The sequence below is a fragment of the Nocardia sp. NPDC003693 genome (assembly GCF_053981095.1).
This window is the reverse complement of sequence record NZ_JBSFNO010000047.1, coordinates 1-57,671: the sequence shown is the minus strand read 5'-3', so window position 1 is coordinate 57,671 and position 57,671 is coordinate 1. Positions and strand designations below refer to the sequence as shown.

Here is a 57,671-nt window from a genome sequence, read left to right as displayed (position 1 = left end):
GGGCCTGCGTCATGGGCGCACTGCGGCACGGCATCGCCGAGCAACTTCGCCGCGATCCCCGCCCGACGGTGGAGCAGTCGACCGCCGAACTGTGGCGCTTCATCGCCGCCGCGGTGGGCGCGAAGTAGACACGGACACCGCATGCCCCGGCTCTACCTGCGGCTATGGGCAATGCCACACGATATTTCCGTCTGCCAGAAGCGGCGTATACCGTGGAGCGCGGCACCAGTGTCCACACCGAACGGGACCCATGGGTAATACCGCTGCACTGCTCAAAGCGTGGTGGCGAGATCCGGTCGACCACCGCTGGCTAACTCATGTGCTGGCCGCACATTCGATGTTGCCGCTGCAACGCGCCGTCGTCGGCATGGGCGGACTGCTGCTGGCGTTCATCGCCGGGGCGGCCGCGATATCCACCGCCGGGCCGCAGCACCCCGCCGGAACGGTGACCATGTGGGGCATAGCGGCCGGCGCGCTGCTGTGGGCGCTGCGCTGGTGGTTGCTGCCGTGGCCGAGCGAACGGGAATCGCTGCTGCTGTTCGCCGCGGCCGACGGCATGATCACCCTGGCCTGCCTCCTGGATTCCAATCGGGTGTACGGGGCGCTGGGCGCCATGCTGCTGGTGGTCACCGGCGGCTATCTCACCTTCTTCCACAGTCCGAAAGTGCTTGCCGCGCATGCGGCCTGGTCCCTGGCCTCGGTGCTGGTGCTGTCCGCGCGGATGGCCGCGGGCCCCGAGGATCTCCCGCTCGCGGTCGCCATCGTGCTGACCATGGTGAGCGCGGTCGTGGTGACGCTGCCGTCGCTGCAGTTCATGTTCTGGCTCGTGCGGATGGAATCGCTGTCCGATCCGCTGACCCGGCTGCTCAATCGGCGCGGACTGGAGTTCCATCTGTCGGGGATGTTCGGGGTGCAGGATCAACCCGGCATCTGCGTCATGGTCGCGGACCTCGACCAGTTCAAGGGCGTGAACGATCTGCTCGGCCATCCCGCGGGCGATCGGGTGCTCATCCGCACCGCCGAACTGCTCTCCTCGCTCGCCGGGGAGGGGCTGGTGGTCTCCCGCACCGGCGGGGAGGAGTTCGCGCTGGTCGGGTATCTCGACCCGGAGGCCGCGCTGGCGCAGGCCGAGACCGTGCGGAACGCGGTGGCCTCGGATCCGGACATCCCGGTGACGGTGAGCATCGGCATCGCGGCCTACGACGGGCGCACCGGGCATCGCCGGCCCACCCCCGACGAGCTGCTTCGGCGGGCGGACACCGCCATGTACCGGGCCAAACGCGGGGGCGGGAATCAGGTCTTCGTCTGCGATCGGACGTCGCCGCCGGTCGGCGGGCGCTGAATCGGCAGCGGGCGGCCAGCGGACACCGGATCAGCGCGAACGGGATATCACCCCGGCGGGTTCGGGTGTCCAGTCCAGGATCGGCGCCAGCGCCCGCAGCTGCGCCGACGCGGGCAGCGCGCGCATGAGGGTGTCGCGCAGTGTGGCCAGTACCGGGTTCGCCGTCTGCGCGACCGTGCCGATGCGCGCGGATCGGTCGGCGATCATCCGGGTGCGCGGGCGGCGTTCGGCGTCGTAGGCGGCCGGCGCGCCGCCCGAGTCGGCGACGCGGGCGAGCACCACCGCGTCCTCGAGCGCTTGGCAGGCGCCCTGCCCGAGGTTGGGGGTCATGGCGTGCGCGGCGTCCCCGATCAGCGCCAGCCGCCCGCGGACGTAGGTCGGCAGGGGCGGTAGTTCGTAGATGTCGTTGCGCAGCACCGCGTCCGGATCCGCCGCGGCCAGCAGCGCGGGAATGGGCGCGTGCCAGTCGCGGAAGCGGCGGCGGAGTTCGGGGAGACCGCCGTCGGGGGCTCCGGCGGCGGTATTCGCCGCGGCGAAGCAGTACACCCGGCCGTCCGCGAGGGCGGCGTAGCCGAAACGTTCACCGCGACCCCAGCTTTCACCCAGATCGCCGATCGGTTCGGCGGGGGTGACCACCACGCGCCAGGCGGTGTAGCCGCTGTAGCGGGGTTCGACCGCGCCGCAGACGGCGCGGCGAACCACGCTGTGAATGCCGTCCGCGCCGACGACGACGTCGCCGCGCGAGGTTCCCGCCGAATGGCGCACCGAACCGTCGGCATCGGCCTCGGCCACGGAAATGCCGGTGCGCAGGGCGGATTCGGGGACCGCCGCGCGCAGGATGTCCAGCAGATCCGCCCGGTGCAGGACGACGGGGGCGCCGTACCGGGCGCGCAGGGCGGCGGTATCGGTGCGCGAGAGCCATCGCCCCCGGGCATCGCGGATACCGGCGGCGCCGTCCTCGATGGCCCGCTCCCGTACCCGATCACCGACGCCGATGTCGTCGAGGGCCCGAAGGGCATTGGACCACAGCGAGATTCCCGCGCCGACCGCGGTCAGGTGCGGGGCCCGCTCGAGCACCTCGACCTCCCAGCCCCGGCGATCGAACGCGATGGCCGATGCGAGACCGGCGATTCCGCCGCCGACGATGAGCGCTTTCGACATGGCGCACTTCCCTCCGAATCTCGGCTCCGCACTGGGGAGCCCGATACGAGGAATCTACTACAGGTGTAGTTCGAAAACTACGTATGTAGTGGAATTCACTACTGATGTAGTGTCCCGGTATGCCTACCAAGCGGGAACTGATCCTCGACGGCGCGATCGAGGTGCTCGGCGCCAGCGGTCCGCGCGCGCTCACGCACCGGGCGGTGGACACCGCCGCCGAGATGCCCGCCGGATCGGCGTCCAATTACTTCCGCACCCGCGAGGCCCTGCTGTGCGGCATCGCCGAACGCCTCGAGGAACGCGACTACGCCGACTGGAACGCCCTGAGCCGGGCGCCCGCACCCACCACGGTCGCCCAGCTCGTCGACGGCTTCGCCATCCTGCTCACCCACGCGGTCACCACCGACCGCACCCGCACCCTGGCCCGCTACGCACTGTTCCTCGAGGCGGGCAGCGTCCCCGCGCTCGGGGAGAGCGTGCGGCGCGGGCGCGAACGGCTGACCGCGTGGATCGCCGGCATGATCAGCAATGTCGCACCCGGCAGTACCGACGCCAAGCTGCTCGTCGATTACCTGGACGGTGCCGCACTGCATGAATTGACCAGCCCCGCCGTGAATTTCGATCCCCGCGCCGAGGTGGACCGCATAGTGCGGGCGCTGCTGCGCTGAGCGGCCGGGCCGCACCCGAACCGGGCCACTCCGGTGCGGCGGGGCCGCATCGCAGCCGTGCCCGGTCGAGCCGTTCGCACGTGCCCGAGCCGAGCAGCGCCGGCGCGCGCGAGCCGGGCACGGCCGCCGACGCGGCGCCGATCCGCCCGGACCGCGGCCCGCCGGATCCCGCTGACGCGGGGGTGCTCACCAACGGCTGCGGCGCGCGCGGCGGCGGGTCTTGCGGGCGGCGCGGGTGCCGCGACGTTTGGCGACCGTGCCCAGTTCCGAGCCACGATCGCGGGCCGCCTCGGCCAGTTCCGCGCCGCGATCCTTGGCGGCCTCGGCCAATTCGGCGCCGCGCTCGCGGGCCAGATCCGCCCACTCCGCGCCGCGGACCTTGGCCACCCCGGCCAGTTCGCCGCCGCGTTCGCGGGCCACGTCGCCGAAGTCGGAGCCGCGATGCTTGAGCACCCCGCCCCACTCCACGCCACGATCCTTGAGCGTCTCGCCCAGTTCCGCGCCGCGCTCCTTGAGTACCCCGCCGAGTTCGGCGCCACGTTCCTTGACCACTTCGGCCACCTCGGGCGCGCGATCCTTGACGGTTCGCGCGACCTCCGACCCGCGGTCCTTGACCACCTCGGCTACCTCGGAGCCCCGCTCCTTGACCACCTCGGCGACGTCGGAGCCGCGTTCCTTGGCGACTTCGGCCAGCTGCGCGCCGCGGATCTCGGCGGCGGTGGCCGCGGAACCCGCTCCGGCGGCGGCCTTTTCGGCGAGGGTGCGCAGCAGCGGGGGCCGGCCGCCGTGGTCGGTGGAGGCGATGAGCAGACCACCGAGCAGGCTCAGATCCTTGAGGAAGGCCGTGCGTTTGGCCGAGCGCAGCTCGGGGTTCTGCTCGGCCCAGAAGTCCTGTTCGGTGACCGTGGCGGGAATGACGGTGACCGCCAGGATGGCCGCCGCCAGTCGCGGTGCGCGGCCCAGCGCCAGCAGCAGGCCACCGCCGATCTGCGCGGCCGCGTTCACCCGCACGATGCGCCCGGCGTCGGGCACCTTGGCCGCGTACTGTTCGGGCAACCGGCGCTGGATCTGGGTCACGCGATCGGCGGCGGCCTTCGCGCGCTCCTGCGGATCGGTGAGGGCGTCCAGCCCGTCGACGACGAACGCGGTCGCCAGCAGTGGCCGGGCAAGGCGTCGCATAGCCATGGTGTGAGGTCCTTCCCGAGGGGTGCGTAGACCTTCACGCAGTTACCGGAATCCGGACTCGCAAACGTGGCGGGGAACAATCGCCGGTCAGCGCGCCTTTCCCAGCGCCCGCGCGATGCGGCGGGCGTCGCGGGCGAGTTCGCGGAACATGCCGCTGATCGGGTTGGTGAAGCCGGTGAAATACAGGCCGGGCGCGTTCGGATGCGTCTGTCCGCCATGGACGGTCGGCCTGCCCTGGGCGTCGAGTAGATCGAGGTGCCCGACCAGATCGGTGAGGCCGTGATCGAACCCGGTGGCGGCGATGACGGCCTCGGGCGCGATGCTCGCGCCGCCGGCCAGCAGCACCTTCCCGTTCTCGAAACCGGTGACCGCCGAGACGGTTTCGACCCTACCCGCGCGAATCAGGTCGATGAGGCCGACGTCGATGATCGGCACCGCGCCGTCGGCGAGCAGCCGGGTGTAGGCGTCGGGCGCGGGGCGGGGCAGGCCAAAGGCGGACAGGTCGGGGGTGGTCATCCGGCTCGACAGCGCGATGATCCGGTTGACCAGGGGTACCGGCAGGTGGCGCAGCACGATGCCGGCCGAGCTCTGGCCGATCTTGGGCGCGACCTGGCGGCGCACGAACGTCGGCACGGTCCGCACCGCGAGCAGCACCCGGGACGCGCCGCCCTCGACGAGGTCGACCGCGATCTCGGCGCCGGTGTTGCCGGTGCCGACCACCAGGACCTCGCGGCCGATGTAGGGCGCGGCGTTGCGGTACTTCGAGGAGTGCACGATCTCGCCCGGAAAGTCCTGGCGGCCGGGCCAATCCGGGATCAGCGGGGTGTGGTTGTAGCCGGTGGCCACGACGACCCGATCGGCGGTGATGTCGCCCTGGGCGCTGCGCGCGATCCAGTGGCCGTCCACCCGGTCGAGCCGGTCGATCGTTGTGCCCGAACGCAATTCGATGCGGTGGTGACGCGCGTAGTCGTCGAGATAGCGCACGACGTTCGCGCGCGCGACCCAATCGCCGTACGCGCGTGGGATCTTGAACCCGGGCAGATGCGAGTGCGCGCGAATGGTGTGCAGGTGCAGGCGCTCGTAGTGCCCGCGCCAGGCCGAGCCGACCGTGTACGCCTTGTCGACGATCGTCACGTCGTAGCCGCTGTCGCGCAGACAGGCCGCCACGGCGAGTCCGCCCGGGCCGGCGCCGACGATCAGAACCGATTCACTCACTGGACCACCACTCGCTCAGACCGAACCCGGCAACACGTTTGCGCACGACTATCGCACAGACCGACCCCCGGAAAGGGGCAAGTCGGACAGTTTGTGGTCAGACGTCCAGATTGCCCGGTCGCCGGCACGCGCCCATCCCACGAGCAGAACCAAGCAGTTGCTTGTTTTTCTGCCGTGGGCTACCAATGGAGAGACCCGATCGTCGCGCCCGCCGCGACCCGCACCCGAAGGACACCATGGACGACTTCGCTCACCGGTCCGGCGCCACCGTGGTGCTGGGCGCCAGCGGCGGCCTGGGCGGCGCCATCGCGCGGATGTTCCTGGACCGCGGCAGCGACGTCGCGCTGACCTGGTTCCGTTCGGCGAGCAAGCTGGACCCGGTGCTGGCCGCAGCCGACCAGGCGGGACGACGCGCGCGGGGCTGGCAACTCGATCTGTCGGACGCTGATCTGGTCGCGCGGGTGATCGAGCAGGCCGCCGCCGAGTTCGGCGGCATTCACACCCTGGTCTACGCCGCGGGCCCGCACATTCCGATGCGGCACCTGAGCCGGGTCGCGCCCGCGGACTTCCGGGCGCAGCTCCTGGACGACACCGCGGGCTTCTTCGCCGCCGCGCACGCCGCGCTGCCGTTCCTGCGGGAGAGCGGCGGCAACATCGTCGCGGTCACCACGGCCGCCACCGTGCGGTTCCCCGTGCGCGACGGGCTGTCCAGCGCGCCGAAGGCCGCGGTGGAGGCGCTGATTCGCGGCATCGCGGCCGAGGAGGGCCGGTTCGGGGTGCGCGCGAACTGCGTCGGGCCGGGCATGACGACCGACGGCATGGCCGAAAGGCTCATCGCCGCGGGCGAATTGGACGACCACGCACTCGAGGTGGCGCGCAACAACATTCCACTGCGGCGCTTCGGCGACGCGCAGGACATCGCCGAGGCGGTGTGCTTCCTGGCCTCGGACCGCGCGGACTTCATCAGCGGCCAGAAGCTCGACATCGACGGCGGCTACGGGGTCTAGCGGGGGTCTAGCGGTCCGAGACGACGATGCCCAGGGCGTGCGCCAATGTCGGGGCCAGGTCGAACAGCTGGGCCTGGGCGATGGTCGCGCCCGCCAGTGACTCCACGCCCTCGTAGATGCCCAGCGATCGGGCCCCGCGCAGATCCACCTTCTTCAGCACCGCCTTGCGCATGGACAGCGCCTCGATCTCCGACCCGGGGAAGGTGACCGAGGTCAGCTTGGCCTCGCCGATATCCACGTGGCGCAGCAGGCAATCGACGAACGAGACGTCGGTGAGGGTCGCGCCGCGCAGATTCACCGAATCGAATTTGCAGTTGTAGAACTTCACCCGCCGCAGGCGCGCACCGAAGGCCTCCACCCCGGACAGCGCGTTCATCACCAATTCCGCGTCCAGCCAGGAGGATTCGGTCAGGTCGGCGCGAACCCACTGGGTGCTGTGGATCCAGACGTCGTTGAAGCGGGCGAAGGACAGGGTGCCGCCGGAGACGGTGGTGCCGGAGACGGCGCATTCGGTGAAGCTGGCGCCCCGCATGTTGACGTCGTCGAGGTCGAGGCCGTCGAAGTGGCCGCAGTCGTATTCGCCCTCGATGCCGACCTCGGTGTGCGGTTCCAGATGACGTGCGAACGGCAGGTCGACCAACTCCCGCGGCATGCGGCTCCCTCGATTCGATCGGCGCGGCCCGGTGCCCGCGATATCCGGCCCGTCGACCGTAGACGAGCCCACCGACAACACCGCCCGGCGGGCGCGCGGCGCCCCTGAACCAGACCGACCGGTTCTGGCGCGGCGCGCCGGGCACACGCGATCCCGGAATTTACGATGGGGGGATTCTTCGGCGTCGGTGCGCACGGACGGAAGGCGGTTCGACATGCGGGTTGCGGCTGAGATTCTGGTGGGATTGCTCGCGCTGCTGCACATCTACATCCTGGTGATGGAGATGTTCCTGTGGACCACGCCCCGCGTGCGCGCGGCATTCGGAATGACCGCGGAATTCGCCGAGGACACCAAGGTGCTGGCCGGCAATCAGGGCCTGTACAACGGATTTCTGGCGGCCGGACTGATCTGGGGCCTGGTCGCCGGCGACCCGGTCGGGCGGGCGGCCCAGATCTTCTTCTGCATCTGCGTGGTCGTCGCGGGGGTCTACGGCGGCACCACCGCCAGCAAGCGAATCCTCTATGTTCAGGCGCTGCCGGGCGCCCTGGCATTGACGGCGGTACTGCTCGCCGGGTAAACGATAGCGACGACTGCACCACTGACAGGGACTCGCGCCAGCCCCGAAAAGGAATGTCGAGTAACAATTTCGCCTAGATCAAAGACTTAGGTGAGGATGTACGGTGCAGACCGACGACGTGGCCGACGTTGACCCTTTGGATTGGAATTGACTGTTCGATGAAGTTCTCTGCTCGACGCGGCGCGGCCGCTCTCCGGATGACCGCGATAGCGCTGACCGCCGCACTCTCGGTGGCGACGTTCAGCGGTGTCTCCTCGGCGGAGCCGCAGAAGCCCTCCTCCATCACCTCCGTCAAGAAGGACGGCCGCACCTGGCACCTGAAGGTGTACTCGGCCGCGATGGCCAAGGAGATCACGGTCGACGTGCAGCGCCCGGCCGACGAGTCGGTTCCCGCGCCCAACCTCTACATGCTCAACGGCCTCGACGGCGGTGAGGGCACCGCGAACTGGAAGGCTCGCACCGACGCGCTGCAGTGGCTCTCGGACAAGCCGGTCAACGTCATTCAGCCGATCGGCGGCATGGGCAGCTACTACACCGACTGGATCAAGGAGGATCCGCGACTCGGTGTGAACAAGTGGACCACCTTCTTCACCCAGGAGCTGCCGCCGCTGCTGGACGCGGAGCTGAACTCCACCGGGCTCAACGCGCTGACCGGCCTGTCCACCTCGGGCACCTCGGTGCTGCAGCTGGCCGAGGCCAAGCCGGGCCTGTGGAAGACCGTCGCGGCCTACAGCGGCTGCGCGCAGATCGCCGACCCGGTCGGGCAGCAGTTCGTCAAGCTCTCCGCCGAGACCTGGGCGGGCGGTAAGACCGAGAACATGTACGGACCTTCCGACAGCCCGCTGTGGAAGGAGAACGACCCGGTTCTCAACGCCGAGAAGCTGCGCGGCACGCACCTGTACATCTCCACCGGTAGCGGCATCCCGGTCATGGAGGACGTGCAGTACTACCTGGACAGCGCGCCCGGCATCAGCGGCGTGGTCAACCTGAGCCTCGGCGTCATCATCGAGGCCGCGGTCAACGGCTGCACCGCCAACCTCAAGAACCGCCTGGACGGCCTGGGCATCCCGGCCACCTACCAGTTCAACCCGGTCGGCACGCACTACTGGCCGTACTGGGAGCAGGCGCTGCACGAGTCCTGGCCGCTGCTGGCCCAGGGCATGGGTATCTGAGGGCGAGAGCCACTCTCACACCTGCGACGCGGGCGGGGTCCGATATCGGACCCCGCCCGCGTCGTCGTTCGCGTGGTCGCGGGCTAGTTCGCGCCGCAGCCGTTTGCGCCCAGCGTCGACACATCGATGAGCTCGGCCATGGCCTGATAGCCCGCCGGATTCGGGTGCAGCAGATCGGGTCCGGCGTACCGCGGGTCGAGGCTGTCGGGGTCGGCGGGGTCCTGCAGGGCCGCGGCGAAGTCGATGACCGAGTCCGAGAGGCGCTGGGCGCGAATCCAGTCGTTGACGCGCAGGCGAATCGGGTTCTGGCGGGGTGCGAGGGTGTCGCCGATGAGCGAGTTCCCCGTCGGGGTGAGGGTGCCCAGGTGTACGCGGACCCCGGCGGCGTGCAGGCGCGCGATGAGGGCGGTATATCCGGCCACCAGGCCGTCGTAGTCCGCGCCCAGCGGCGAGTCCAGATCGTTGATGCCCGCCAGCACGATGACATCCGAAACAGCCGCCTGGGCAAGGACATCGGAGTCCAGGCGGGACAGCAGGCTGGGCCCGAACATGGGAATGATGCCGTCGTCGACCAGTTCGTTGCCGGAGATGCCCGCGTTCAGCACGACCAGCGGCAGCCCCGCCGCGTCGATGCGGCGCTGCAGGAAGTCCGGATAGCGGGCGTCGGCGTCGAGGATGCCCGAATGCTGGGGCACGCCCACGTAATCGGCCGAGACGTAACCGTCGGTGATCGAATCCCCCAGGGCCACAACGGCCGACACCGCGGGCGACGCGGTGACCTCCAGCGCCGACACCAGGGGCGCCGAGGTGGTGGTGAGACCGTAGGCCGCGCCGGTGACATCCGTGGTGCTGTCACCGCTGCCGGGCGGGGTGTACCAGCTGGTGGCGTTGGCGTTGAAGTGACCGCTCAGCAGCGGCGCGGCGCCGGGCAGGTACACGCTCACCGCGAGCGATTCCCATGCCGTGGCTGCGAAGTCGATCGGGTCGCTGAGCAGTTCCTGTCCGGCGTCCAGGGTCACCTCGGTACGGCCGCCGAAGGTGATGGGCCGCAGCGATTCCGCCGCGACGGCCGCGCCGGCGCCCCGCTCGGCGACGGTGACCCGGCCGACGGTGAGCGGGAACGGCCGGAATCTGTTGGTCAGCTTGATACGCACCCGGTCCCCGCCCCGATGCGGGGTCACCACGACGCGATAGGTCTGTTCGCCGACCGCGGCGATGGGACGCAGCAGCGGATCCATCAGTCCCAGCGCGTCCGACGGACTGGCCGACCACGCCCCCACCCAGCGCTCCCCCGCGCAGGCGCCGTCCCCGGCGTCGGCTCGCGCCGGCGCCGCGCCGACGGCCCCCGCGACCGTCAGCGCGGCGAGCACTCCGGCACCCATCCGCGCCGAACGCGAATCCTTGTTCATCCCGACCACTTCCATCAGCGACCGCCGGCCCCGGACGGACTGGACGGGCGGTCAGCCTATCCGCGACGCCGGGCCCGCCGTCGGGATTTCGCCCGCTATCGCCGCGGCCGTCCCCCGCGCGAATCCCGGCTCCGGCCTGCCGATCCGACGGCCGTGGCGCTTCGGCGGTCGAATGTCCAGATCGGCAATTTCGCGCACCGGCCCTACCGCGGTGCGCGCGAGGTGGATACGATCGGTGCGCGCGCCCCACCGCTCGAAACGTTTTCCCGCTCGCTGACCTTGCTAATGTTTGGATAGCCGATATCGGTGGAATGATGCTTTCGATTGCCATTCACCTCAACGAGGAGGCACGGAATGAGTTTCGAAGGGCCCGAATCCGAAGACGAATTATCCGATCCGGTTCTCTCCCTTTTTCCTCGCTCGTCCGCATGGCGTTCGACCCGTTCGGAGAACACGACCGAACGGCCCCTGCACATCGTTATGGTCGCTCCGCCCTACTTCGATATTCCACCGGCCGGCTACGGCGGCGTGGAGGCCATCGTGGCCACCCTGGCCGACGAACTGGTCGACCGCGGACACCGCGTCACCCTGCTCGGAGCGGGGCGTGAAGGCACCCGCGCCCGGTTCATCCGGGTGTGGGACGAGGTGCTCACCCATCGGCTCGGCGAGCCGTATCCGGAGATCGTGAACGCGCTCAAGGCAATGCGGGTGATCGAGAAATTACACGCCGAGGATCCGATCGACATCGTCCACGATCACACGTTCGCCGGTCCCGGCAATGCCGCGGCCTATCGAATGATGGGAATCCCCACGGTCGTCACCGTGCACGGTCCGGTCGACGCCGATATGGACGACTATTACCGGTCCTTCGACCACAGCGTGCAACTCGTGGCGATCAGCGACAGGCAGCAGGCCCTGGCCCCGGATTTGAATTGGATCGCCCGGGTACACAATGCGATCTGCCCGGAGGAATGGCCCTTCCGGACCCAGAAAATGGATTACGCGCTGTTCCTGGGCCGCTACGCGCCCTACAAGGGCCCGGATCTGGCGCTGCGCGCCGCGCACGCCGCCGGAATGCGCCTCATCCTCGCGGGCAAGTGCAACGAACCACCGGAGAAGGCGTATTTCGAGGAGGCCGTGCGACCCTTGCTCACCGATTCCGACGACGTGTTCGGCGAAGCCGACGCCACCGCCAAACGCCAGCTGCTCGCGGGCGCGCGCTGCCTGCTGTTCCCGATCTCCTGGGAGGAGCCGTTCGGCATCGTGATGATCGAGGCGATGGTGTGCGGCACCCCGGTGGTCGCCCTGCGCGGCGGCGCGGTCGCCGAGGTCGTCGAGGACGGGGTCACCGGCTTCATCTGCGACGACCCCGAGGAGCTCCCGGTCGCGCTCGCGCGGATCGACGAGATCGATCCGCACGCCTGCCGCGCGCGGGTGGAGGAACTGTTCGCCGCCGATCGCCTGGCCCAGGGCTACGAGGCGGCGTACCGGCGAGCCGTGAGCGCCGGGCCGCAACGGGTTTCGCCCGCGCGCGCCCATCGCATCATGGTGCCCGCGGTGGCCGGGCTGGCGGACGAGATGGTGCCCAGCCGGACATGACGATCTTCAACGCCGGTCAGCCGCCGGTCACCGACGATCGCGGCGGCATCGTGACCATGGTCGAGGCGAGCACGTTCTGTCTGTCGGACGCGCTCGGCGATATGCACGCGGGCACCGCGCAGGGACTGTTCTATCGCGATGCCCGCGTCCTGGCCCGCTGGGAACTGCGACTGGACGGCCGCGCGCCGGAACAGCTTTCGGTGATGATGCCGGAGGCTTTCCGGGCCCGGTTCGTCGCGCGCAAACCGCCGAACCCCGGCGTGGCCGATGCCACGGTGCTGGTGTTGCGCCGGCGCATGATCGGCGACGGCATGCGCGAGATCATCGTGGTGCGCAACCTCGGCGACGAGGACACGGCCATGACGGTCACCCTGCACGCGGACTCCGATTTCGCGGATCTGTTCGCGGTCAAGGAGGGCCGGGTGAACAGCGGCGGCTGCGAGCTGCGGGCCGTGGATCATGTACTGCACCTGAGTGATCGGCACGAGACCGGGCGCGGGCTGACGATCACCGCGACCGGGGATCCGGTCATCCAGCCCGGCACGCTGACGTGGCAGATCGTGGTGCCGCGGCGCGGGGTCTGGGAGACGACGGTGCAGTGCCAGCCGATTCTGGACCACCGCGCGGTGCCGATGAACCTGGCCTGCGAGGACGAGGGCAACCCGTCGAACAAGATCCGCCAGTGGCGTTCCACCGCGACGTCACTGGCCGCCACCGGGCCCGGGCTGACCGCGATACTGCAGCGCACCGAGAGCGATCTGGGCGCGCTGCGCATGGACGATCCCGCCGACGGGACCGCCTACGTCGCGGCGGGCGCGCCCTGGTTCATGGCGCTGTTCGGGCGCGACAGCCTGCTCACCTCGTGGATGGCGCTGCTGCTCGACTCCGATCTGGCGCTGGGCACACTGCGCCAGCTCGCGAAACTGCAAGGCACGGGGGTGAATCCGCTCACCGAGGAGGAGCCCGGCAAGATCATGCACGAGATGCGGCACGGGCCCGGCGGTGATCAGGTGCTGGGTGGGTCGGTCTACTACGGCACCTCCGACGCGACGCCGCTGTTCGTCATGCTGCTGGCCGAGTGCCGGCGCTGGGGTGTCGATCAGGCCGCGATCGCGGAGCTGCTCCCGGCCGCGGACGCCGCGCTGGCGTGGATCGACGAGTACGGCGACGCCGACGGCGACGGGTTCGTGGAGTATCAGCGCAAGACCGATCGCGGGCTGGCGAACCAGGGCTGGAAGGACAGCTGGGACGCCATCAGTTTCGCGGACGGGCACCTGGCCGATCCGCCGATCGCGCTGTGCGAGGTCCAGGGCTACGTGTACGCCGCGCGGCTGGGCCGGGCCGAGATCGCCGAGGACGCGGGCGACACCGCGACCGCGGATCGGCTGCGCGAGCAGGCGCGGGAGCTGAGAACCCGCTTCGACGAAGCGTTCTGGCTGCCCGAGCGCGGCTGGTACGCGATGGCGCTGGACGCGGCCAAACGCCCGGTGGACGCCCTCGGCAGCAATGTCGCGCAGCTGCTGTGGACCGGCATCGTTCCCGACGAGCGCGCCGCGGTGCTCATCGAGCGGCTCGCGAGCGCCGACATGGACAGCGGCTTCGGGTTGCGGACCCTGTCCGCGGCGATGGGGCGCTTCAATCCCATGGGTTACCACAACGGTTCGGTGTGGCCGCACGACACCGCCATCGCGGTCGCGGGTCTGCTGCGCTACGAACACGTTCCGGGCGCGTGGGAGCTGGCAGAACGGCTCGCGGGCGGGCTGCTCGAGGCGATTCGCGATTTCGGATCCCGGCCGCCTGAGCTGTTCTGCGGCTTCGATCGCGGCGAGTTCCGTTCGCCCGTACCGTATCCCACCTCGTGCTCCCCGCAGGCGTGGGCCAGTGCGGCGCCGTTGCTGCTGCTGCGCTCGTTCCTGGGGTTGTCCCCGAACGTCCCGCGGCGGACGCTGATCGTGCTGCCGCGACTGCCCGAGCGCGCGGGCCGGGTCCGGCTGGCGGATCTGCGGCTGGGGACGGCGACGGTCACCATCGAGGCCGAGGGCAGCGCGGTCACGGTCGAGGGACTGCCCTCGGACTGGAATCTCGTGCAGCCCTGAGCGATACCGGGTGCGCGCCGCCGGCCCGGTGACACGCGACCGTCGGCGTGGTGCGCGGACCTACCCGCCGTAGCGGCGCAGCGATTCGGCCGCGGCGTCCTGGGCGTCGAGGAGTTCGTCACCGTGGGCGGTGGCCCAGGCCGCCAGGGCGCGCAGGGGGCCGTCCACGAGAGACGTTCCGAGGGCGGTCAGCTCGTAGTCGACCCGGGGCGGGGCGGCGGGGACGGCGCGGCGGCGGACGAGACCGTTGGCCAGCAGACGCAGCAGCGCCTCGGTGAGGGGTTTGTCGCGGAGTCCGCCGATGGCCGTGCGCAATTCGGCGCGCCGGCGCGGCCCCTCGTGCAGGGCCGCCAGGATCACCGGGTCCCAGGTGTGCGCGAACAGGTCGGTGGCCGCGCGCATGCGGCAGTCGGCCACGGGTTCGCAGCGGTCGTCGGGACGGGTCACGAGTCCATGATCGCGCATCACGCGCGCACCGATCGGTGCGCATCGGATTGCCTAGCGTGGCCGACGCCGATCACGAGCGAAGGAGCGGGCGATGCGAATCACCATTTTGGGTACGGGGACACTGGCCGGGGCGCTGGGGGGCCGCTGGGTGCGGGCCGGGCACGAGGTGACAGTGGCGGGACGATCGGCCGACCGGGCCGGGGACCTGGCCCGGCGGCTGGGTGCACGGGCTATCGCCCCCGGCGCCGCGGTCGCCGGGGCGGACGCGGTACTGCTGGCGGTCTCGTGGAGCGGGGTGGCACAGACGCTGGCGAGCGTGCGGGCCGAGAGCGGAAGCCTCGGCGGCACAGCGCTGATCGATCCGACCAACGCCATCGATCACGGCGTCGGGGCGCTGCTCACCCCGCCGGGCGGTTCGGGCGCGCAGCACATCGCCGCCCTCGCGCCCGGGGCGCGAGTGGTGAAGGCGTTCCATCTGTTTCCCGCGAGCCAGTGGACCGATCCGGCCGATTCGCCTGTCACGGTGGCGATCTGCGGTGACGACCCGCGAGCGCTGGACACCGCCGGGACTTTGATCCGCGATGTCGGCGCGACGCCGGCGGTCCTGGGCTCGCTCGCGCGAGCGCGCCAGCTCGAAGAGGTCGCGGGTTTCGCCATCGGGCTGGCGTTCCAGGGCATCGACCCGCGGCGCGCACTGCCCGGTGCGGCCGCGTAGGCACATCGAAGTACTACGCGCGCAAGGCATCTCGTGCTGTCTCGCGGCGTGGGTCTTCATGACGCGGATTGCGCTGCGGGGCAATCGCTCTATGCGTACGGTAGCTAACGATATCGTGAAGCCCTTCCGGGACAAGGGGAATGAATCGTCCCGGTTGACCGCACCCGCCATCCGCCCACGACCACCTTGGGAATCCCACCGTGACCCCTTCCTATCCGTCCGGACCGCCGCAGCGGTCCCCGGAGCCGATGTACACCAGCGAATTCGCGCAGGACCCGCACGCGGCGTATACGCGGTGGCGCGCGAACCACGGGTCACTCGTACCGGTCGAACTCGCACCGGGCGTCCCGGCCACCCTGGTGGTCGGGTACGCCACCGCGTTGCGAATCCTCAACGACCCCGCGCACTTTCCCGCGGATCCGCGGGGCTGGCAGACCTCGGTGGACCCGGGCTGCCCGATCCTGCCGATGATGGAGTGGCGGCCCAACGCGCTGCGCAGCAGCGGGCACGAACACGCCCGCTACCGAGCCGCCAACGTGGCGGCGCTCGGCACGGTCGACCTGCACGGCATGCGCGCGGTCATCGAGAAGTTCGCCGATCCGCTGATCGCGCAGCTCGACAGCGGGGAGGCGCCGGGCCCGCAGGCCACGGCGGATCTGCTGGGTCGCTACATCTATCCGCTCATCCATCAGGTGCTGGCGTACGTGCTCGGTTTCGACGACGACACCAACGAACAGGTCAGTGCCGGAATGGCATTGATGTTCGACGCCACCGCCGACTCCGCCGCGGGCAACGCCATGCTCATCGCCGCGCTCGTGGAGCACCTCGAGCGCAAACGCGCGTGCCCGGGCGCCGACGTCACCTCGCGCATGCTCGGCGCGGCCGACCTGGACACCGAGGAGCTCATCCACCAGCTGGTGACCCTGCACGGGGCGGGCAGTGAACCGCAGGTGCACCTGATCGCCAACACGCTGCTGCTGATGATGACCGACGAGCGGTTCGCCGGCGATCTCATCGGCGGCAGTCTGCTCACCCGCGACGCGCTCGACGAGGTGCTGTTCACCAATCCGCCGCTGGCCAACTTCTGCACCACCTATCCCCCGCAGCCGACCCTGATCGACGACACCTGGCTGCCCGCGCATCAACCGGTGGTGATCAGCATGGCCGCGTGCAACGCCGACCCGAGCATTCACACCGATCGCACCCAGCACATCGGCAATCGCTCCCACCTGGCGTGGAGCGCCGGGCCGCATCGATGCCCGGCCCAGCACCTGGGCTATCAGATCGCCGTCGACGCGATCGACCACCTGCTCGATGTCCTGCCGGACCTGCGGCTGGCGGTCGCCACCGCCGAATTGAACTGGCGGCCCGGCCCGTTCCACCGGGCGCTGACCGCGCTGCCGGTCACCTTCCCCCGATCCACGCATCCGAATTAGTTCAACGAGTGAGGAATACGATGACCGAGACACCGCTGGTTCTGGATCCGACCGGCAAAGACATCCAGGGCGAATCCGCGCGCATCCGCGCCCGCGGCCCGGTCACCCTCGTCGAGCTGCCCGGCGAGGTGCGCGCGTGGTCGATCACCGATCAGGACATCCTGCACTCGCTGCTGCGCGACCCGCGGGTGTCCAAGGATGCCCGCCAGCACTGGCCCGCGTTCATCTCCGGCGAGGTGGGCCCGGACTGGCCGCTCTACACCTGGGTCGCGGTCTCGAACATGTTCACCGCGTACGGGAAGGACCACACCCGCCTGCGCAAACTCGTGCAGCCCGCGTTCACCGGACGGCGCACCCAGGCCCTGCGCCCCCGGGTGGAAGCCCTGGCGGCGGAGCTGCTGGACCAGCTCGCGCAGACCCCGCCCGGTCAGCCGGTCGACCTGCGCGAGGCGTTCTGCTACCCGCTGCCGATCGCGGTGATCTCCGAGCTGATGGGCGTGCCCGAATCCCTGCACGCGGGTCTGCGGGTGTGCGTCGACGGCATCTTCGACACCTCGCTGACCGCGGAACAGGCGTACGCCAATTTCGGTGAGATGCAACGGATCCTGCACGAGCTGGTGGCCTACCGCCGCGACAATCCCGGCGACGACATGACCAGCGTCCTGATCACCCATCGGGACGAGGACGACGGCTCCATGCTGACCGAACAGGAACTGGTCGACACCCTGCTGCTGGTCATCAGCGCGGGCCACGAGACCACCGTCAACCTGCTCGACCAGGCCATCTACCTGCTGCTGACCCAGCCCGAGCAGTACGCCAAGGTCGCCGCGGGAACCGTGTCGTGGAGCGATGTCGTGGAAGAGGCGCTGCGATTCGAGGCCCCGGTGGCACATCTTCCGCTGCGCTACGCCGTCGAGGACCTGGATATCGACACCCCCGCCGGCCCGGTCCGCATCGCTCAGGGCGAACCCATCCTGGCCGCCTACGCCGCCGCGGGCCGCGATCCCAAGGTGCACGGCGATACCGCCGACGAGTTCGACGTGGCGCGAGAACTGAAGGCGCACATGTCCTTCGGCTACGGCGCCCACCTGTGCCTGGGTGCTCCACTGGCTCGCCTGGAGGCGCACATAGCCCTGTCCGCGCTCTTCGAGCGCTTCCCGGCCATGCGCCTGGCCAAGGACCCCGCCGAGCTCGGCACGACGAGCTCGTTCATCTCCAACGGCCACGACAGCCTGCCGGTGTACCTCGGCTCCTGACCCCGCGCATCCGGCGGGCGGGGCGATTCCCGCCCGCCCGCCGGAGGTTCCGGATCGCGACACGTGATCGCAATATCGATCGGGTCGCGACGGTGGCAGGATGCGGGTGTGGGTGACTTCTTCGAACGGATCGTCGATCTCGAGGTGAGCGCGGGCGAGGCCGAGGCCGCCGGCGCGAGCGTGATCGAGTGGATGGTGTCCCGGGGGTGGCTGACGCGGGAGACCTCGGGTGAGACCATGTACAGCCGGCATGCCGAGGAGGGGTTCGTCGCGGGCCCGGGGTGGGCCGAGATCGCCGGGAACTGGGGCGCGGACTGGATTCCGGGGCCGGTCGCGGTGATCACCGGCAGGCACGCCCACTACGGCGGGCAGGGGGAGATCGAGCCGGCCGCGGCGCTGTGCCCGCGGTGCGACGCCAGGACCGTGATCATCGACTACCCGCAGCGGTGGGAGGCCGATCCCGCGGTGTGGCAACCTTTCTCCGAGGCCATCGAGGCGTGGGAGCACACCGGCGAAGGGGCGGCGGCCTGCCCCGCCTGCGGCGCGTCGAGCCCCATCACCGAGTGGCGGTGGGCCGACGAGATGGCGCTGGCGACACTGGCTTTCGACTTCTGGGGCTGGCCGCCGCTCACCGACGCGTTCGTCGCCGAGTGCGCGGCGCGACTCGGCCGTCCCGTCGCGCGCCAGAGCGGCAAGTTCTGAAGCGTGACAGCGTGATTCGGGCGGGCACCACGCACCCCGGCCGCCCGTAGCCGGGGTTCGCTACGCGACCGGGACACGGCCGCACCGGATTCGGCGCCTACGCCGCGCGGCGGCGCAGAACGAAGACCGGGATCTCGCGGGTGGTCCAGGACTGGTAGGTGTCGAAGTCGGCGTAGATCTCCACCAGCAGCGGCCACAGGCGCGCGCGTTCGGCGGCGGTGGCCAGGTCCGCGCGGACCGCGCGATGCTCGCGGCCGATGCGAATGTGCGCCTCGGGGTTGGCGCGCAGGTTGTGATACCAGTTCGGGTTCTTGGTCAGGCCGCCCTGGGACGCCACGATGACGATGTCGTCGCCGTCGCGCAGGTAGAGCAGGGGCGAGGTGTAGTCCCGGCCGGACTTGGCGCCGCGATGTTCGAGCAGCAGGGTGTCGACCGGTTTGCGGAAGCCCGCGCCGATCCGCCATTTGCCGCCGATCCGGCCGCCGGTGCGTTTGAAGACCCATACCTGGGCCCGGCCCATGATCCGGAACATGGTCGGGAGCGAGGGGTGATCGAGTTGTTTGGGACGCGGGGGCGGGGTACCGGCCATGGTCTTCCTTCCGTCGAAGCACGATGACCATACATCGGTAACCATGTGTATGGTCAAGACGGAGCGGCGGTGACCCGGTACCGTCGACCACGATCGTTCCGACGACTAGGGAGGCAGCGTCCGGTGCGCACGCACGGTTGGTCGGGAGCGGCGCCCGTCGACGACGACGAGGCCGTCGCCCGCATCCTCGCCTCGGCCCGGCGGGCCATCGACGTCTCGGGCAGCGACATCAGCATCGCCGAGGTGGCCCGCGATCTCGGCGTCACCCGCCAGACGGTCTACCGCTACTTCCCCGGCGCCGAAGCGCTGCTCACCGCGACGGCCATCGCGCACACCGGCGAGTTCCTGGACGTGCTGGCCGACCATCTGCGCGAGATCCGCGATCCCGCCGAGGCCGTGGTGGAGGGCATCGCCTACACCCTGGAACGGCTGCCGCACGAGAAGTACCTCAACCTGCTGCTCACCCCGGGCCGCGCGAGCGCGTTCTCCGCGGGCGTGACCTCCGATGTCGCCCTGACCTTCGGACGGTCCATCCTGGACCGGTACGCGGTGGACTGGGCGGCCGCCGGCCTGTCCGGCCCGGCGCTGGACGAACTCGCCGAACACATGCTGCGCGTGGTGCAGTCGTTCGTCATCGACCCGGGCCGCCCGCCCCGGCACGGCGCGGAACTGCGCCGCTACCTGCACGAGTGGGTCGCCCCGGCGCTCGTGCGCCGCTGACCGGGCCGGCCGGGAACGACGCCGGACGCGCCGCGGTCCCGGCCACCGCGGCGCACTCCGGAGCGAAAAACGTTCGCGCTCAGGCCAATTCGTTGATGCGAACCTGATTGCCCGCCGGGTCGCGGAACGCGCAGTCGCGAATCCCGTAGGGCTGCTCGGTGGGTTCCTGCACGACCTCGGCGCCGGTGGCCTGCACCCGCTCGAACACCGCGTCGAGATCCTTGGCCGCCAGCACGATCGTGGCGAAGGTGCCCTTGGCCATCATCTCGGCGATGGTGCCGCGCTCGGCGTCGGTGATGCCGGGATCGCCGTTCACCGGGTGCAGCACGATCGAGGTGGCGGGCTGATCGGGCGGGCCGACGGTGATCCACCGCAGACCGTTGTAGCCCACGTCCTGGCGCACCTCGAAGCCGAGCTGGTCCCGGTAGAAGGCGATCGCGGCGTCCGCGTCGTCGTGGGGCAGGAAGCTGGATTGAATGGTGAGTGTCATGCCGACAACGCTAGGAGCGGCACCGGCGCCGGCGCTTCTCGATTCCTGACCGGTCTCCGCGCGCCGCGCTCACGCGGGTGCGGCGTCGTCCACCCGGCCGGGATCGTCGAACCGCCCCGTGGCCAGGGCCGAGTCGCGATGGCGGGCGGGAAAGCCCGGGCCCAGGCGCACGGACATGTCGGCGTGTTCCAGGGGTTCGCGGCAGTGCGCGCACACCACCTCGGCGTGGGTGTCGTGCGCGCAGGCGGTGTGATGCAGGATGACCGGCGGCCCGGCCTCGGGCGCCAGCCAGCGATCACCCCAGCGCATCATGGCCGCGATGACGGGGAAGAAGTCGCGGCCCTGCTCGGTGAGGCGGTATTCGTAGCGCGGCGGCCGATCCTGATAGCGGACGCGCTCGAGCAGATTCTCCTGCACCAGCCGGGTCAGGCGCTGGGTCAGGATGTTGCGGCTCAAGCCCAGCGTGCGCTCGAAGTCGTCGAAACGTGTGGCCCCGTAGAAGGATTCGCGCAGGATCAGCGGCGTCCACCAGTCCCCGATGAGGTCGACGGTACGCGCCACCGTGCACGGCCAGTTCGCGAAGGTCGTACGTTTCATTCGGGCACGCTGTCCGGACTCATACCGGCACCATATCCAAACGGGCGGGCACGTACTTGTGCCACGGGGTGCCGACCCATTCGTCGCGCGAGTCGAACTCGGTGAGCTCGTTGGGCGCGACCCCGGTCGTCACCGATACCCCGTCGGGGCCGGTGACCGAGAGCCCGAAGCCGTTCGGCAGCGACAGATGCCCGGGCCGCATGCGATCGGTGGGCTCGACCGGAACCTCGGTGCTGCCGCGCCGGGTGGTGACCCGCACCAGATCGCCGGCGCGCAGGCCCAGGGCTTCGGCATCTACGACGCTCAGGCGCAGGGTGCCGCCGCCGTCGCGTTTGCGCCAGCGCGGATCGCGCACGATCGTGTTGGCGGTGAAGGCGCGGCGCTCGCCCGCGGACAGGACGAACGGCCAGTCGGCGGAATCCCCGTCGACCTCGGGCAGATCGGCCAGCACCGCCAGCAGCTCGGGGACGACCAGGCGAATCGTGCTGTCGCGCAGCCGGTTCCAGGTCACCTCGTAGTCGTCCTCGGTGATGACGATCCCGTGCTCACCGGCGAGGATGGCCTCGAAGAGCCGCTCGCCCGCGGACAGACCCGTTCCGTACCCGGCGCGTTCGACGCTCTCGGGGAACTTGCGCACGCAGTTGTAGGCCGCGGCCCACAGCAGCGCCGCCCCCGCCGCGCCGTCGGGCAGGGTGGGCCCGAGGGTCCGATACAGCAGCACGGGTGCGAGTTTCGCGCGGCGCGGATCCGCCAGCACGCCGAGGAAGGCCATGGCGAACGCCTCGCGGCCCTGCTCGAGCGCGGCGCGCAGCGGCGCGTAATCGTCCTCGGACAGCGCCCCGGCCGCTTCGACCAGCCGGGCGTGGATCTCGGGTTCGGCCAGCACGCCCGCGGGCGCGGGCAGCACCGGGTGGCGCAGGTGGAAGATGTTGCGCGGGAAGTCGAAGTTGAAGAAGGTCGCCTCGTACTTCTCGAACTGCGTCGCCGCGGGCAGCACGTAGTCGGCCTCGCGCGCGGTCTCGGTCATGGCCACGTCGATGACCACCACCAGTTCGAGCGAGCGCAGCGCAGCGCGCATGCGCGCCGAATCCGCCAGCGAGTGCACCGGATTGCTGCTCTCCACGACCATGGCCCGGTAGCGCGCGGGATGGTCGGTGAGGATCTCCTCGGTGATCACATTGCACGGCACCAGGCCGCTGATGATCGGCGCGCCCGCGACCGGGGACCGGGGCCCCTCCCCGGCCGGGTGGCCGCGATCGTGGCCGAGCGCGGCCATACCGGTGAAGGCGTACTGGGTGCCGGGCTTGCCGACGTTGCCGGTCAGCAGCCACACCAGCTTCTCCACGTAGCTGACCACGGTGGAGTAGCGGTTCATCTGCACCCCGAGATCCTCGAGCGCGGCCACCGACCGCGCCCGGGCCAGCCGGTGCGTGGCCGCGGTCACCAGCTCGAGGTCGACATCGGCGGTGGCGCAGTACTTCTCGATGGGCACCGCGCGCAACACGGCCAGCACCTCGTCCAGGCCCTCGGCCCGTTCGGCGAGCCAGGCGCGGTCCAGCAGGTCGTCGCGCACCAGGATCGCGGCCATGGCCGAGAGCAGGTACACATCGGTGCCGGGGCGCAGCTGCAGGTGGAAGTCGGCCAGTTCGGCGGTCTCGGTGCGCACCGGATCCAGCACGATCATGGACCGCTCCGGATCGCGCGCGATCTCCTTCAGGACCGTGCGCGCTCGCGGAAACCCGTGTGACTGATAGGGATTCTTGCCGACGAAGAACGCCACCTCGGCGTGCTCGACGTCGGCGCGCATCGGGTAGCCGAACATCCGGGCGCCCACCCAGAAGTCGCCGGTCTTCTCCTGGGCCAGGGCGCTCGAGCGATAGCGCATGCCGAAGGCGGCCATGGTCGCCGGGGCGTAGGCCCCGCCCAGGTGATTGCCCTGCCCGCCGCCGCCGTAGTAGAAGATCGATTCGCCGCCGTAGCGCAGCGCGACCTCTTGCAGTCGCGCGGTGATGTCGGAAATCGCGGTGTCCCAATCGATTTCCTCGTACTCGCCGTCCGCGCGGCGGCGCAGCGGCGTGGTGATCCGCCCGGTGCGCCCGTTCTGGTAGTGGTCCAGCTGCAGCGCCTTGTTGCAGGTGTAGCCCGCCGAGGCCGGGTGCAGTTTGTCACCGCGGATCTTCTCGAACGAGCGCCCGTCCGGCCCGAGGCGGACCTGGATACCGCAGTTGCACTCGCACAGGATGCAGGCCGTGGGCTTCCACTCACTCATCGGCCCAGCGTAAGCCAGTCAGTTCACAAACGCTACCGACTTCGCCGAATCGATTCCCGTACGCTCGACACCGACGCACGAGCACCAGCCCGAACAGCACGAACCGGACGATCCACCGGACCGTCCCGACCCGTGAGAGGCGATCCGTGAGCACTGCGAGCGACACTTCCGCCGACAATCTCGACACCGGCGAGGGCGACACCATCGCCCCCGAGCCCTACCGGCTCACCGACGCCCCCGGCCCGCTGAGCCCCGGCGAACTCACCGCGCTGGACGCCTGGTGGCGCGCGGCGAACTACCTCGCGGTGGGGCAGATCTACCTCATGGACAACCCGCTGGTGCGCACGCCGCTCGAACCACGGCACATCAAACCCCGCCTGCTCGGGCACTTCGGCACCGTCCCCGGCCTGAATCTGGTGTGGGCGCACGCGAATCGGGCCATTCGCGCCCGCGATCTCGACGCCGTCTTCGTGGCCGGCCCGGGGCACGGCGGGCCCGGCCCCAACGCCTGCGGCTGGCTCGAGGGCACCTATTCCGAGCTGTACAGCGACATCCCGCAGAACGCGGAAGGCATGCGCGCGCTGTTCGCCCAATTCTCCTTTCCCGGCGGCGTTCCCAGCCACTGCGCCCCCGAGACCCCAGGCTCGTTCCACGAGGGCGGCGAACTCGGCTACTCGCTGCTGCACGCTTTCGGTGCGGCACTGGACAATCCGGATCTGACGGTGTTCTGCGTCATCGGCGACGGCGAGGCCGAGACCGGGCCGCTCGCGGGCAGCTGGCACGCCAACAAGTTCCTGAGCCCCGCCCGCGACGGCGCGGTGCTGCCGATCCTGGCGCTCAACGAATACAAGATCGCCAATCCGACCATCCTGGCCCGGATTCCCCGGGACGAACTCGAATCCCTGCTGCGCGGTTACGGTTACGATCCGCACTTCGTCTCCGGCAGCGATCCCGGCGCGGTGCACCAGGCCATGGCCGCGGCCCTCGACAGCAGTCTCGACGCCATCGCCGCGGCCCAGCGCGCCGCCCGCGCCGACGGCAGCACCGAGCGCCCGGCGTGGCCGATGATCGTGCTGCACACCCCCAAGGGCTGGACCTGTCCCCCGGTCGTCGACGGCGAACCCGTCGAGGGCACCTTCCGCGCGCATCAGGTCCCGCTGCCGGCCGCGCGCCAGAACGCCGAACACCGGGCGGTGCTCGAGCGGTGGCTCGAGTCGTACCGGCCGCGCGAACTCTTCGACGCCGACGGCACACCCGTGCCCGAACTACTGGCCCTGTCCCCGGCCGGCGACCGGCGCATGAGCGCCAACCCGGTGGCCAACGGCGGTGCGCTGCTGCGGGATCTGACCCTGCCGCGCTGGCGGGACTTCGGCGTCGAGGTCGTCACCCCCGGCGCGGTCAAGCACGAGGCCACCCGCGTGCTGGGCAGCTGGCTGGCCGAAGTCACCCGGCGCAACCCCGACAACTATCTGACCTTCGCCCCGGACGAGCTCGCCAGCAACCGGCTCCAGGACATCCTCGAGGTCACCGGCCGCGACTGGCAGGGGGAGATCGGCGAATTCGACGTCGATCTCGACCGCACCGGCCGGGTCGTCGAGGTGCTGTCCGAACACATCTGCCAGGGGCTGCTCGAGGGCTACCTGCTCACCGGCAGGCACGGCACCTTCACCTGCTACGAGGCGTTCATCCACATCGTCGACGCCATGTTCAACCAGCACGCGAAATGGCTCGACGCCAGCGCCGCCGTGCCGTGGCGGCGGCCCATCGCCAGCCTCAACTACCTGCTGTCCTCCCATGTCTGGCGCCAGGACCACAACGGCTTCACCCACCAGGACCCCGGCTTCCTGGACGTGGTGCTGAACAAGAGCCCCGAGATCGTGCGCATCTACCTGCCGCCGGACGCCAACACCCTGCTGTCCACCTTCGATCACTGCCTGCGCTCGCGGCACTACGTGAACGTGGTGGTGGCGGGCAAACAGCCGCAGGAGAGCTGGCTCTCGGTCGAGGCCGCCGCCGAGCACTGCGCGCGGGGCATCGGCATCTGGCCGTGGGCGGGCAACCACGGCGAGCCCGGCGCCGCCCCCGACGTGGTGCTGGCCTGCGCCGGTGACGTCCCGACCCTGGAAACCCTTGCCGCGGCGTCGATTCTGCGCGAGCGCCTGCCCGAACTCCGGGTCCGGGTGGTGAACGTGGTCGACCTCATGCGCCTGCTCCCGCGCGACGATCACCCGCACGGCCTGCCCGACAGCGAATTCGACACCCTGTTCACCCGTGATCGCCCGGTCGTCTTCGCCTTCCACGGCTACCCCTGGCTCGTACACCGCCTGGCCTACCGGCGCACCAACCACTCCGGGTTCCACGTGCGCGGCTACAAGGAGAAAGGCACCACCACAACGCCTTTCGACATGGTCATGCTCAACGATCTCGATCGCTATCACCTGGTCATGGACGTCATCGACCGGGTGGAGTCACTGCGCGAACACGCCGCCGAACTGCGCCAGGACATGGTCGACGCGCGCTGGCGGGCACGGGCGTGGACCCGCGAACACGGCGAGGACATCCCGGTCGTCGCCGACTGGAAGTGGCTCTGACAGCCCTCAGGCCGAGACGCTCGCGGGCGTGCGCACGATGCGCCCGCCGAGGCGTTCGTTGACCGCGAACCCGTGTCGCCGGCACCACGCCGCCAGGGTCGGCACCGCGGAATCGTCGTCGCGGAAGGTCGGCACGAGCTGGCCGACGATGTACAGGTGCTGGGCGTCCGCGGCCCGGCACAGCTGACCCAGCAGCGCCGAGCCGAAACCCGACCCGCGCAGCTCGGGAGTGACGGTGATGTTGTCGAGTTTGATCGTGTCGGCGTACAGGTCGAACACCACCTCGGCCAGCGCGTCGGCGCGGCGCAGGGCCAGCACGTCCGGCGGCAGCGGGCGCAGCTCGCCCGGCAGATGATCGGCGAGCCGGCGCGCGGCGTCCTCGTCCGGCGCGGCCCGGGTCACCGCGACCACCAGCTCGGTCAGCTCCGACACCGCGGCCCGGTCCCCGTGCGCGGCCGGCGGGCGCGTGCGCTCGGCGGTCTCGAACACCACCTGCAACTGCCGCGCCCACTGCGGCGCGGTCGCCTCGTAGTCCGCGATCAGGTCCCGCAGGGTGTGTTCGAGACAGATCGAGCGCCCGAGACTGCGAATGCGACCCCCGGACAGCACACCCCAGTCGTGGTCGTCCGCTCCCACCCCGTGATGGGCCAGTTCGCGCAGCAGCGCGTCGCGCCGACCGGCCGCGTTGGCGATGGACGCACCGGGCAGCCGGGCCATCCAGCGCCGCCAGCCGGTGAGATTGGCGCGAATCCGGACGGCCGCCACATCGCCGCTGGCATCGAGGTAGTTGCGCAGCGCTTGCTGACGTCTCTCCAGCAGCTCGCTTCTGCGCTCCAATCCCGGATCCGCGGGTAGTGATTCGGCCTCACTCATACCCAACAAGCTAGCGCCAGGGTCACAAGAGGCAGGTTATCGGCGCGCTCGAGATTTCATTCGATGCAAAAACCGGTGCCCGTACGCTACCGGGGCACGGTTTGCTGGTCGGTCCACAGGACATCCGACGGAGCCTGGCGCACGGGCGGCGGCGGCTCGTCCGCGAGCGCGGCGATCCGGGTCAGCAGATCCCGCTCGTACTGTTTGGCCTGCGGGCGCGTGTAGTGGAACGACGTGCGCAGCGCCGCCCGCGCCTTGCGCCGCCGGCCGTGCGTCAGCAGCGACTCCAGCGCCGACAGTGGGCCCAGCTCCCGCGCGGCCGGCTGGGAGATGGTGGCGCGGAACCACTTCCGTTCCTCGCCCAGCACCCAGCGGTAGGCGAGCAGGAAGATCGCCAGGTCGATCACCACCGGCAGGAACAGCGCCACGACACCGGGGCCGGCCGCGCGCGGCGCGTCGAAGATCGCGTGCATGGACACCGCGAGCAGATAGAACAGCGCGAAGGTCGCGATCCGCCACACCCACGACCGGTCGGTGCGCGTCAGCAGCACGACGATGCCGACACCCACCAGCGCCGACATGGCCCAGTGCGATGTGAACGCGGTGAGCAGGCGCAGCAGCGCCACCACGAACACGTCGAGCACCGGGTGCTGCGGCGAGGCCACCGCCGTCTGCAGGCTGTACAGCATGTCCTCGGAGATCTGCGCGCCCAGACCGACCGCGCCGCCGATCAGGAAGCCGTGCATCGGGCGACTCAGCCGCGACCGGAACAGCACCGCCACCACCGCGATGCCGATCGCCTTGATGAACTCCTCGTCGATGGGCGCGGCGATGGCGGCCTGCCAGTTCGAGGCGAACTCGTCGCCGCCCAGGTTCGTGACCACCCGCGTCACCCGGTCGTTGGCCCACAGCGCGGTACCCGGCCACACCAGCGCACCCCAGGCGAAACCCATCACGATCGGCGCGAGCAGCCGGGTCCGGGCCCGGAACATGTCCAGCCAGAACAGGATTCCGCCGAACACCAGGAACGTCAGCGCGGTGATCGGCAGCGCGGCCAGGGCCGGTCCGCCGCCGTAGACCACCAGGCCGAACGCCTGGATCAGGAACAGCAGCGGCCCGAACACCAGGGCCGCGCAGTACACCCAGAACAGCGCCGAACGCGGCTGCACCCAACTCACAGCTCCACCGCCTTCGTGCTCGCGAGCACCATGTCGATCAGGGCCCGGCCCGCCTCCCGGGTCGGGCCGGACACGGTGATCGTCACCCCGATGTCGCCGCTGTTGGCCACCGCGCACACCGCGCCCGCCGTCCCCGGCAGCACACAGGTGAGGCCGCGGAACGAACCGTCGTCGATGCGGCCGCCGTCGAAATCGGCGGCCTGACCCGAGGCCTTGATCGGCAGCAGCAACCGGGGCGCGGCGGTGTCGAAATCGGTGATGCCGTCGACCACCGAGATGATCATGCGCTGTTCGCCGATCTCGGATCTGAGCACCGCGGTGGACTCGCTGCCGGTGGCGACGCGCGCCATAGCCTCGGGCACCGCGAAGGTGATGGCGTTGGCCGGATCCACGCCGCCGTTGATCGCGCCGACACCGCTCGCGGACAGGGTGATGGTGTCACCCTTCGAGACGGGAGTCTCCCGGGTCGGGACCGCGTGATCGACGATGACCGGAACGATCAGAATGGCCGCGAGCGCGCCCACCGTCGCTATCGCGGGACCCACCGAATGCAGCGAATCCAGAAGGCGCGTCATGCTTTCCAGCCTCTCGGTCCGGGCGGCGCGAGCGCCACGGTCCGTGCCCGTCACCGGGCCGCTCGCCGAAAAGCCGTCCGCCAAAGCTTGCCGAAAGTTAACCACAAAACAGACAAATCGCCTGGCATAAACGCCGGGAAATCGGCAGGGCGACGAAAACGGCTCCCGGAGTCCATCTCCGGGAGCCGCTCTCGGCCGCCCCGCGCGGGGCGGTGCGGTTACAGCAGGTTCGCCAGCCCCGACAGCGGACCGGGCAGCCCGGCCACGTGGTTCTTCAATCCGGTCAGCACCGGGTTGGGCGTCGCGGCGCGCAGCCGATCGAGCTCGGCCTGCATGACGCCGAGCGTCTCGTCGTAGAGCCCGTCCACCAGCTCGGCGTCCTCCGGATCACCCGGTTGGGTGGACCAGTCCAGGGCGGGCAGGAAGCTCACGTCCACGTGCGAGGGCAGCGGGATCTGCGGCAGCACCGGCGCGACACCGAACGGCAGGCCGACGGTGTACGGAAACACCTTGGCGCGCAACAGCTTGTCGATGCCCAGCGCACGCGCGGTGCTCTCCCCACGGCTGAGGATGAAGATCGAGTCGTGCCCGCCGTTGGCGACCGCCGGAATCACCGGCACCCCGAGCTTGAGCGCGAGCCGGATGAAGCCCTTGCGATTGGCGAAATCCACCTTGCCGCGCTCGGTCCACGGCCGGCAGGCTTCCCAGTCCCCGCCGGGGTAGACCATGACCGCGCCGCCGTCCTTGAGCCCGGCCGCGGCGGCCTCCTGCGAGGCCGGAATCACACCGAAGCCGCGCAGGCCGTCACCGATTCCCGGTGCGCGCAAAAGGATTTCGTGTGCCACACCGTAGGTCGGCTCGTTCGGCCTGCGATCCAGGGCGGCCATGAAGGTGATCCACACCTCCGGCGCCCAGTAGATCGAGGAATGGTTGCCGATGATCAGCGCGGGACCCGAGGCCGGCAGATTCTCGATACCGGTGACCTTGGGCGTGAAGTAACTCGTGTAGGCCCGCGCGAACGGCAGCAGCGGGTGGTTGGGATCGGGCAGTACGGGTGTCTTGTCCATGAAATTGTCCTGTCGTATTGCGTTGCCGGTGACGGGCTGTACGCGACGACATACGCCGACACTTGATCCAGCTGCGAGCCGAAAAGAATTGCCCCCGGTCACATCCCCATTGATATTCCGACGGCCGCGCCCGCGCGGTCCGGTATGGCAGTGCGATTGTCGCTGCGTTGCGACTGGTTGCCCGTCACCGTCCTCCTGCCCCTTCGACGTTACCAACCCAAGCATTTGCTTGGTAGGAAGTGTGCGAAACCCAACAGCCGATGGAAACGGCCACCCGGCGAATCCGGCTGCGGCTTAGGATGTCCGGCGGCCGCTGCCCGGGAGGTCCGGGCGGGTTTTTCTGTGACGCAGCGGAACTCGATCGCGAATACGGCATACCGGTACCACATGCTCAGATGCGCATATCCGGGTAAAGGAATGTCGTGGCCGCTCGGGCTCCCCCGGGCGGCCACGACATCGACGGTTCGGGTGCGGGTCAGTCCCGGCCGCGGCGGCGGTACAGGACGCCGGCGGCGACGTAGCCCACCAGCGCGATTCCCGCGCACCAGGCCAGGGCGATGGCGGCGCTGTTGCCTATCGGCGTGCCCATGAGCAGGCCGCGGGTGGTCTCGGTGATCGAGGTGACGGGCTGGTGTTCGGCGAAACCGCGCAGCCAGCTCGGCAGGGTGTGCACCGGGACGAACGCGCTGCTGATGTAGGGCAGGAACATGAAACTGAAGGTGAAACCGTTGGCCGCCTCCGGATTCGGGGCCAGCAGGCCCAGCGCCGCGGCCAGCCAGGACAGCGCCAGGATGTAGAACGCGAGCAACCCGGCCACCGCGAGCCAGCGCAGCGGATCACCCGTCGGCCCGAAGCCCAGCGCCACCGCCACCAGAATGACCAGGCCGGTGGTGAGGAGATTGCGGATGACGCTCTCCACCACATGACCCGAGAGGACCGACGAGCGGGAGATGGCCATCGCGCGGAAGCGATCGACGATGCCGTTGTGCATATCGGTCGCCACCCGGGGCGCGGTCAGCGCGGCGCCGAAACCCGCGCACAGCAGAATGATCCCGGGCACCACGTAATCGATGTATTCGCCGGTGCCGACGCTCATCGCGCCGCCGAATACGTAGACGAACATGAGCAGAATGACGACCGGAATGGCGACTGTCATCAGCAGCGTGTCCGGACTACGCAGGGTGTGGCGCGCACTCCGGCCGAGCATGGTGGTCGAATCCTGGGCCGCGCGAACGAGAGTGGTCACGACTGAGAGCCTTTCCGGTCGGTTCCGGTCAGCGCGAAGAAGACATCGTCGAGATCCGGGGTGTGAATGGCGAGACGGTCGATGGTGAGATCGTGATCGTCGAAACGGTCGAGCAGGCCGCGGATATCGCCGACGGAGCCGTCCGAGGGTACGTCCAGGGCCAGTTGCTCGGCGTCGACCTCACCGGCCGGCACCACCCGCACCGCCGCGGCGAGGCCGTCGGCGTCGGCGAAGGTCAGGCGCAGATGCCCGCCCGGCACCAGCTGTTTCAGCTCGGCCGCGGTGCCCTCGGCGACGATGCGGCCGCCGTCGAGCACGGCGATCCGGTCGGCGAGCTGATCGGCCTCCTCGAGATACTGCGTGGTGAGGAAGATGGTGACGCCCTGGCCGACCAGGCCGCGGATGACGTCCCAGAGTTCGCGGCGGCTGCGCGGATCCAGGCCCGTGGTCGGCTCGTCGAGGAAGACGATGCGCGGGTCGCCCATCAGGCTCATGGCCAGGTCGAGTCGGCGCACCATACCGCCCGAATAGGTACCGACGCGTTTCGACGCGGCCTCGACCAGGTCGAACTGCTTCAGCAGAGTCGTTGTGCGCCTTGCTGTTTCCGCCGCACCCAGGTGCAGGAGCCGCCCGGCCAGGCGGAGGTTCTCCGCGCCGGTGAGCACCTCGTCCACCGAGGAGTTCTGCCCCGTGACGCCTATGGCCGCGCGCACCTTGTCGCCCTCGCGAGCCGGATCGTGGCCGCCGACCAGCACCTCTCCCCCGTCGCGCGTGCCGAGCGTGGTGAGGATGCGGAGCATGGTGGACTTGCCCGCACCGTTCGGGCCGAGTAGCGAGAAGACCGTTCCCGCAGGGACATTCACGTCGATGCCGCGCAGAACGTGGTGCTGGCCGAACGATTTGACGAGCCCGGAGACTTCGATGGCGGGCCGTCGGCTGACTGCTGTCATGGGGTCCTCTGAATCCGAATGCGATCCGAAACTGTGTATGTCATACACTGTGTTTTATAGCGTACACAGTTCTTGGCATGGCGCAAGATGGTGACGCAGGATGTGCGCGGCGGATACGAACAGGAGGCCCGGTGGCGAACGAGGAGCAGGTCCTACCCCCGGCGATGAAGCTCATGTGGGACACGGACAGTGCGGGCACCCGCGGGCCCAAACGCGGGCTCAGCCTGGACCAGATCCTCGACGCCGCCATCAGAATCGCGGATGCCGACGGCTACGCCGGACTCTCCATGGGCAAGCTCGCCAAGGAGCTCGGATTCACCACCATGTCGCTCTACCGCTACGTGGACAGCAAGGAAACCCTGGTCGAGCTGCTCTCGGACCGGGCCATCGGCGATCCGCCGGTGATCCCGCCCGGCGCGGACTGGCGCGCCGGCCTCGAAGCCTGGGCCTGGGGCGAGTTCCACGCGATCCGGCGGCACGACTGGTGGCTCGACATTCCGCTCACCACTCCCCCCGTGGGCCCGAACAACATGGGCTGGCTCGAAGCGGGCATGACGGCGCTGTCCGGCATCGCCGCCCCCGAACCGGTGCGCCTGCAACTGGTGGTGAACCTGTCGCTGTACGTCATCGGCCGCACCCGGTTCCTGCGCGACACCGTCAAGAGCGTCGAGAACGAACTCGACTACTCCGCCGCCCTGAGCCTGGTCCTTGACCCCGCCCGCTTCCCCGCCGTCGCCAGCGCGATCGCCCACCGCGCGTTCGACGACGAGGAAATCAATTGGGAGGAAGCGGATTTCACGTTCGCCCTGGATCGGCTACTGGACGGGTACGCCCAGTTCATCGCGACCTTCGAGGAGCCGGAGGACTGACCGATCCGCCGGTCGGGGCACGTGAGCGGGAGCCGAGGTGGCGCCGCGGATATCACCCCGGGCCGGTGCCGTCGTGGGAACGGGAGACCTCGCGCGGATCGATCGTGCGGAGAGCCTCGATCAGGGCAAGGGCCTGAGCTTCGGGGTCGGCGGGGTCGACTCGGACGCTGAAGCCGAATTGCCGCTGTGGCCGTTCGGTTGTCGACATCAAGTAGACCTTGGCCAGGTCGATGTCCCGCGTCCACGCCAGGATCCAGCTGATCGAACAGTCCCAGCGGGCCAGAATGCTCGGGTCGGCACGGAGTTCGGAGTGGATCCGGCGGCTCAGGGTGCGGGCGGGCCACTCCCAGCTCGTATCGGACTCGGCGCGGGATATTTCGCGGTCGTATGCCGCCGCGGCGAAGCGGAATTCGGGCGGCGGCTCGCTCGCGCCGGCCGTCTGCCAGTCCCGCCAGACGACCTCGTCGCCCTCGCGAACGATCGTGACATACAGTGCGCCACAGCATCCTTCGGCGCAGTAGGCGGTGGCCAGCCTGACCTTGCGCGGGGTCCGCGCCGCGCGGAGACCACCGCCGTCGAGCACGAGTTCGGGCGCCCCGCCCGCGCCCACCGGAAAGGCCGTGACGAGGATCGGGTGGCCATCGACGAGGATCCTGGTCTCGGCGTTGCCGCAGACCCCGGGCCCCGGCACCGCGGGGCTGACGACACGAATCTCCAAGTGACTCTGACCTTCTCGAAGCGGGTGGTCCTCGGACGCGCCGGGCGGCGAGGCGAGGCGATCCCGCACCCATCGCGCGCGCCACGCCGCGAACGGGTCCCGGTCGTCCGGCTGCTCGAACAGAGTTGCCTGCCAGGCCGGGCTCCGCAGAACGCGCGTCAGGTCGCCGAGCACCGCCGCGCGTTCGCCGGGTTTCCAGTCCAGGCAGTGCGCGGCACCGGTGCGCAGGTCCTCCACGAGCGCCGTCAACGCGGCGCATCGGGCCGCCGTCGGGACCATCAGCGGAACCTGATCCGCCAACAGCGTCAGCACACGACGGGCGTCGGGGTATCTCTCGATCTCGGTGCGGTAGTCCCGATGCGAGGTCATCTGCACCAGCAGCGTGATCGCCTGATCGCGGACGGCGTCGTCGTTACCGTCCTCGACGAGCGCGTCCGCGAGTCGCGTCACTTCGGCGATACGCCGGGCCTGGTCACTCGAGCCGGGATGTTCGGTGACGAAGGCATTGCGCAGGAGCCATTGTCGCGCAGCGGGATCCGCCTGCTCGCAGAGTGCGCTCATCACACCGATGCGGCCGAATCGGCGGGTGCGCGTCGCCAGCCAGACCAGGTCGAAGGCCGCGCCGGGCAGGGTGCCCAGGATCGCGATGGCGCGTTCGGCGAAGCACGGGAGCAGGGCCATGATGCGGAGCAGCGGAATGTCTTCCGGACGCGCGGTCGACTCGAGCAGCAGCAGACCGATCAGGATGGGACGGACGTCGCGGCCGTAGCGAACCAGCCACGTCCCGAGTTCACGCGCCCGGTCGGGGGTGGGTGGCTCGACGTCCGGCAGCGGAAACAATTGCCGCAGACAGCTGACGTTATCGGCGGCGATATCCGGTGCGGTCAGCAACCGGTGCAGGCGTTCGGGTGGGGCGTCCGGTTCGGCGAAGAAGGTCGTCAGCGCGGTGACGAGCGATCGGCGGCGGTCGGCGTAGGAGACCGAATCATGCCGGCGCAGTTGTGCGAGCACGGCATCCGTGCGGGTATCGGTCCCCTCGGGCAACGGACCGTCCGGACTACGCAGATGCAGCGCGGTGATGTGGTCGAACAGGGAATCCGGGTGCTCGAGCGCACTGCGCTCGTGGGGTGCACTCACCGGGAAAGGGTGGTCTCGATTCGCTCGATCATGGGATCAACCATAGCCGGGTGCGACCGGAGCGCCAAGGGAGAATGCGAAAGGCCCTCGACGGCAAGTGGATTCACTCGCGATCGAGGGCCTGTCGGGGTGCTACTACTTCTTGTTCCGGTCGCGCTTCTCGCGCACGCGCACGTTCACGCGCACCGGGGAGCCGTCGAAGTTGAACTCCTCGCGCAGCTTGCGCTCGATGAAGCGGCGGTAGCCCGCCTCGAGGAAGCCGGTGGTGAAGAGCACGAACGTCGGCGGGCGGGTCGAGGCCTGGGTCGCGAACAGCACGCGGGGCAGGCGACCGCCGCGCATCGGCGGCGGGGTCGCGGCCACGACCTCCTTGAGCCAATTGTTCAGGCGGCCCGTGGAAATGCGCTTGTCCCACGACTCCAGCGCGGTTTCCATCGCGGGAACCAGCTTCTGCACGGCGCGACCGGTGTGCGCGGAGATGTTGACCCGCTGCGCCCAGCGGACCTGCACCATCTCGCGGTCGATCTCCCGCTCGAGCTGCTCGCGGCGGTCCTCGTCGACCAGATCCCACTTGTTGTAGGCGATCACCAGCGCGCGGCCGGTCTCGGCCACCATGGAGATGACGCGCAGATCCTGTTCGGTCACCGGCTGCGAGGCGTCGATCAGCATGACCACGACCTCGGCGGCCTCCATGGCCGACTTGGTGCGCAGCGAGGCGTAGAACTCGGTGCCGCTGGCGTTGGCCACCTTGCGGCGCAGACCGGCGGTGTCGACGAAATTCCAGGTCTTGCCGCCCAATTGGACCAGCGAGTCGACCGGGTCGACCGTGGTGCCCGCGACATCGTGCACCACCGAACGCTCGGCGCCCGACAGCTTGTTCAGCAGACTGGACTTGCCGACGTTCGGCTTGCCGACCAGCGTCACGCGGCGCGGGCCGCCGATCTGGCCGGTGCCCTCGCGCGGGGTCTCGGGCAGCACCGACAGGATGTCGTCGAGCAGATCACCGGTGCCGCGACCGTGCGCGGCGGAGATCATCTTCGGCTCGCCCAGACCCAGCGACCACAGCTCGGCCGCGTCGGATTCGATCTTCTGGTTGTCGACCTTGTTGGCCACCAGGATGACCGGGGTCTTGGAGCGGCGCAGCACCTTGGCCACCGCTTCGTCGGTGGAGGTCGCGCCGACCGTGGCGTCCACGACCACCAGGATCGCGTCCGCGGTGTTCATGGCGACCTCGGCCTGGCGGGCCACCGACTGCTGCAGTCCCTTGGCGTCGGGCTCCCAGCCGCCGGTGTCCTGCACCAGGAATCGCCGCCCGGCCCAGTTGGCCTCGTACGAGATGCGGTCGCGGGTGACGCCCGGAACGTCCTCGACCACCGCTTCGCGACGGCCCAGAATACGGTTCACCAGAGTCGATTTGCCGACGTTCGGCCGGCCGACAATGGCCAGGGTGGGCATGGCGAGGAACTCGCCACTCTCCTCGCCTTCGAGTTCGGCGATCTCCCAATCGGATTCGTCCGACCAGATGCCGTCACCGGCGAAGGTGTCCTGCGTCACTGCGCGCCTCCTGCCGAAATCTGCTGCCGCACAACGCGATACAGCTCGTCGATAACCTCGTCCTTGTTCAGGTCGCTGGTGTCCACCAGGATCGCGTCCTCGGCCGGACGCAGCGGGGACACCTTGCGGGTGGAATCGAGGTTGTCGCGGCGCTGGACATCGGCCAGCACCGCCTCGTAATCGTCGCCCCGGCCCTCGGCGATGTTCTGCGCGTTGCGGCGCTGCGCGCGGGCCTGAGCGGACGCGGTCAGATAGATCTTCACGTCGGCGCCGGTCAGCACCACCGTGCCGATGTCGCGGCCCTCCACCACGATTCGGCCCGCGGCCGCGGCGATATCGCGCTGCATGGCGACCAGCAGCTCGCGCACCTCGGGCACGGCCGACACCGCGGACACGGCCTTGGTCACCGCGTCGCCGCGGATCTCCGAGGACACGTCCTCACCGTCGAGCAGAATCACCTCGCGGCTGGGATCGTTGCCGATCGTCAGCGGCAACTCCTTGACCGCCACCGCGATCGCGGCGGCATCGTCCAGATCGACGCCACCGCGCAGCACGCGCAGCGTCGCGACCCGGTACATGGCGCCGGTATCGAGATAGCTCGCGCCCAGCCGCGTGGCGAGCAGGCGCGAAACACTGGACTTGCCGGTGCCGGACGGTCCGTCCATGGCAACGACGAGCGACGACGTACCCGTCACCTCACCGGTCTCCTCGATCAGCGAACTCACACCATTCACAACGACACCGCCTCGTAGAGCTTCCCGATTTCGTCCCGGCCCAGCACCCGCAGCGCACCCGGCCGCTGATCGCCGAGGGCGACCGGGCCGATATGGGTGCGCACCAGCGCGATGACCGGGTGATCGACCGCGGCCAGCAGGCGGCGAACGATGTGCTTGCGACCCTCGTGCAGGACCACCTTGACCAGCGAACGGCCCTGACCGACCTCGAGCACGACGAACTTGTCGACCTTGGCCGGGCCGTCCTCCAGCTCCACGCCCTCGCGCAGCAGCTTGGCGACCTGACGTTCCTTGACCTCGCCGTTGACCGTGGCCAGGTAGGTCTTGGACACCTCGAACGACGGGTGCATCAGGCGGTGCGCCAGATCGCCGTCGTTGGTGAGCAGCAGCAGGCCCTCGGTGTCGGCGTCCAGGCGGCCGACGTGGAACAGGCGCTGCCCGGCGGCGACCCGCTCGGCGACGATGTCGCCCACGCACGGGCGGCCCATCTCGTCGCTCATGGTGGACTGCCAGCCCTTGGGCTTGTTCAGCGCCAGGTAGACCTGCTCGGACCGCACCACGACGCGCACGCCGTCCACGCGGACCACCGCGTTCTGCGGGTCGATGCGCAGGCCCTGCTCGCGCACGATCTTGCCGTCGACCTCGATGCGGCCGGCGTCGATCATCTCCTCGGCGGCGCGGCGCGAGGCCACACCCGCCTTGGCGAGCACCTTCTGCAGCCGCTCGCCCTCGCCCCACGGCAGCTTCTTCGGGCCGCCGGCCTCGGGCTGATCCACGTGCTGGTGCCGGGCGGGCTTGGCGTTGCTCAGCAGTACCGACACATCGGGCGAGGGCCGATGCACCTTCTTGGCGGCGGGCTGGGCCGCGGGCGTGGCCGGGCGGCCGAAACCGCTGCGGCCCTGGGCGCCCCGGGCGTCGCCGCCGCGCGGAGCGGAGGAATTGGTGCGGGCGGACGGGGCCGCGCCGCGCGAAGTGCCGCGCGCGCCTTCGTAGGAGCCGCCGCGGGCCGAGTTCCCGCCGCGCGAACCGTCGTAACCGCCGCCGCGCGAAGCGTTTCCGTCACGCGAGCCCTCGTAGCCGCCGCGCGAAGTGCCGCCCCGTGCGCCCTCGTAGCCGCCGCGCGAGGTGTTTCCGCCGCGCGAACCCTCGTAGCCGCCGCGACCGGAGTTGCCGCCGAACGACCGCGAGTCGCCGTAGCCCGAACCGCCGCGGGAACCGCCACGCGAGTCGGAACCGCCGCGGGAACCGTACGACCCCGAGCCGCCGCGCGAGCCCTCATAGGACGAACCGACGCCGCGCGAATTGCCGCGCGAACCCTCGTAGGAGCCGGCGCCGCGGGAACCGCCGCGCGAGTTGTCGTAGGAGCCGGCGCCGCCGCGCGAGCCACCCCGGGAATCGCCGCGGCCGGAGCCGCCGCCCCAGGACTGCGCGTCGCCGCGGGCTCCGCCGCGTGGTGCGCTCGCACCGCGCGAGCCATAAGAATCGCCACTTCGGGCGGACCTGTCGGCCCTGCCGCGGGTCGGCTGAGACCCTCTGGGTTCGTAACCCTTACTGCGTTCCGGTGTGCCATCTCGGCGAGCGGGAGTATTCACGATGTCCTTGTTTCAATCCTCGGCGCCGAGGTCGATGTCCGACTCGGCTGGTTTTTTCAGCCTGGTGTACCGGGGGTCGGTCTCCAGGCTCTCGTTGATCTCGTCGATCAGGTCGACGCCCGGGAGCAAGGGCGCCAACGGCGGCAATTCCGCCAGGGACGGGAGCCCGATCCGTTCCAGGAACAGTTCGGTGGTGGCGTACCGGGTGCCATTGGTATCCGGGTCCGCACCACTCTCCGCGATCAGCCCCCGCGCCAGCAGGGTGCGGATCACGCCGTCCACGTTCACTCCGCGCACCGCACTCACACGGGCTCGGGTAACCGGTTGACGGTACGCGATGACCGCCAGTGTTTCCAAAGCGGCGCGGGTCAGTTTCGAGCGCGCGCCATCCAACAGCATACGTTCCACGTAGGGCGCGAACTCCGTGCGCGTGTAGTACCGCCACCCGTCCCCCACGAACCTGAGATCCATGCCACTGCGCCGCACGGTCAGCTCCGCCGACATCTCCCGCAGCAGGGTCTCCACCCGCCGCGGGGTGTCGTTGACCGCCGCCGCGAGCAGTTCGACGGGCGCCGGGGCGTCCACGACCAGCAGCATCGCCTCGAGCGCCGACCGCAGCTCGTCCTCGTCGAGGGCGTCGAACTCCCCCGCTTCCCCCTCGTCCCCGAAGTCCAGCCGCCCCTGCCCCGGTTCCTCGCCCGCCGAGTCCGGAGCGTGTGCGGATTCACCTGTGATATCCGCGTCAACAGGCGCGCGGTCATCATCCGCGACGCCGACCGAGAGATCGGCATCCGCCGAATCGGCCGACCCGGCCCCGGCCGCCGACGCGGGCTCGCTCGAATCCGATTGCGCGGTGGTCGCGACGGGGTCGGCATCACCGTCGTCGTCGGCGCGCACTGACTCGATCAACCGTAATCCTCCTCGATGGTCACCGGCTCGGCCGGTTGGTCCGCGAGCTCGCCGATCCAGCTGATCGCGAGCGGGCCCAGCGGATCGGGCTGGTCGAACTCGATCGTCTTGCCGCGGTAGAGCTCGAGCAGCGCCAGGAAGCGGGCGACGATCTGCACCGCCACCTCGCAGTCGGCGCAGAGCTCGGTGAAGCTCGTCCAGCCGCCGGCGCCGCGGCTCTTCAGCATCTCCAGAACCAGGGCGGCCTGCTCGGCGACCGAGACCGAATGCTGATGAATGTGATCGAGCCCGACGGTGGGCACCGGGCGCGGGGTGAACGCGGTCGCGGCGACCTCCGCGAAACCCGCGGCATCCACTCCCAGGGTAACGTCCGGCAACAGCTCGAGGTAGCGCTCCTCCAGCGAGACCGCGCGCGGATAGCGTTGCAGCGCAGCGGCCTCGAGCTCGCCCAGCAATTCCGCGACCTGTTTGAAGGCGCGGTACTGCAGCAGGCGCGCGAAGAGCAGGTCGCGAGCCTCCAGCAACTCCAGATCGTCCTCGTCCGAGACCTCGCCCGAGGGCAGCAGGCGCGCGGCCTTGAGATCGAGCAGGGTCGCGGCGACCACCAGGAACTCGGTGGTCACGTCCAGGATCTTGTCCGCGCGCAGGCCCTGTTCGCCGGACATGCTGGCGGTCAGCGCCTTGGTGTAGGCGATGAACTCGTCGGTGACCTTGTGCAGCGCCACCTCGGTGACATCGAGCCGGCGCGAGGAGATCAGCTGCAGCAGCAGGTCGAAAGGCCCCTGGAAATTGGTGAGCCGCAGGTGAAATCCGGTTTTCGAGCCCGCGTCGCCGGACTCGCCCGTGCTCTCCGGAGCGGCGTCCGACGGCTCGGACACGACCGCATCGGCGATCACCTCGTCGAGGACGTCGCCCGGTTCACCCTCGCGCTCGGCGTCGAACACGCCGGAATCTCCGTCCGCGGTATCGGTCGCGAACGGCTCAGCCGCATCGCTCAACGGCCCGACCGGTGAATGACTTCCCGCGCCATCGCCCGATACGCTTCCGCACCACCGGATTTCGGCGCCCAGGTGGTGATCGGCTCACCCGCGACGCTGGCGTCGGGGAAACGCACGGTACGCGAGATCACGGTGTCGTAGACCAGGTCACCGAACACCTCGACCACGCGCGTCATGACCTGGCGCGAATGCAGCAGACGGGCATCGAACATGGTGACAACGATGCCGTACAGGATGAGCGAGGGGTTCAGCCGGTCCCGCACCTTCTCCACGGTGTCGTTGAGCAGCGCCAGCCCGCGTAGCGAGAAGTACTCGCACTCCATGGGAATGATCACACCGTCCGCGCAGGCGAGCGCGTTCACGGTGAGCAGACCCAGCGAGGGCTGGCAGTCGATGAGGATGTAGTCGTACTGACTGCGCAGCGGCGCCAGCGCCCGGCCCAGGGTGTGCTCGCGGCCGACCTCGTTGACGAGCTGGATCTCCGCCGCCGACAGATCGATATTGGACGGCAGCAGATCCATGCCGTCCACCTTGGTGTTCATCCGCACCTGGTCGACGCTGATCTTGCCCGGCCCGACCAGCAGGTTGTGCACGGTCAGATCGAGATCGTGATGGGCCACCCCGAGCCCGGCCGAGAGCGCGCCCTGCGGATCCAGATCCACCAGCAGCACGCGGCGACCGTATTCGGCCAGCGCCGCACCGAGATTGATGGTCGAGGTGGTCTTGCCCACCCCGCCCTTCTGATTGCACATCGCCACGACCAGCGCGTCCCCCGTGTGGTCGGGCTCCGGCGGATCCGGGATATCGCGCAGCGGGCGCCCGGTGGGACCGAGCTCCGGGCTGCTGGCCACATCTGCGGCTTCCCACAGGGTTTGCGCGGCGGTCTCGATCCGCTGGCCCGCACCACCGGCTTTCGTCACGTCCGCTACTCCTTCGACGTACCTGCCCTTACCCGCCGGACCGAAAGTGCCGGTGGGGGCGCGCCCGACCGCGTGTGCGGACGGGTCACCTCTAGACGCTACCGCCTGTCGGCGTCAGACCCCTGTTCGGACACGCACCCTGAAGCTGCACTTCAGCCCCGCTAGCGGGCACGCGGATGGGCTGTTGCCCAGACCTCGTGGAGCGTGCCGACAGTCACCAGAGTGTAGATCTGCGTGGTGGTTACGGAGGCGTGACCGAGTAACTCCTGCACCACGCGTACATCCGCGCCACCGTCCAGCAGATGCGTGGCGAACGAATGTCGCAGCGTGTGCGGGGAGACCTTGGCGGCGATTCCGGCCCGATCGGCCGCGGAATGCAGTACCTGCCAAGCGGTTTGGCGGGTGAGCCGGCCGCCGCGGTGATTGAGGAAGAGCGCGGGGGTAGACCGGCCGCGACCGGACAGCTCGGGCCGGCCGCGCACCAGGTACGCGTCCACCGCGGCCAGCGCGGGCCGCCCGATCGGGACCATCCGTTGCTTACCGCCCTTGCCGCGCAGCACGACAGCGCGGTCGCCGGCGTCGATGTCGTCCACATCGAGTGCGGTGATCTCGGAGATGCGCGCGCCCGTGGAGTAGAGCAGTTCCAGCAGGGCGCGGTCGCGCAGACCGCGCGGGGCGTCGGGCCCCTCCGCGCCGGCGGCGTCCAGCAAACGCGAAATCTGGTCGTAGGGCAGCGCTTTGGGCAGGCGGCGTGGGGGCGTCGGCGGCTTGACCGGATGCGCCACGTCCGCCTCGGTGACGCCCTCGGCGACCGAGAATCGGTGCAGGCCCCGCACCGCGACCAGCGCCCGCGCGGCCGAACTCGCCGCCAGCGCGGCATGATCCGCGTCACCCGCCCGCAGCCACACCACGAAATCGGATATGTCGGACTCCCGCACCTCGGTGAGATCCGCCACCCCGCGCTCGGTCAGAAAATCCAGGTACCGCCCCAGATCCCGCCGATACGCACCGAGCGTGTTGCGCGCCATACCGCGCTCGACCGTCAAATGGTCCAGGTAGGCGTCGATTCGGCGGCTCAGCACGCTGCCATCATGGCACCGGTGACCGACAACGGCGGGCACGCACGCGCGCCCGGCGCGTGGCCGGCGGAACCGGTCCGGTCGAAAAGCCTTGACCAGCACGGATACCCGAGGAGGCGGCGATACCCGCTATTTCTCGGCGGCTTTGCGATTCAGGAACTTCGTGGGCAGGCCGGGCCAGGGCGCGTCGGCGGGGCGCGGCTCGAGGCCCGCGGCCCGGGCGGCCAGCAGCGCGGTGACGCCCGCGACCGCGGTGGCGTTGGTGATCTCGCCCGCGAGGGCCCGGCGCGCGGCCTCGGCGACCGGCACCCGCAGCACCTGCAGGTCGGCTTCCTCGTGCTCGGGTTCGGGCTGCTCGGTCTCGTACAGGCCCGAGGCCAGGTAGATGCGCAGCGCCTCGTCGGTGAAGCCGGGCGAGAGCTCGATGTCCACCAGCACCGACCACTCGCGCGCGGCGAGCCCGGTCTCCTCGGCCAATTCGCGCTGGGCCGCGTGCAGCGGATCCTCCCCCGGCGCGTCCAGCAGGCCCGCGGGCAGCTCGAGCAGCCTCCGCCCGATCGGATGGCGGTACTGGTTGATCAGCACCAGATTGTCGTCCTCGTCCACCGCGGCCACCGCCACCGCCGCGTGATGTTCGATCACCTCGCGCTCGGCGACCCGCCCGCCGGGCATGGCCACCTGATCCAGCCGGAGCGCCAGAATCGCGCCCTCGTACACGGTGCGGCTCGAAACGGTGTCGAAGTCATGCGTGCCGGGCGCGGAGTCAGCCATGGGCCAACCTTATCGGGCCGGGTGCGGGACCGACCCGGGCCCGGACACCGAACGCCGAAGGCCCGGCCCCGAACACCGCCGTGGAGGCGGGTGTTCGGGGCCGGGCCTCGGGAGAAACCGGGTCCGAGGACCGCGGGCGGCACAGCGCCCGCGGCCGTCAGCTCTTGACCTTGTCGCCCTTCGCGGCCTTGGCGGCCGCCGCGGGCTTGACCGCTTCGGCGGCGGGCTCGGGGGTGAGCTCGACCGGAAGCTGTTCGGCCGCCTTGTACTTCAGCGCGGCCGAGATGAGCGCCGCGAACAGCGGGTGCGGGCGCGTCGGACGGGACTTGAGCTCCGGGTGCGCCTGGGTGGCGACGAAGAACGGATGCTTGTCCTGCGGCAGCTCCACGAACTCGACCAGGTGGCCGTCCGGGGAGGTGCCGCTGAAACGCAGACCGCTCTTGGCGATCTTGTCCCGGTAGGTGTTGTTGACCTCGAAGCGATGGCGGTGCCGCTCGGACACCTCCGTGCTGCCGTAGGCCTGCGCCACCACCGAATCCTGCTCCAGCACCGCCGGATACGCGCCCAAGCGCATGGTGCCGCCCAGATCCGCCTCACCGGCCACGGCCTGTTCCTGATCGGCCATGGTGGAGATGACCGGGTACTTGACGTCCGGCTCGAACTCGGTCGAGTTGGCGTCGTCCAGGCCCACCGACCGCGCGGATTCGATCACCATGCACTGCAGGCCCAGACACAGGCCCAGGGTGGGAATGCCGCGGGTGCGGGTGAACTTGATCGCCCCGACCTTGCCCTCGATACCGCGAATGCCGAAGCCGCCCGGGATGAGCACGGCGTCGACGTCTGCCAGGTGCGTGCGCGCACCGGCCTCGGTCTCGCACTCGTCGGACTGCACCCAGCGGATGTTCACCTTGGCGTGCGAGGCGAAACCGCCGGCGCGCAGCGCCTCGGTGACCGAGAGGTAGGCGTCGGGCAGGTCGACGTACTTGCCGACCAGCGCCACGGTGACGTGCTCGCGCGGGTTGTGCACCCGATCGAGCAGATCGCCCCACACGGTCCAGTCCACATCGCGGAACGGCAGGCCCAGGCGGCGCACGACGTACGCGTCCAGACCCTCGCGGTGCAGCACCTTGGGGATGTCGTAGATCGACGGCGCGTCGGGGGTCGAGATGCAGGCATCCACGTCCACGTCGCACATGAGGGCGATCTTGTTCTTGAGCGGTTCCGGCACATCGCGATCGCAGCGCAGGATCAGGGCATCGGGCTGGATGCCGATGTTGCGCAGCGCCGCCACCGAGTGCTGGGTCGGCTTGGTCTTCAGCTCGCCCGAGGGACCCAGGTAGGGCACCAGCGTGACGTGCAGGAAGAAGCAGTTGTCCCGGCCCACCTCGTGGCGGATCTGCCGAGCCGCCTCGAGGAACGGCTGCGACTCGATATCGCCGACGGTGCCGCCGATTTCGGTGATGACCACGTCGGGCACCTGGCCGTGCAGGTCCGGCTCCGCCATCGCGGTGATCCGGGCCTTGATGGCGTCGGTGATGTGCGGGATGACCTGCACGGTGTCGCCGAGGTATTCGCCGCGGCGCTCCTTGGCGATCACGGTCGAATAGATCTGACCGGTGGTGACATTCGCGATCCCGGAGAGATCGCGATCGAGGAAGCGTTCGTAGTGACCCACGTCGAGGTCCGTTTCCGCGCCGTCCTCGGTCACGAACACCTCTCCGTGCTGGAAAGGATTCATCGTGCCTGGATCGACGTTGAGGTACGGATCCAACTTCTGCATCGTCACGCGCAAACCGCGCGACGTGAGCAGCTGACCGAGGCTGGAGGCGGTCAGACCCTTACCGAGTGAAGAGGCAACGCCACCGCTGACGAAGATGTGTTTCGTGGCCGCGCGCGCCGGAATCCGTGATTGACCCACGGGACTTCACGGTAACACGAACCCCGGATGCCGATCGAATGCCACGCGGCGGACATCCCCGCGATTCCGGCCCGGCCCCCGTCGTTAACGCGAATATTGCCCGTCGGCGGCCGGTTCCGGTCAGTGCGGCATGGCCACGACTGTGAGCGAGGTCGCGGACGCCCCGGTGCCGTATCGCCCGGTGCCGCCGTTCAGCTGTTCGGTGAGCCCGAGCACGGTGGTGATGCGGCCGATCTGGTGGTCGACGTTGTCCACCGTCGTGATCGTTGCCAGCGGCGCCTCCGAGCGTGCCACGGCGATCGCGCCGGGTCCCTCGGCGGCCCCGTAGCGACCCGCCAGCACCACGCCGGCCGAATGCGCGCGCAGGCCCGCGGCGAAGCGCGCCAGGATGGTGCCGCGATTGCTCTCGGGCGCGCGGGCGCCGTCCCCGGCCACCACGACCGACAGTTGCGCCGGGCCCTGCACATCGGAAGTGAGGAAGCCGCCGCCGCGCAGGGTCTCCAGGGCGAGCCCGCGTTCGGGATCGGTGCCGCGCGGCTGACCGGTGGCCGGATCGGTGAGCAGGACCTGTCCGAGCAGGTCGCCGGCCAGGCTGCCCTGATCGGGTGCGTCGACGCGCAGTTGCCCGCCGGCGGGCACCACGTTGGTGAGCGCGGTGCGCAGCCGATCGCTCTCGCCGGAGTCGGTGAACGCCTCGGCGAGGGTGACGCGGCCGGTGACGGCGGCGCCCGCGGCCAGCAGCGCCGCGCTCACCGCGTCGACGTCGGCGGCGTCGGCGTCCGGGGCGGCGAACACCAGGACGCTGCGCCCGGCCAGATTGCCCGCGAGCAGTTTGCCCGCCGCGCCGGACAGGAAGTCGTCGGCGGCGCGCAATTGCGCGGTGAGCCGGTCGTTCTCGGCGATCAGCGCGTCGCTCGCGGGCCGGTCGCCCCTACCGGGGATGAAACCGTCCGAGCGGGTCTGGCTGCCGAGCACCACCCCGACCGCGAGGGCCAGGAAGACGGCGGCGATCGAAACAGCGTGGTGGCGAAAGGAAAGCACGACTCCCCTACCTGATTCCGTCGATCGTGTTCTGTATCCACAGCCAGGTGCGATCCCAGGCGTTGGTGGTCCAGTCCAGGACCTCGGCGCCCATGTGGGTGGCCAGCATCGCGACGATGAGCGCCACCAGCGCGGCCAGCACCACCAGGGCGATCGCCCAGCCCGAACCGCGCTGGCGGTACAGCACCGCAACGGCTTTCGCGTCCATGAGCTTGGTGCCGATCTTCAATCTGGTGAGGAAGGTGGCCGGGTTGGAATCGCGGCGGCCGCGATCGAAGAACTCGTCGAGCGAGACCGCCGCGCCCGCGGTGACGATCAGGCTCGCGCCGTGGTGATCGGCGAGCAGCAGCGCCAGATCGGCGGGCGCGCCCGAGGACGGGAAGGTGGTCGCGCCGATGCCGAGATCCTGAATTCGCTCCAAACCCTTTGCGTGCCCGTCGGTATCGGCGGGCAGGATCACCTCGGCCCCGCACTTGAGGGTGTTGGCGGTGATCTCCTCGGGGTCGCCGACGATGAGGTCGGGGCGGTAGCCGTGGCGGATCAGGGTGTCCGCGCCGCGGCCGACGCCGATGAGGATGGGCGCGTATTCCTTGATGAAAGGCTTGATGCGCTTGAGATCATCGGCGTGGTCGGGTCCGTCGGCCACGACGACGACGTGCTTCTTGCGCATGTCGACCGCGACCTCGGGTACGCCGATTCCGTCTATCAGCAGCGAGCTTTCGGTGCGGATGAACTCGATGGTGTTGCCCGCGAAGGCTTCCAGGTGATCGGCCAGCCCGTTGCGGGCCTCGATCATGCGCTCGGCGATACCGAGTTCGGTGAGCTCGATGCCGTCCACGAGCGCTTCGGGTTCCTTCTTGCTCGACTTGTCGGCGTACACCACGCCGCCGTCGACGCGTACCCGCGTGCCGTCCTTGATCCGGGTGAAGACATCGGAGCTGACCGCGTCGAGCAGCAGGACGCCGTTGGCCACCAGCACCTCCGGACCCAGATTCGGGTAGCGGCCGGAGATGGAGGGCGAGGCGTTCACCACCGCGGCGACCCGGGCCTGCACCAGGCGGTCGGCGGTGAGCCGGTCCAGGTCCATCTCGTCCAGGAAGACGATGTCGCCCGGTCCCACGCGCTGCAGCAGACGCCTGGTGTTGCGGTCCACCCGGGCCGGCCCCACGATTCCGGGGAGCGTTTCGGAGTTGCGCGACAGCAGTCCCAGCATCTTCATAGCAACTGATGATTATCGGAAAGTCTCAACCTGTGGTGGAGGCGCGCCGGGCCGCCGCATTCGTCACTGTGATGCCACATCGGTCACAGTGATGCCGGTATCCGTGAACATCCGGTACAGATATGCTCCGGGCAACGGTTCGAGAGGAGACACCACCGTTATGGCCAGCACCACCGTCGATACTGTCCTGAACGCCCCGCGCGACGTCGTCTACAAGCTTTTCACCGACCGCGACAGCATTTCGAGCTTCATGCCGATCCAGATCGTGCTCAAGAAGCCGGGAGCCGGCAGCCCGTCCGGCGTCGGCGCGCAGTACCAGCTGGGTCTGGGCCCGGTCGGCGTCACGGAGGAGACCGTCGAACTGGTCCCCAACGAGCGCTTCGTCTACAAGATCGTCAAGGGCGCGCCGGTCAAGCGGCACTACGGCACCGTGACCTTCGCCGACGCCCCCGGCGGCACCCGCGTGGTCTACACCATGGACTCCGAACCGAGCCTGCCGGTGCCGGCCAAGGTCCTCGAGATCGGGCTGCGCGCCCTGATCAACCAGTTCCTGGCCGGTGCGCGCAAGGCCGTCAAATAGGCCGGGCGGCAACCCGATCGGCTGATCCGGCGCGAGCCACACCGCCGCGCACCGCTCCGAGTCCCCCGCGGCTCGCGGCGGCGCGGCGCGAGAGGTGTTCCGCAGCACGCCGGATCAGGTGAATCGAACGACACGGCCCCCGAACACGATGTGTTCGGGGGCCGTTCGCTGTCCCTCCGTCGGATCAGTGTGCGGCGGTGACCTTTTCGGCGTCGGCCGTGGTCAGCAACTCCCAGGCGTGCGCGCGACCGGTCTCGGTGTCGTCCAGGCCGGCGAGCATGCGGGCCAGTTCCACGACCCGCTCGTCCCGGGTCAGCGACCGCACCCCGGAGTTGACGCCCTTGCCGTCGTCGACCTTGTCCACCATCAGGTGGGTGTCGGCGAACGCCGCCACCTGCGGCAGGTGGGTCACCACGATGACCTGGTGGGTGCGCGCCAATTGCGCCAGGCGACGGCCGATCTCGACCGCGGCCCGGCCGCCGACACCGGCGTCGACCTCGTCGAAGACCATGGTCGTGCCGTGCTCGGAACTGGCGAGCACCACCTCGAGCGCGAGCATGATGCGCGAGAGCTCACCGCCGGAAGCGCTGCGGCTCAGGGGCAGCGGCTGCGCGCCCGAGTGCGCGGCGAGCCGGAACTCCACCTCGTCCACCCCGGTGGAACCGGCGTGCAGCTCCTGCCCGTCCACCAGCAGCGGCGCGGAATCCTGCGCACCGGCCGGAACCGGGCGCACCCCGACCTCGAGCCGGGCCCGGCCCATGGCCAGACCGCTCAGTTCGGCGCTGACCGCGGTGGCCAGCTTGCCCGCGGCCTTGCCGCGGGCCACGGTCAGCTTGCGGGCTGCCTCGCGCACCTTGTCCGCGGCGGTCTCCACCTCCGCGGCCAGGGCCGCCAGCGCCTCGTCCGAGACGTCGAGCGACTGCAGGCGCGTTCTGGACTCGTCGGCCCAGGCGATGACGCCGTCGATGTCCGGGGCGTACTTGCGGGTCAGGGTCTTGAGCTCGGCCTGCCGGGTGAGCAGGGAGTCCAGCGCGCCCGGATCCGACGGCAGATCCGACAGGTAGGAGCTGAGCTCGGTGGTCAGATCCACCACCACCGACAGCGCCTCGCCCAGCCGCGGCCCCAGCGCGGTCAGCGCCGGATCGTCGGCGGCCTCCAGGCGCGCGCGAGCGGTGCCCAGCAGATCCAGCGCGCCCGAACCCTCCCCCGGGGTGTCCGAGGGCCCGGCCAGGGCGTCGTGCGCGGCCGCGGCGGCCTCACGCAGCGAATCCAGATCCGAGAGCCTGCGCACCTCGACGACGATCCGCGCGTCCTCGTCGGGCTCGGGCGCGATCGCGTCGATCTCGTTGAGCGACTGGGTCAGATGATCGGCCTCCAGCGCCAGTTCGCGACTGCGCGCGGTGCGCTCGAGCAACTGGTTGCGCGCCTCGAGCCAGGTGCGGCGCACCTTCTGGTACTTGCGCAGCAGCGGGGCGACGGCGTCGGCCGCGAACTGATCCAGCGCGTGCAGCTGCTGATCCGGCCGCTGCAGGCGCAACTGATCGTTCTGCCCGTGCACGGTCAGCAACGGGGTGGTGAAATCCGAGAGGACCGAGGCCGGAACGCTGCGCCCGCCCAGATGCGCGCGCGAGCGGCCATCGCTGCCGACCGTGCGCACGGCGATGATGCTGCCGTCGTCATCGGTTTCCGCGCCGGAGGATTCGAGCACCTCCTTGACCTCGAGAATCGCGCCGTCGTGCACCGCGTCGACGGTGAAGCGCCCCTCGACCACCGCCCGCGAGGCGCCCAGGCGCACCCGTCCCGGATCGGCGCGCGCGCCGCTGAGCAGATGCAGGCTGGTGACCACCATGGTCTTGCCCGCACCGGTCTCACCGGTCAGTACGGTCAGTCCTTCGTGGAATTGCGCGGTGGCCGTGGAAATTACGCCCAGCCCGTCAATCCTGATCTCTGTCAGCACTCGTGCTCTCCGTTCGCGCAGACGCTCGGCCTCGCCAGCCTGTCACGGGCAACTGGAATTTGCGCACCATCCGGTCGGCGAACGGCGCGGAATCGAGCCGCACCCACCGCACCGATTCGGTCCCGCGGACCGCCTCCACCCGGCCGCCCCGCGGCAATGCGAGGGTGCGACGGCCGTCGAGGAAAACTATCGCATCATGGCCCGTGGCAACGGTTTCCACCGCGATCCGGGAATCGGGGCTGGTCACCAGGGGCCGGGCGAACAGGGCATGGGCGTTGCTCGGAATCACCAGCAGCGCTTCGAGTTGCGGCCACACCACCGGCCCGCCGGCGGAGAAGGCGTATGCGGTGGACCCCGTCGGAGTGGCCACCAGCACACCGTCGCAGCCGAACGACGACACCGGGCGGCCGTCCACCTCGAGCACCACCTCGAGAACGCCCATGCGCGCGGCGTTCTCGATACTGGCCTCGTTCAGGGCCCAGCCGGAATCGACGAGCACATCGTCGACCCGCACGCTCACATCGATGGTCATGCGCTCTTCGATGGTGTAATCGCGGCGCACGACCTGTGATAGCGCCTCGTCCAGGTGCTCGGCCTCGGCCTCGGTGAGAAAACCGATGCGGCCCAGATTGATTCCCAGCACCGGCACCGAGGCGTTGCGGGCCAGTTCGGCCGCGCGCAGGAAGGTGCCGTCGCCGCCGAGGGCGAGCACCATTTCCGCGCCCACCGCGGCGTCGGGTGTGTGCGCCATGACGCGCACGGGATAGCCGCCGTCGGGCTCGCCCTGCTCGTCGAGATCGAAACGGGTGCTGTAGGCCTCGTCCTCGAGGACCCGCAACCCGATACCCGCCTCGGAGAAGATCTTGGCCGCCCGGTGCGCGGTCTCGGTGATCTCCGACCGCCCGGGATGCGCGACCAGCAGGACTTCCCGTCCGGTGCCCGGCGAATTCACTGTGGTCCCTCCTGAACCGCCCGATCGATCAACCCCTGCACGCGATCCCGCTCCGCCGGCCCGAAGGCGGTGAACGCGAGATCTGCGGCAACGGCCGAATCCGCTGCGGCCGATACCGTATCGGTTACGACCGACACGGTATCGCCACCGGCGGATTGATCGGCATCGTGCTGCGCGACAGTATTTTCTCCCGCGGCCGGAGCTCCCGCCGCCTCATTACGCAACCACAGGAAGTACTCCACATTCCCGGACGGGCCGGGCAGCGGGCTCGCCACCACGCCCCGGGTCCGCAGGCCCAGCTTCGCCGCGGCGGCCGCGACCTCCAGCACCGTCTCCGCGCGCAGCGCCGGATCGCGCACCACGCCACCGGATCCGAGCCGGTCCTTGCCGACCTCGAACTGCGGTTTGACCATGGGCAGCAGATCGGCGCCGGGCGCGCAGCAGGAGGCCAGCGCGGGCAGCACCAGGCCCAGGGAGATGAACGAGAGATCGGCGACAACCAATTCGACTGTCCCGCCGATCAGTTCGGGGTTCAGCGCGCGAACGTTGGTGCGGTCGTGCACCAGCACCCGATCGTCGTTCTGCAGACGCCAGATGAGCTGGCCGTACCCGACATCGGCGGCGACGACCTGTTTCGCGCCCCTGCTGAGCAGCACATCGGTGAAACCACCGGTGGACGCGCCCGCGTCCAGGCAGCGCTTCCCCTCGACCGAGACCCCGAGCGGTTCGAACGCCTCGAGCGCGCCCAGCAGTTTGTGCGCGCCGCGCGACGCCCACTGCACCTCGTCGGGCTCGTCGCGAACCAGCAGCGGGGCACTGGCCTCCACACCCGTCGCCGCCTTCGTGGCGACACTGCCGTTGATCAGGACGCGACCCGCGTTGATCAGCTCGACCGCGTGCTCCCGCGATCGCGCCAGTCCGCGGCGAACCAGTTCCGCGTCCACCCGTGCGCGTTTGACCACCGTCAGACCTTGTCCACCGTGGCCAGGGCCTGCACCAGCACATCGTGCGCCTGCTCCAGAATGCGGGCGCGCCGAACGATATCGGTGCCCTCGGCCGTGGATTCCCGTGCCCCGGCCGACAATTCGGCCAGCAGGGCGTCGACCTCCGCGCGGACCCGCTGCGGGTCGGCGAATTCCTGATTCGTACCCGGCAGGTGCTGACCGGGCAGCGGAGCCCCCGGGCGGGGCCCCTGGCCGGGTAGCGGCCGGGCGGGCTGCGCGGCGGCAGCGCCGTACGGGACAGGGCTTGGCGTACTCATGGTGGCGACAACGCTACCCGAACCCGCATTCGAACACACGTACCCTGCCGGGTCCGGGGGCCCGGCAGCTATCGGCGAGAATCGACCCCATGGAACGCGACTTCGAGGACCTGATCGCGGAAGCGGACGCGGTCTCGGTGGCCGGCTGGGATTTCTCCTGGCTGGCGGGCCGGGCCACCGAGGAGCGGCCGTCCTGGGGCTATCAGCGGCAACAGGCGGGCAGGCTGGCGACGGCCCGGGCGGCGCTGGACATCCAGACCGGAGGCGGCGAGGTGCTCGCCGAGGCCGAGAAGTTCCCGCCCACGATGGTCGCCACCGAATCCTGGCCGCCGAACCTGGCCGAGGCCACCCGGCTGCTGCACCCGCGCGGAGCGGTGGTGGTCGCCGATCCGGACGAGCCGCCGCTACCGTTCGCCGACTCGGCGTTCGACCTGGTCACCAGCCGCCACCCCGCCACGATCTGGTGGGCGGAGATCGCCCGGGTGCTCGAACCCGGCGGCGTCTACTTCGCGCAGCACGTCGGGCCGGCGAGCGTGTTCGAACTCGTCGAGTACTTCCTGGGACCTCAGCCCGAGGCACGCAAGGGCCGCGATCCCGAACGGGAGGCCGCCGACGCGCGCGCGGCCGGGCTGGAGATCGTCGGGTCCCGGACCGAGCGGCTTCGTATGGAGTTCAACGACATCGGGGCCGTGGTGTACTTCCTGCGCAAGGTGATCTGGATGGTGCCGGGGTTCACGGTCGAGCAGTACCGGGATCGGCTGGCCGAGTTGCACGCGCTGATCGAGGCCGACGGACCGTTCGTCGCCTACTCCGCGCGGACCCTGGTCGAGGCGCGCAAACCCCTGTAGCGCAGGGGCAATCCGCCGGCCACCGCGACGCTAACCCGGCCGGGCGCACCGAACTCCCTGGGCGCGGGGCAGCGACCGTATCGCGGATCGGCGCCGGAGCCGTGGCGTCGGCGCCGTGCGCGCGCCGGAGCCGTGGCGTCGGCGCCGTGCGCGCGCCGGCGCGGCTCAGACCTCGACCGAGAAGTGGTGCGAGGTGATGGCCAGGTGATGGCGCATGTACAGCCGATGCGCCGCGGCGCGGTTCGCCGCGACACCGGAATCCAGGTGCACCGCTTCACAATCGAGCCGCTCGGCCTCACCCTTCACCCAGCTCACGAGCTGATCGGCGTATCCGTTGCCGCGCGCGTCCGGCACGGTGCTGACGTCGTCGACGTACACGAACCGGCCCCACGCCGTCGAATGGGTGACCCGGAAACCCAGGATCGAGCGAGCGTGCTCGGAGGCGTCGTCGAAGACCCCGATCAACCGGTACCCGGCGGGCCGCAACTGCTCGTCGACGAGCCGGGTGATCGCCTCGGCGCTCCCCCACCGCGGCCGCAACTCCAGCAGCGCGGGCCCGCCCAGCCCGGTCTCACCCGCGAAGATCTCCCGTAGTTCGCTCATGGCTCGACGGTAGTTCAGCCCGCGAGCCCGGTCCGAGAGCCACTTCGGGCGAAGTGTGACAGACCATTCGGGCGCGCCCGCCTCGTTGCGCTCGCCCCGTCCGAATACGCGACGATCCCCGCGACGCCGAAGCCCAATGCCACGACGCCGGCCGGGAGGCTTCCGCCCCTCGCCGACGCGATAATCGGCAAAGCGGGTTCGCGCGAACCCGCTTCGGCGCATGTCCGGGCCCGGGGCGGCCCCTCCGCGGCTAGACCGCCACGGGACGATTCGGTGATCAGCGTGCCGCATGCCGGCGACTGTGCTTGCGGCGCAGAGCATCTTCGCCCGGCGAAACGCGGCCGGTATGCCCCTGTGGTCGATGGCTTCGGGATGCTTCGCCGACTCCCGGCGCGTGCCCGTTGGAGACCGCGCCGGGGATCCCGAAGGCGGCGCTTCAGTTCCCGGACGGGGGCGCGGAGACCGGGATCGCGCGGCCGGGGTGCTCGGCGAAGAGCTTAGTGAGGGTCGCGGCGATATCGCCCGGGGGCGGGGGTGCGACGTCGGCGACCGGGTGGTTCAGGGCGTCGAGGGACTCGGCCACGTAGGTGGGGAGACGGTCGGCAGGCCGGCGATCCAGGTCCGCCAGGGTGCTGACGCCGGTCAGGACGAGCAGGGAGGGCAGGCCGACGCTGTGGCCGCCGTCGATGTCGGTGTCCAGGCGGTCACCGACCACCAGGGCGTCGCGGGTGCCCGCGCGCAGCAGGGCGTCCTCGATCAGCGGGGCGTAGGGCTTGCCCGCCACGATCGGCTGCCGATCCGAGGCGGTGCGCAGCGCGGCGACCATGGAACCGTTGCCGGGCGCGAGCCCGCGTTCGTTGGGCAGGGTGGCGTCGGTGTTGGCGGCCACCCAGAGCGCGCCGGCGCGCAGCGCGTAGGCGGCCTCGGCCAGATCGGCCCAGGCGGTCTGCGGATTGTGGCCCTGCACCACCGCGGCCGGGGCCACGCCGTTGAAACGGCGAATCGGCTCCAGGCCGACCGCGCGTACCTCGGCCACGAGATCGTCGGTGCCGACCACCAGGACGGTGGCGCCCGGGTCCAGCCGGGTCGCGAGCAGACCGGCGGCGGCCTGGGCGCTGGTCACCACGTCGTCTTCGGTTGCGGGGTAATCGAGTTCGCGCAGATGCGCGGCCACCGCGGCGGCCGAACGGCTGGCGTTGTTGGTCACGTACATGAGCCGCTGCGCCGGGACATCCCCGGAATTCGCCGCAGGATCACCCGAAAGCGCCTGCGGCGCACCGGGAATCACGTCGTGCCCGCGATACAGCGTGCCGTCCAGATCGAGCAGTAGCGCGCCGAATCGATCCCGTAGCCGCATGGTGCCGCCCCTTCTCACTCCCCGGTCCCGGATGCGAACCGCCGCCCGGTGCGCGGGCGGCGGTCACACCGAATGTCAGCTCTCCCAGCCGACTTCAGGACCGATCGTCATCCTTGGCCGCCTCGGACCAGTCGCCGGGCGGATCTTCGATGGTCGTCACGGCCGGCTTACCGGCCGCACCGGCGGATTCGGCGATCGAGCCGGAATCCGCGGTGTCGTCATCATCGCCGAACTCGGCGGCGGCGGCACCGGAATCGGCGGCATCGAGGACCTCGGGCGAATCGTCGCTCTCGTCGTCGTCCTCGTCATCCTCGACCGCGGCGGTCCAATCCGGTTCGCCCGCTTCGTCTTCGGCGTCTCCGTCCGGCAGGGTCCAGCCCCGGCCGTCGCCGCCCTCGGCCAGATCGGCGGCCCGGTCCTCGGCGTCGGTCTCACCGTCGGTGTCGGCGGACGCGGCGTTCATGAACCAGGTCAGCGATTCCTCGTTGCGGCCGGCGGCCAGCAGCGCCTCGGCGTAGGCGTAGAACAGGCGCGCCGCGGCCGAACCGGTCCGAGCCGGATCGAGTTCGGCGGTCTGCAACGTCACCACGGCCTGATCGAACTGGCCCAGATCCATCCGGGCGCCCGCGACCACGATGCGCAGTTCGGTGGCCTCGTCGCCCTCCAGCTGCCGGGCCTCGTCGCTGCGGCCCAGCTCGATGGCGCGCTCGGGGCGACCCAGACCGCGCTCGCAGTCGGCCATGACGGCCAGCAGACCCGAACCACCGGACATGCGGCGCGCGGTGCGCAGCTCCGACAGGGCCTCGGCCCACTCCCCGGCGTGATAGGCCGCGACGCCGTTGGTCTCGCGGACCACGGCGATACGACCGGCGCGCTGCCGCGCCGCCCGGGCGTGCTCGAGGGCCAGCTCGGGATCCTCACCGAGCAGCTGCGCCACCATGACCAGGTGCCGGGCGACGGTCTCGGCATTGGACTTGTCCAGGCTCAGCAGATCCCGGCGAACCGCGGGCTCGAGGTCGGACGCCTGGATCTCGTCGGGCAGGGCCGGCTCGTCCGGGCGTCCCGCCCGGCGCTCGCTGCCACCGGCCCGCGCACCCTCGCCGCCCCGGCGGCGGTCGTCGCCGGCGAACGAACGCTCCGGACGATCGCCGCCACGCTCGGCACGGTCGCTGTCGCCGGAACCGCTGCGCCCGAAGCTCTTCCGCTCGTCGCTGCGATCCCGGTCGCCGCCACGGTTGTCGTCCCGCTTGAAGCCACCGCGGTTGTCGTCACGTTTGAACCCGCCGCGATCGCCACCGCGGTCCTCGCGGTTGTAACCGCCGCGCTCGCCACGGTTCTCCCCGCGCTGGAAGCCGCCACGGCTGTCGCCGCGAGCGTCGTCCCGCTTGAAACCACCGCGGTCGCTACCGCGGTCGTCACGGTTGTAGCCACCGCGATCTGTGCCGCCCTCACGCTTGAACCCGCCACGGTCGCCACCGCGGTCCTCGCGGTTGTAGCCACCGCGCTCGCCACCGCCGCGGTTGAAACCACCCCGGGTGTCGCCACCGCGACTGTCATCGCCACGGTTGTAGCCGCCGCGGTCGCCGCCACGATTGTCATCACGCTTGAAGCCGCCACGGTCGCCGTCGCGCTTGAACCCGCCGCGATTGTCGTCGGAACGGTTGAACGCGCCCCGGTCATCGCCACGATTGTCGCGGTTGTACCCGCCGCGGTCACTGCCACGGTTGTAGCCGCCGCTGCGCTCACCACCGCGACTATCGCCACCGCGCGAGAATCCACCGCGCTCACCACCGCGGCCATCGCCGCCACCGCGGTTGAATCCACCCCGGCTATCGCCACGATCGGAGCCGCGGTTGTCGCCACCGCGGTTGTAGCCGCCGGTGCGCTCGCCACCACGGCTGAAGCCGCCGCGCTCACCACCGCGGCTGTCACCGCCACGATTGAACCCGCCGGCGCGCTCGCCGTCACGGCTGTCGCGCGAGAATCCGCCGCGCTCACCGCCGCGGTTGTCGCCACCACGGTTGAACCCACCCCGGTCGCCGCCGCCGCCGCGGTTGAACCCGCCGCGCTCGCCACCACGGGTGTCGTCGGAGCGGTTGAATCCGCCCCGGTCAGCGCCACGACTGTCGCCGCCACGGTTGAAGCCGCCGCGGCCGCCGTCCCGGCTACCTCTGTTGTCTCTGGAGAAGCCGCCGCGCCCCGCGTTGTCGCGGTCCCCGCCGCGATTGAATCCGCCGCGCTCGCCACCGCGATCGTCGCGGTTGTAGCCACCGCTGCGCTCACCGCCGCCGCTGCGATTGAAGCCACCGTTGCGAGAGGAGCCGCCGTCGCGGCTGCCACCCTCGGCGCGGTCTCTGCCGCCCGGTCGGCCCTCGTCCCGCCGGCCGCCGAAGCCGCCGCCCTGACCGGTTCCACCGCTACTACGGCGGAAAGGTTTGCGGTCGTCGTTCTGCTCCGACACGGTGAGCCCTCTCTATAGTTTGCCTGCGGTCCCGGCCCGCGGCGCTGGCGCGCGTGAGGGTCTGACGGGAGGTCCCCGCCACCACAAATTCAATCACGCGCCGCTGAGCGTCCAAGCGGCACCGGGTGTAAAACGACGAAAGGGGACCCAAATATGGGTCCCCTTTCGTGAAGGATGTTCCGGCGGTGACCTACTCTCGTGCCGGCTCGACTATCCGCCCGTCTTCACTCCGGGCCCTCGATAGCAAAACCACACAGAATACTTCCGAACCTGAACCCGACAAGAACCCCCAGCCCGAAGGCTGAGGGTTCTTGCGAATGATGTTCCGGCGGTGACCTACTCTCCCACACCCTGTCGAGTGCAGTACCATCGGCGCTGGTGGCCTTAGCTTCCGGGTTCGGAATGGGAC

51 protein-coding genes, 1 rRNA gene and 1 pseudogene (1 of these 53 running past the window's edge) are annotated in these 57,671 nt (G+C 70.0%); 17 read left to right on the top strand and 36 right to left on the bottom strand.

The window, feature by feature from the left end; translation table 11 throughout:
* Both ACWDOP_RS34115 and ACWDOP_RS34110 read left to right on the top strand, forming a co-directional pair.
* On the top strand, positions 1-128 hold the 3' end of the coding sequence (locus ACWDOP_RS34115; protein ID WP_456348348.1) for a TetR/AcrR family transcriptional regulator. It extends 451 nt beyond the left edge of the window; 128 of the gene's 579 nt are visible here — the last part of the coding sequence; its start codon lies beyond the left edge, outside the window; the stop codon is at positions 126-128.
* A 122-nt stretch (positions 129-250) separates the two neighbouring features.
* Positions 251-1,342 (top strand): diguanylate cyclase, encoded by a 1,092-nt coding sequence (locus ACWDOP_RS34110; RefSeq protein WP_456348347.1) that lies wholly within the window; start codon positions 251-253, stop codon positions 1,340-1,342.
* Positions 1,343-1,372: 30 nt separating this feature from the next.
* Here ACWDOP_RS34110 and ACWDOP_RS34105 read toward each other — a convergent pair whose 3' ends face one another.
* Entirely contained in the window at positions 1,373-2,503 is a 1,131-nt protein-coding gene (locus tag ACWDOP_RS34105) for an FAD-dependent monooxygenase (protein WP_456348346.1), read from the bottom strand.
* Positions 2,504-2,622: 119 nt separating this feature from the next.
* On the opposite strand from ACWDOP_RS34105, the gene ACWDOP_RS34100 reads away from it, so the two are divergent.
* The gene (locus ACWDOP_RS34100; protein ID WP_456348345.1) at positions 2,623-3,171 is read left to right on the top strand and encodes a TetR/AcrR family transcriptional regulator; all 549 of its coding nucleotides are present in this window, start codon (positions 2,623-2,625) and stop codon (positions 3,169-3,171) included.
* 186 nt (positions 3,172-3,357) lie between these two features.
* Here the strand turns inward: ACWDOP_RS34100 and ACWDOP_RS34095 are convergent, their stop codons facing one another.
* Both ACWDOP_RS34095 and ACWDOP_RS34090 read right to left on the bottom strand, forming a co-directional pair.
* Positions 3,358-4,356, bottom strand: coding sequence for a DoxX family membrane protein (locus tag ACWDOP_RS34095; RefSeq protein WP_456348344.1), 999 nt, complete (start codon positions 4,354-4,356; stop codon positions 3,358-3,360).
* An 87-nt stretch (positions 4,357-4,443) separates the two neighbouring features.
* A complete protein-coding gene (locus tag ACWDOP_RS34090; RefSeq protein ID WP_456348343.1) occupies positions 4,444-5,571 on the bottom strand; it encodes a flavin-containing monooxygenase in 1,128 nt (375 codons plus the stop codon).
* A gap of 236 nt (positions 5,572-5,807) precedes the next feature.
* On the opposite strand from ACWDOP_RS34090, the gene ACWDOP_RS34085 reads away from it, so the two are divergent.
* Positions 5,808-6,578, top strand: a complete 771-nt coding sequence (locus ACWDOP_RS34085) for an SDR family NAD(P)-dependent oxidoreductase (RefSeq protein ID WP_456348342.1) — start codon at positions 5,808-5,810, stop codon at positions 6,576-6,578.
* Between the two features lie 7 nt (positions 6,579-6,585).
* Here the strand turns inward: ACWDOP_RS34085 and ACWDOP_RS34080 are convergent, their stop codons facing one another.
* A complete protein-coding gene (locus ACWDOP_RS34080) occupies positions 6,586-7,230 on the bottom strand; it encodes a pentapeptide repeat-containing protein (RefSeq protein WP_456348341.1) in 645 nt (214 codons plus the stop codon).
* A 214-nt stretch (positions 7,231-7,444) separates the two neighbouring features.
* Between ACWDOP_RS34080 and ACWDOP_RS34075 the strand changes: the two genes are divergently transcribed.
* Together ACWDOP_RS34075 and ACWDOP_RS34070 are read left to right on the top strand one after the other, a co-directional pair.
* The gene (locus ACWDOP_RS34075) at positions 7,445-7,807 is read left to right on the top strand and encodes a DUF1304 domain-containing protein (RefSeq protein WP_454200126.1); all 363 of its coding nucleotides are present in this window, start codon (positions 7,445-7,447) and stop codon (positions 7,805-7,807) included.
* A gap of 197 nt (positions 7,808-8,004) precedes the next feature.
* Positions 8,005-8,979: an alpha/beta hydrolase gene (locus tag ACWDOP_RS34070; protein WP_456348340.1), complete on the top strand. Its 975-nt coding sequence runs from the start codon at positions 8,005-8,007 to the stop codon at positions 8,977-8,979.
* A gap of 83 nt (positions 8,980-9,062) precedes the next feature.
* On the opposite strand, the gene ACWDOP_RS34065 is transcribed toward ACWDOP_RS34070, so the two are convergent.
* Positions 9,063-10,388, bottom strand: a complete 1,326-nt coding sequence (locus ACWDOP_RS34065) for a GDSL-type esterase/lipase family protein (protein ID WP_456348339.1) — start codon at positions 10,386-10,388, stop codon at positions 9,063-9,065.
* 480 nt (positions 10,389-10,868) lie between these two features.
* Here ACWDOP_RS34065 and ACWDOP_RS34060 point away from each other — a divergent pair, with 480 nt between their 5' ends.
* Positions 10,869-11,987, top strand: a complete 1,119-nt coding sequence (locus ACWDOP_RS34060) for a glycosyltransferase family 4 protein (protein ID WP_456348338.1) — start codon at positions 10,869-10,871, stop codon at positions 11,985-11,987.
* Positions 11,984-14,083 carry an amylo-alpha-1,6-glucosidase gene (locus tag ACWDOP_RS34055; RefSeq protein ID WP_456348337.1) on the top strand — a complete coding sequence of 700 codons (2,100 nt, stop codon included), beginning with the start codon at positions 11,984-11,986 and terminating at the stop codon, positions 14,081-14,083. The genes ACWDOP_RS34060 and ACWDOP_RS34055 overlap by 4 nt, the downstream gene beginning before the upstream one ends.
* Positions 14,084-14,143: 60 nt before the next feature.
* Here the strand turns inward: ACWDOP_RS34055 and ACWDOP_RS34050 are convergent, their stop codons facing one another.
* A complete protein-coding gene (locus tag ACWDOP_RS34050; protein WP_456348336.1) occupies positions 14,144-14,530 on the bottom strand; it encodes a winged helix-turn-helix transcriptional regulator in 387 nt (128 codons plus the stop codon).
* A gap of 91 nt (positions 14,531-14,621) precedes the next feature.
* Here ACWDOP_RS34050 and ACWDOP_RS34045 point away from each other — a divergent pair, with 91 nt between their 5' ends.
* The 4 genes from ACWDOP_RS34045 (at position 14,622) to ACWDOP_RS34030 (ending at position 18,639) form a co-directional block, all read left to right on the top strand.
* Positions 14,622-15,245 carry an NADPH-dependent F420 reductase gene (locus tag ACWDOP_RS34045; protein ID WP_456348335.1) on the top strand — a complete coding sequence of 208 codons (624 nt, stop codon included), beginning with the start codon at positions 14,622-14,624 and terminating at the stop codon, positions 15,243-15,245.
* Between the two features lie 200 nt (positions 15,246-15,445).
* Positions 15,446-16,681, top strand: a complete 1,236-nt coding sequence (locus ACWDOP_RS34040) for a cytochrome P450 (RefSeq protein WP_456348334.1) — start codon at positions 15,446-15,448, stop codon at positions 16,679-16,681.
* A gap of 20 nt (positions 16,682-16,701) precedes the next feature.
* The gene (locus tag ACWDOP_RS34035; RefSeq protein WP_456348333.1) at positions 16,702-17,937 is read left to right on the top strand and encodes a cytochrome P450 family protein; all 1,236 of its coding nucleotides are present in this window, start codon (positions 16,702-16,704) and stop codon (positions 17,935-17,937) included.
* A gap of 108 nt (positions 17,938-18,045) precedes the next feature.
* Positions 18,046-18,639, top strand: coding sequence for a hypothetical protein (locus ACWDOP_RS34030; RefSeq protein ID WP_456348332.1), 594 nt, complete (start codon positions 18,046-18,048; stop codon positions 18,637-18,639).
* Positions 18,640-18,736: 97 nt separating this feature from the next.
* Here ACWDOP_RS34030 and ACWDOP_RS34025 read toward each other — a convergent pair whose 3' ends face one another.
* A complete protein-coding gene (locus ACWDOP_RS34025) occupies positions 18,737-19,228 on the bottom strand; it encodes a nitroreductase family deazaflavin-dependent oxidoreductase (protein WP_454200116.1) in 492 nt (163 codons plus the stop codon).
* 123 nt (positions 19,229-19,351) lie between these two features.
* Here ACWDOP_RS34025 and ACWDOP_RS34020 point away from each other — a divergent pair, with 123 nt between their 5' ends.
* Entirely contained in the window at positions 19,352-19,948 is a 597-nt protein-coding gene (locus ACWDOP_RS34020; protein WP_454200115.1) for a TetR/AcrR family transcriptional regulator, read from the top strand.
* Between the two features lie 79 nt (positions 19,949-20,027).
* Here ACWDOP_RS34020 and ACWDOP_RS34015 read toward each other — a convergent pair whose 3' ends face one another.
* The 3 genes from ACWDOP_RS34015 to ACWDOP_RS34005 form a co-directional block, all read right to left on the bottom strand.
* Positions 20,028-20,438, bottom strand: a complete 411-nt coding sequence (locus tag ACWDOP_RS34015; RefSeq protein WP_454200114.1) for a VOC family protein — start codon at positions 20,436-20,438, stop codon at positions 20,028-20,030.
* A gap of 69 nt (positions 20,439-20,507) precedes the next feature.
* Complete coding sequence (locus ACWDOP_RS34010; RefSeq protein WP_456348331.1) at positions 20,508-21,035, bottom strand: winged helix-turn-helix transcriptional regulator; 528 nt, start codon at positions 21,033-21,035, stop codon at positions 20,508-20,510.
* 19 nt (positions 21,036-21,054) lie between these two features.
* Entirely contained in the window at positions 21,055-23,304 is a 2,250-nt protein-coding gene (locus ACWDOP_RS34005) for a molybdopterin-dependent oxidoreductase (RefSeq protein WP_456348330.1), read from the bottom strand.
* A 203-nt stretch (positions 23,305-23,507) separates the two neighbouring features.
* On the opposite strand from ACWDOP_RS34005, the gene ACWDOP_RS34000 reads away from it, so the two are divergent.
* Positions 23,508-25,895: a phosphoketolase family protein gene (locus ACWDOP_RS34000; protein WP_456348357.1), complete on the top strand. Its 2,388-nt coding sequence runs from the start codon at positions 23,508-23,510 to the stop codon at positions 25,893-25,895.
* Positions 25,896-25,901: 6 nt separating this feature from the next.
* Here ACWDOP_RS34000 and ACWDOP_RS33995 read toward each other — a convergent pair whose 3' ends face one another.
* The 6 genes from ACWDOP_RS33995 to ACWDOP_RS33970 form a co-directional block, all read right to left on the bottom strand.
* Positions 25,902-26,768, bottom strand: a complete 867-nt coding sequence (locus ACWDOP_RS33995) for a hypothetical protein (protein WP_456348329.1) — start codon at positions 26,766-26,768, stop codon at positions 25,902-25,904.
* 86 nt (positions 26,769-26,854) lie between these two features.
* Entirely contained in the window at positions 26,855-27,946 is a 1,092-nt protein-coding gene (locus ACWDOP_RS33990) for a PrsW family intramembrane metalloprotease (RefSeq protein WP_456348328.1), read from the bottom strand.
* On the bottom strand, positions 27,943-28,521 hold the full coding sequence (locus tag ACWDOP_RS33985) for a hypothetical protein (protein WP_454200109.1): 579 nt from the start codon (positions 28,519-28,521) through the stop codon (positions 27,943-27,945). The genes ACWDOP_RS33990 and ACWDOP_RS33985 overlap by 4 nt, the downstream gene beginning before the upstream one ends.
* A 218-nt stretch (positions 28,522-28,739) precedes the next feature.
* Entirely contained in the window at positions 28,740-29,588 is an 849-nt protein-coding gene (locus tag ACWDOP_RS33980) for a lysophospholipid acyltransferase family protein (protein ID WP_456348327.1), read from the bottom strand.
* Between the two features lie 475 nt (positions 29,589-30,063).
* On the bottom strand, positions 30,064-30,795 hold the full coding sequence (locus ACWDOP_RS33975) for an ABC transporter permease (RefSeq protein ID WP_456348356.1): 732 nt from the start codon (positions 30,793-30,795) through the stop codon (positions 30,064-30,066).
* 35 nt (positions 30,796-30,830) lie between these two features.
* On the bottom strand, positions 30,831-31,784 hold the full coding sequence (locus ACWDOP_RS33970) for an ATP-binding cassette domain-containing protein (RefSeq protein ID WP_456348326.1): 954 nt from the start codon (positions 31,782-31,784) through the stop codon (positions 30,831-30,833).
* Between the two features lie 131 nt (positions 31,785-31,915).
* Between ACWDOP_RS33970 and ACWDOP_RS33965 the strand changes: the two genes are divergently transcribed.
* On the top strand, positions 31,916-32,653 hold the full coding sequence (locus ACWDOP_RS33965) for a TetR/AcrR family transcriptional regulator (RefSeq protein WP_456348325.1): 738 nt from the start codon (positions 31,916-31,918) through the stop codon (positions 32,651-32,653).
* 52 nt (positions 32,654-32,705) lie between these two features.
* Here the strand turns inward: ACWDOP_RS33965 and ACWDOP_RS33960 are convergent, their stop codons facing one another.
* The 12 genes from ACWDOP_RS33960 to steA all read right to left on the bottom strand — a co-directional run bounded on the left by ACWDOP_RS33960 (position 32,706) and on the right by steA (position 47,243).
* Entirely contained in the window at positions 32,706-34,508 is a 1,803-nt protein-coding gene (locus tag ACWDOP_RS33960) for a hypothetical protein (RefSeq protein WP_456348324.1), read from the bottom strand.
* Between the two features lie 135 nt (positions 34,509-34,643).
* Positions 34,644-36,062: a ribosome biogenesis GTPase Der gene (der, locus tag ACWDOP_RS33955; protein ID WP_456348323.1), complete on the bottom strand. Its 1,419-nt coding sequence runs from the start codon at positions 36,060-36,062 to the stop codon at positions 34,644-34,646.
* Positions 36,059-36,727 (bottom strand): (d)CMP kinase, encoded by a 669-nt coding sequence (gene cmk, locus ACWDOP_RS33950; RefSeq protein ID WP_456348355.1) that lies wholly within the window; start codon positions 36,725-36,727, stop codon positions 36,059-36,061. The genes der and cmk overlap by 4 nt, the downstream gene beginning before the upstream one ends.
* Positions 36,728-36,792: 65 nt before the next feature.
* On the bottom strand, positions 36,793-38,388 hold the full coding sequence (locus ACWDOP_RS33945; protein ID WP_456348322.1) for a pseudouridine synthase: 1,596 nt from the start codon (positions 38,386-38,388) through the stop codon (positions 36,793-36,795).
* Between the two features lie 12 nt (positions 38,389-38,400).
* A complete protein-coding gene (gene scpB, locus ACWDOP_RS33940; protein WP_454200576.1) occupies positions 38,401-39,063 on the bottom strand; it encodes an SMC-Scp complex subunit ScpB in 663 nt (220 codons plus the stop codon).
* 230 nt (positions 39,064-39,293) lie between these two features.
* Positions 39,294-40,190 carry a segregation and condensation protein A gene (locus ACWDOP_RS33935; RefSeq protein ID WP_456348354.1) on the bottom strand — a complete coding sequence of 299 codons (897 nt, stop codon included), beginning with the start codon at positions 40,188-40,190 and terminating at the stop codon, positions 39,294-39,296.
* 101 nt (positions 40,191-40,291) lie between these two features.
* A complete protein-coding gene (locus tag ACWDOP_RS33930) occupies positions 40,292-41,185 on the bottom strand; it encodes a ParA family protein (RefSeq protein WP_454200574.1) in 894 nt (297 codons plus the stop codon).
* A 191-nt stretch (positions 41,186-41,376) separates the two neighbouring features.
* Complete coding sequence (xerD, locus tag ACWDOP_RS33925) at positions 41,377-42,297, bottom strand: site-specific tyrosine recombinase XerD (protein ID WP_456348321.1); 921 nt, start codon at positions 42,295-42,297, stop codon at positions 41,377-41,379.
* 126 nt (positions 42,298-42,423) lie between these two features.
* A complete protein-coding gene (locus ACWDOP_RS33920) occupies positions 42,424-43,065 on the bottom strand; it encodes an NUDIX domain-containing protein (RefSeq protein ID WP_456348320.1) in 642 nt (213 codons plus the stop codon).
* A gap of 157 nt (positions 43,066-43,222) precedes the next feature.
* The gene (locus ACWDOP_RS33915; protein WP_454200100.1) at positions 43,223-44,983 is read right to left on the bottom strand and encodes a CTP synthase; all 1,761 of its coding nucleotides are present in this window, start codon (positions 44,981-44,983) and stop codon (positions 43,223-43,225) included.
* Positions 44,984-45,103: 120 nt separating this feature from the next.
* Entirely contained in the window at positions 45,104-46,024 is a 921-nt protein-coding gene (locus ACWDOP_RS33910) for a copper transporter (RefSeq protein WP_456348319.1), read from the bottom strand.
* A gap of 7 nt (positions 46,025-46,031) precedes the next feature.
* Positions 46,032-47,243: a putative cytokinetic ring protein SteA gene (gene steA, locus ACWDOP_RS33905; protein ID WP_454200098.1), complete on the bottom strand. Its 1,212-nt coding sequence runs from the start codon at positions 47,241-47,243 to the stop codon at positions 46,032-46,034.
* A 160-nt stretch (positions 47,244-47,403) separates the two neighbouring features.
* Between steA and ACWDOP_RS33900 the strand changes: the two genes are divergently transcribed.
* Positions 47,404-47,823: an SRPBCC family protein gene (locus ACWDOP_RS33900; RefSeq protein WP_456348318.1), complete on the top strand. Its 420-nt coding sequence runs from the start codon at positions 47,404-47,406 to the stop codon at positions 47,821-47,823.
* A gap of 184 nt (positions 47,824-48,007) precedes the next feature.
* On the opposite strand, the gene recN is transcribed toward ACWDOP_RS33900, so the two are convergent.
* The 4 genes from recN to ACWDOP_RS33880 are packed head-to-tail and all read right to left on the bottom strand — an operon-like array spanning position 48,008 to position 51,993.
* Positions 48,008-49,780 (bottom strand): DNA repair protein RecN, encoded by a 1,773-nt coding sequence (gene recN, locus ACWDOP_RS33895; protein ID WP_454200096.1) that lies wholly within the window; start codon positions 49,778-49,780, stop codon positions 48,008-48,010.
* A complete protein-coding gene (locus tag ACWDOP_RS33890) occupies positions 49,758-50,732 on the bottom strand; it encodes an NAD kinase (RefSeq protein WP_454200095.1) in 975 nt (324 codons plus the stop codon). Before ACWDOP_RS33890 ends, recN begins: the two co-directional genes overlap by 23 nt.
* Positions 50,729-51,694, bottom strand: a complete 966-nt coding sequence (locus ACWDOP_RS33885) for a TlyA family RNA methyltransferase (RefSeq protein ID WP_456348317.1) — start codon at positions 51,692-51,694, stop codon at positions 50,729-50,731. The genes ACWDOP_RS33890 and ACWDOP_RS33885 overlap by 4 nt, the downstream gene beginning before the upstream one ends.
* Positions 51,695-51,696: 2 nt before the next feature.
* Complete coding sequence (locus ACWDOP_RS33880; RefSeq protein WP_454200093.1) at positions 51,697-51,993, bottom strand: hypothetical protein; 297 nt, start codon at positions 51,991-51,993, stop codon at positions 51,697-51,699.
* 89 nt (positions 51,994-52,082) lie between these two features.
* Here ACWDOP_RS33880 and ACWDOP_RS33875 point away from each other — a divergent pair, with 89 nt between their 5' ends.
* Entirely contained in the window at positions 52,083-52,841 is a 759-nt protein-coding gene (locus ACWDOP_RS33875; protein WP_456348316.1) for a class I SAM-dependent methyltransferase, read from the top strand.
* A gap of 165 nt (positions 52,842-53,006) precedes the next feature.
* Here ACWDOP_RS33875 and ACWDOP_RS33870 read toward each other — a convergent pair whose 3' ends face one another.
* The 4 genes and pseudogenes from ACWDOP_RS33870 to rrf form a co-directional block, all read right to left on the bottom strand.
* On the bottom strand, positions 53,007-53,444 hold the full coding sequence (locus ACWDOP_RS33870; RefSeq protein WP_456348315.1) for a GNAT family N-acetyltransferase: 438 nt from the start codon (positions 53,442-53,444) through the stop codon (positions 53,007-53,009).
* A gap of 436 nt (positions 53,445-53,880) precedes the next feature.
* Positions 53,881-54,801, bottom strand: coding sequence for an HAD-IIA family hydrolase (locus tag ACWDOP_RS33865; protein WP_456348314.1), 921 nt, complete (start codon positions 54,799-54,801; stop codon positions 53,881-53,883).
* 400 nt (positions 54,802-55,201) lie between these two features.
* Positions 55,202-56,218: pseudogene (locus ACWDOP_RS33860) on the bottom strand (hypothetical protein); the annotation flags it as partial.
* Positions 56,219-57,585: 1,367 nt separating this feature from the next.
* Positions 57,586-57,671: ribosomal RNA gene (rrf, locus tag ACWDOP_RS33855) — 5S ribosomal RNA — on the bottom strand; the annotation flags it as partial.

Coding starts and splice junctions, on each gene's coding strand:
- ACWDOP_RS34110 (WP_456348347.1), top strand. CDS start 251: ATGGGTAATACCGCTGCACTGCTCAAAGCGTGGTGGCGAGATCCGGTC.
- ACWDOP_RS34105 (WP_456348346.1), bottom strand. CDS start 2,503: ATGTCGAAAGCGCTCATCGTCGGCGGCGGAATCGCCGGTCTCGCATCG.
- ACWDOP_RS34100 (WP_456348345.1), top strand. CDS start 2,623: ATGCCTACCAAGCGGGAACTGATCCTCGACGGCGCGATCGAGGTGCTC.
- ACWDOP_RS34095 (WP_456348344.1), bottom strand. CDS start 4,356: ATGGCTATGCGACGCCTTGCCCGGCCACTGCTGGCGACCGCGTTCGTC.
- ACWDOP_RS34085 (WP_456348342.1), top strand. CDS start 5,808: ATGGACGACTTCGCTCACCGGTCCGGCGCCACCGTGGTGCTGGGCGCC.
- ACWDOP_RS34080 (WP_456348341.1), bottom strand. CDS start 7,230: ATGCCGCGGGAGTTGGTCGACCTGCCGTTCGCACGTCATCTGGAACCG.
- ACWDOP_RS34075 (WP_454200126.1), top strand. CDS start 7,445: ATGCGGGTTGCGGCTGAGATTCTGGTGGGATTGCTCGCGCTGCTGCAC.
- ACWDOP_RS34070 (WP_456348340.1), top strand. CDS start 8,005: ATGACCGCGATAGCGCTGACCGCCGCACTCTCGGTGGCGACGTTCAGC.
- ACWDOP_RS34065 (WP_456348339.1), bottom strand. CDS start 10,388: ATGAACAAGGATTCGCGTTCGGCGCGGATGGGTGCCGGAGTGCTCGCC.
- ACWDOP_RS34060 (WP_456348338.1), top strand. CDS start 10,869: ATGGTCGCTCCGCCCTACTTCGATATTCCACCGGCCGGCTACGGCGGC.
- ACWDOP_RS34055 (WP_456348337.1), top strand. CDS start 11,984: ATGACGATCTTCAACGCCGGTCAGCCGCCGGTCACCGACGATCGCGGC.
- ACWDOP_RS34045 (WP_456348335.1), top strand. CDS start 14,622: ATGCGAATCACCATTTTGGGTACGGGGACACTGGCCGGGGCGCTGGGG.
- ACWDOP_RS34035 (WP_456348333.1), top strand. CDS start 16,702: ATGACCGAGACACCGCTGGTTCTGGATCCGACCGGCAAAGACATCCAG.
- ACWDOP_RS34025 (WP_454200116.1), bottom strand. CDS start 19,228: ATGGCCGGTACCCCGCCCCCGCGTCCCAAACAACTCGATCACCCCTCG.
- ACWDOP_RS34015 (WP_454200114.1), bottom strand. CDS start 20,438: ATGACACTCACCATTCAATCCAGCTTCCTGCCCCACGACGACGCGGAC.
- ACWDOP_RS34010 (WP_456348331.1), bottom strand. CDS start 21,035: ATGAAACGTACGACCTTCGCGAACTGGCCGTGCACGGTGGCGCGTACC.
- ACWDOP_RS34005 (WP_456348330.1), bottom strand. CDS start 23,304: ATGAGTGAGTGGAAGCCCACGGCCTGCATCCTGTGCGAGTGCAACTGC.
- ACWDOP_RS33995 (WP_456348329.1), bottom strand. CDS start 26,768: ATGAGTGAGGCCGAATCACTACCCGCGGATCCGGGATTGGAGCGCAGA.
- ACWDOP_RS33985 (WP_454200109.1), bottom strand. CDS start 28,521: ATGACGCGCCTTCTGGATTCGCTGCATTCGGTGGGTCCCGCGATAGCG.
- ACWDOP_RS33980 (WP_456348327.1), bottom strand. CDS start 29,588: ATGGACAAGACACCCGTACTGCCCGATCCCAACCACCCGCTGCTGCCG.
- ACWDOP_RS33975 (WP_456348356.1), bottom strand. CDS start 30,795: ATGCTCGGCCGGAGTGCGCGCCACACCCTGCGTAGTCCGGACACGCTG.
- ACWDOP_RS33970 (WP_456348326.1), bottom strand. CDS start 31,784: ATGACAGCAGTCAGCCGACGGCCCGCCATCGAAGTCTCCGGGCTCGTC.
- cmk (WP_456348355.1), bottom strand. CDS start 36,727: ATGGACGGACCGTCCGGCACCGGCAAGTCCAGTGTTTCGCGCCTGCTC.
- ACWDOP_RS33920 (WP_456348320.1), bottom strand. CDS start 43,065: ATGGCTGACTCCGCGCCCGGCACGCATGACTTCGACACCGTTTCGAGC.
- steA (WP_454200098.1), bottom strand. CDS start 47,243: ATGAAGATGCTGGGACTGCTGTCGCGCAACTCCGAAACGCTCCCCGGA.
- ACWDOP_RS33900 (WP_456348318.1), top strand. CDS start 47,404: ATGGCCAGCACCACCGTCGATACTGTCCTGAACGCCCCGCGCGACGTC.
- ACWDOP_RS33880 (WP_454200093.1), bottom strand. CDS start 51,993: ATGAGTACGCCAAGCCCTGTCCCGTACGGCGCTGCCGCCGCGCAGCCC.
- ACWDOP_RS33875 (WP_456348316.1), top strand. CDS start 52,083: ATGGAACGCGACTTCGAGGACCTGATCGCGGAAGCGGACGCGGTCTCG.
- ACWDOP_RS33870 (WP_456348315.1), bottom strand. CDS start 53,444: ATGAGCGAACTACGGGAGATCTTCGCGGGTGAGACCGGGCTGGGCGGG.
- ACWDOP_RS33865 (WP_456348314.1), bottom strand. CDS start 54,801: ATGCGGCTACGGGATCGATTCGGCGCGCTACTGCTCGATCTGGACGGC.